The 57671-nt window shown below is 41.4% G+C and carries 53 protein-coding genes and 1 pseudogene (2 of these 54 cut by a window edge); 31 read left to right on the forward strand and 23 right to left on the reverse strand.

All coding sequences use genetic code 11. The annotated features are described in order from the left end of the window. The 3 genes in view from ACE1TH_RS06445 to ACE1TH_RS06455 are tightly spaced (at most 17 nt apart) and all read left to right on the forward strand, a layout consistent with a single transcriptional unit that may run on beyond the window. Window positions 1–191 carry the 3' portion of a hypothetical protein gene (locus tag ACE1TH_RS06445; protein ID WP_099300709.1) on the forward strand. Its footprint begins 19 nt before the window's first position, so only the last 191 of its 210 coding nucleotides appear in the window; its start codon lies off the left edge, out of view; it ends in the stop codon at window positions 189–191. Continuing rightward, on the forward strand, window positions 192–1415 hold the full coding sequence (locus ACE1TH_RS06450) for a Zn-dependent hydrolase (protein WP_099300708.1): 1224 nt from the start codon (window positions 192–194) through the stop codon (window positions 1413–1415). Window positions 1416–1432: 17 nt separating this feature from the next. Next, window positions 1433–2794 carry an aminotransferase gene (locus tag ACE1TH_RS06455; protein WP_375078577.1) on the forward strand — a complete coding sequence of 454 codons (1362 nt, stop codon included), beginning with the start codon at window positions 1433–1435 and terminating at the stop codon, window positions 2792–2794. A 27-nt stretch (window positions 2795–2821) separates the two neighbouring features. Here ACE1TH_RS06455 and ACE1TH_RS06460 read toward each other — a convergent pair whose 3' ends face one another. Then, window positions 2822–4810, reverse strand: a complete 1989-nt coding sequence (locus tag ACE1TH_RS06460; protein ID WP_375078578.1) for a motility-associated ABC transporter substrate-binding family protein — start codon at window positions 4808–4810, stop codon at window positions 2822–2824. A gap of 382 nt (window positions 4811–5192) precedes the next feature. Between ACE1TH_RS06460 and ACE1TH_RS06465 the strand changes: the two genes are divergently transcribed. The 8 genes from ACE1TH_RS06465 to ACE1TH_RS06500 are packed head-to-tail and all read left to right on the forward strand — an operon-like array spanning window position 5193 to window position 13352. Next, window positions 5193–5513, forward strand: a complete 321-nt coding sequence (locus tag ACE1TH_RS06465) for a hypothetical protein (protein ID WP_375078579.1) — start codon at window positions 5193–5195, stop codon at window positions 5511–5513. Further along, a complete protein-coding gene (locus ACE1TH_RS06470) occupies window positions 5500–8211 on the forward strand; it encodes a lectin-like domain-containing protein (RefSeq protein ID WP_375078580.1) in 2712 nt (903 codons plus the stop codon). The genes ACE1TH_RS06465 and ACE1TH_RS06470 overlap by 14 nt, the downstream gene beginning before the upstream one ends. Further along, window positions 8204–8533, forward strand: coding sequence for an LPXTG cell wall anchor domain-containing protein (locus ACE1TH_RS06475; protein ID WP_375078581.1), 330 nt, complete (start codon window positions 8204–8206; stop codon window positions 8531–8533). Before ACE1TH_RS06470 ends, ACE1TH_RS06475 begins: the two co-directional genes overlap by 8 nt. Before the next feature lie 9 nt (window positions 8534–8542). After that, window positions 8543–9289: a WxL domain-containing protein gene (locus tag ACE1TH_RS06480; protein WP_375078582.1), complete on the forward strand. Its 747-nt coding sequence runs from the start codon at window positions 8543–8545 to the stop codon at window positions 9287–9289. A gap of 27 nt (window positions 9290–9316) precedes the next feature. Then, window positions 9317–10060, forward strand: a complete 744-nt coding sequence (locus ACE1TH_RS06485) for a WxL domain-containing protein (RefSeq protein ID WP_255225246.1) — start codon at window positions 9317–9319, stop codon at window positions 10058–10060. Between the two features lie 57 nt (window positions 10061–10117). After that, window positions 10118–11164 (forward strand): WxLIP family cell surface protein, encoded by a 1047-nt coding sequence (locus tag ACE1TH_RS06490; protein ID WP_375078583.1) that lies wholly within the window; start codon window positions 10118–10120, stop codon window positions 11162–11164. A gap of 3 nt (window positions 11165–11167) precedes the next feature. Then, window positions 11168–11851, forward strand: coding sequence for a class A sortase (locus ACE1TH_RS06495; protein ID WP_375078584.1), 684 nt, complete (start codon window positions 11168–11170; stop codon window positions 11849–11851). 34 nt (window positions 11852–11885) lie between these two features. Next, complete coding sequence (locus ACE1TH_RS06500; protein WP_375078585.1) at window positions 11886–13352, forward strand: AcpB/EbpR/MafR family transcriptional regulator; 1467 nt, start codon at window positions 11886–11888, stop codon at window positions 13350–13352. Between the two features lie 279 nt (window positions 13353–13631). Here the strand turns inward: ACE1TH_RS06500 and ACE1TH_RS06505 are convergent, their stop codons facing one another. From ACE1TH_RS06505 to ACE1TH_RS06525, 5 genes are read right to left on the reverse strand one after another with little or no spacing between them, the layout of a single operon-like run. Next, a complete protein-coding gene (locus tag ACE1TH_RS06505) occupies window positions 13632–14336 on the reverse strand; it encodes a GntR family transcriptional regulator (protein WP_375078586.1) in 705 nt (234 codons plus the stop codon). A gap of 5 nt (window positions 14337–14341) precedes the next feature. Beyond that, the gene (locus tag ACE1TH_RS06510) at window positions 14342–15349 is read right to left on the reverse strand and encodes a sugar kinase (protein WP_255225240.1); all 1008 of its coding nucleotides are present in this window, start codon (window positions 15347–15349) and stop codon (window positions 14342–14344) included. 13 nt (window positions 15350–15362) lie between these two features. Beyond that, window positions 15363–16103: a 2-dehydro-3-deoxy-phosphogluconate aldolase gene (gene dagF / locus ACE1TH_RS06515; RefSeq protein WP_375078587.1), complete on the reverse strand. Its 741-nt coding sequence runs from the start codon at window positions 16101–16103 to the stop codon at window positions 15363–15365. Beyond that, the gene (locus ACE1TH_RS06520; protein ID WP_375078588.1) at window positions 16096–17199 is read right to left on the reverse strand and encodes a DgaE family pyridoxal phosphate-dependent ammonia lyase; all 1104 of its coding nucleotides are present in this window, start codon (window positions 17197–17199) and stop codon (window positions 16096–16098) included. The genes dagF and ACE1TH_RS06520 overlap by 8 nt, the downstream gene beginning before the upstream one ends. Beyond that, window positions 17189–18286 (reverse strand): amidohydrolase/deacetylase family metallohydrolase, encoded by a 1098-nt coding sequence (locus tag ACE1TH_RS06525; protein ID WP_375078589.1) that lies wholly within the window; start codon window positions 18284–18286, stop codon window positions 17189–17191. Before ACE1TH_RS06525 ends, ACE1TH_RS06520 begins: the two co-directional genes overlap by 11 nt. A 249-nt stretch (window positions 18287–18535) precedes the next feature. On the opposite strand from ACE1TH_RS06525, the gene ACE1TH_RS06530 reads away from it, so the two are divergent. From ACE1TH_RS06530 to ACE1TH_RS06560, 7 genes are all read left to right on the forward strand, one after another. Then, the gene (locus tag ACE1TH_RS06530) at window positions 18536–18886 is read left to right on the forward strand and encodes a DUF2294 domain-containing protein (protein WP_255225237.1); all 351 of its coding nucleotides are present in this window, start codon (window positions 18536–18538) and stop codon (window positions 18884–18886) included. 154 nt (window positions 18887–19040) lie between these two features. Continuing rightward, window positions 19041–20087, forward strand: coding sequence for an ABC transporter substrate-binding protein (locus ACE1TH_RS06535; protein WP_255225236.1), 1047 nt, complete (start codon window positions 19041–19043; stop codon window positions 20085–20087). 11 nt (window positions 20088–20098) lie between these two features. Continuing rightward, window positions 20099–21034, forward strand: coding sequence for a nucleoside hydrolase (locus tag ACE1TH_RS06540; RefSeq protein ID WP_375078590.1), 936 nt, complete (start codon window positions 20099–20101; stop codon window positions 21032–21034). A gap of 25 nt (window positions 21035–21059) precedes the next feature. Continuing rightward, the gene (locus tag ACE1TH_RS06545) at window positions 21060–21884 is read left to right on the forward strand and encodes an ABC transporter permease (RefSeq protein ID WP_255225234.1); all 825 of its coding nucleotides are present in this window, start codon (window positions 21060–21062) and stop codon (window positions 21882–21884) included. Between the two features lies 1 nt (window position 21885). Further along, window positions 21886–22677, forward strand: a complete 792-nt coding sequence (locus ACE1TH_RS06550) for an ABC transporter permease (RefSeq protein WP_255225233.1) — start codon at window positions 21886–21888, stop codon at window positions 22675–22677. Between the two features lie 23 nt (window positions 22678–22700). Then, on the forward strand, window positions 22701–23756 hold the full coding sequence (locus tag ACE1TH_RS06555) for an ABC transporter ATP-binding protein (protein ID WP_375078591.1): 1056 nt from the start codon (window positions 22701–22703) through the stop codon (window positions 23754–23756). A gap of 11 nt (window positions 23757–23767) precedes the next feature. Further along, complete coding sequence (locus ACE1TH_RS06560; protein WP_375078592.1) at window positions 23768–25468, forward strand: adenine deaminase C-terminal domain-containing protein; 1701 nt, start codon at window positions 23768–23770, stop codon at window positions 25466–25468. Between the two features lie 145 nt (window positions 25469–25613). Here ACE1TH_RS06560 and ACE1TH_RS06565 read toward each other — a convergent pair. From ACE1TH_RS06565 to ACE1TH_RS06575, 3 genes and pseudogenes are all read right to left on the reverse strand, one after another. Continuing rightward, window positions 25614–25781 (reverse strand): annotated as a pseudogene (locus ACE1TH_RS06565) (ABC transporter substrate-binding protein); the annotation flags it as partial. A 35-nt stretch (window positions 25782–25816) separates the two neighbouring features. Further along, window positions 25817–27094, reverse strand: a complete 1278-nt coding sequence (locus ACE1TH_RS06570) for a hemolysin family protein (RefSeq protein WP_375078593.1) — start codon at window positions 27092–27094, stop codon at window positions 25817–25819. Between the two features lie 130 nt (window positions 27095–27224). Then, complete coding sequence (locus ACE1TH_RS06575; RefSeq protein WP_375078594.1) at window positions 27225–28616, reverse strand: aminotransferase-like domain-containing protein; 1392 nt, start codon at window positions 28614–28616, stop codon at window positions 27225–27227. Window positions 28617–28712: 96 nt separating this feature from the next. On the opposite strand from ACE1TH_RS06575, the gene ACE1TH_RS06580 reads away from it, so the two are divergent. The 3 genes from ACE1TH_RS06580 to ACE1TH_RS06590 all read left to right on the forward strand — a co-directional run bounded on the left by ACE1TH_RS06580 (window position 28713) and on the right by ACE1TH_RS06590 (window position 31285). Then, window positions 28713–29333 carry a LysE/ArgO family amino acid transporter gene (locus ACE1TH_RS06580; RefSeq protein ID WP_375078595.1) on the forward strand — a complete coding sequence of 207 codons (621 nt, stop codon included), beginning with the start codon at window positions 28713–28715 and terminating at the stop codon, window positions 29331–29333. Window positions 29334–29438: 105 nt separating this feature from the next. Further along, window positions 29439–30356 (forward strand): ABC transporter ATP-binding protein, encoded by a 918-nt coding sequence (locus ACE1TH_RS06585; protein ID WP_375078596.1) that lies wholly within the window; start codon window positions 29439–29441, stop codon window positions 30354–30356. Continuing rightward, on the forward strand, window positions 30353–31285 hold the full coding sequence (locus ACE1TH_RS06590; RefSeq protein WP_375078597.1) for an ABC transporter permease: 933 nt from the start codon (window positions 30353–30355) through the stop codon (window positions 31283–31285). The genes ACE1TH_RS06585 and ACE1TH_RS06590 overlap by 4 nt, the downstream gene beginning before the upstream one ends. 31 nt (window positions 31286–31316) lie before the next feature. On the opposite strand, the gene ACE1TH_RS06595 is transcribed toward ACE1TH_RS06590, so the two are convergent. Next, window positions 31317–32693, reverse strand: a complete 1377-nt coding sequence (locus ACE1TH_RS06595) for a sodium-dependent transporter (RefSeq protein ID WP_375078598.1) — start codon at window positions 32691–32693, stop codon at window positions 31317–31319. Between the two features lie 549 nt (window positions 32694–33242). Beyond that, window positions 33243–33536 (reverse strand): hypothetical protein, encoded by a 294-nt coding sequence (locus ACE1TH_RS06600; protein WP_099300669.1) that lies wholly within the window; start codon window positions 33534–33536, stop codon window positions 33243–33245. Between the two features lie 705 nt (window positions 33537–34241). Here ACE1TH_RS06600 and ACE1TH_RS06605 point away from each other — a divergent pair. Then, window positions 34242–34532, forward strand: coding sequence for a hypothetical protein (locus ACE1TH_RS06605; protein ID WP_375078599.1), 291 nt, complete (start codon window positions 34242–34244; stop codon window positions 34530–34532). Here the strand turns inward: ACE1TH_RS06605 and ACE1TH_RS06610 are convergent. Further along, window positions 34522–35307: an ABC transporter ATP-binding protein gene (locus ACE1TH_RS06610; RefSeq protein ID WP_255225213.1), complete on the reverse strand. Its 786-nt coding sequence runs from the start codon at window positions 35305–35307 to the stop codon at window positions 34522–34524. The genes ACE1TH_RS06605 and ACE1TH_RS06610 overlap by 11 nt on opposite strands. Window positions 35308–35376: 69 nt before the next feature. Then, entirely contained in the window at window positions 35377–35703 is a 327-nt protein-coding gene (locus tag ACE1TH_RS06615) for a hypothetical protein (RefSeq protein ID WP_255225212.1), read from the reverse strand. Window positions 35704–35955: 252 nt separating this feature from the next. On the opposite strand from ACE1TH_RS06615, the gene ACE1TH_RS06620 reads away from it, so the two are divergent. Next, a complete protein-coding gene (locus ACE1TH_RS06620) occupies window positions 35956–37227 on the forward strand; it encodes a flagellin N-terminal helical domain-containing protein (protein ID WP_375078600.1) in 1272 nt (423 codons plus the stop codon). Between the two features lie 124 nt (window positions 37228–37351). Here ACE1TH_RS06620 and ACE1TH_RS06625 read toward each other — a convergent pair whose 3' ends face one another. Continuing rightward, complete coding sequence (locus ACE1TH_RS06625; RefSeq protein ID WP_375078601.1) at window positions 37352–37882, reverse strand: D-glycero-alpha-D-manno-heptose-1,7-bisphosphate 7-phosphatase; 531 nt, start codon at window positions 37880–37882, stop codon at window positions 37352–37354. Window positions 37883–38035: 153 nt separating this feature from the next. Between ACE1TH_RS06625 and ACE1TH_RS06630 the strand changes: the two genes are divergently transcribed. Then, the gene (locus tag ACE1TH_RS06630; protein WP_375078602.1) at window positions 38036–38536 is read left to right on the forward strand and encodes a GNAT family N-acetyltransferase; all 501 of its coding nucleotides are present in this window, start codon (window positions 38036–38038) and stop codon (window positions 38534–38536) included. 25 nt (window positions 38537–38561) lie between these two features. Here the strand turns inward: ACE1TH_RS06630 and ACE1TH_RS06635 are convergent, their stop codons facing one another. Next, window positions 38562–40115, reverse strand: a complete 1554-nt coding sequence (locus ACE1TH_RS06635) for an ABC-F family ATP-binding cassette domain-containing protein (protein WP_375078603.1) — start codon at window positions 40113–40115, stop codon at window positions 38562–38564. A gap of 169 nt (window positions 40116–40284) precedes the next feature. Here ACE1TH_RS06635 and ACE1TH_RS06640 point away from each other — a divergent pair, with 169 nt between their 5' ends. Next, window positions 40285–40857 (forward strand): RDD family protein, encoded by a 573-nt coding sequence (locus tag ACE1TH_RS06640; protein WP_375078604.1) that lies wholly within the window; start codon window positions 40285–40287, stop codon window positions 40855–40857. A gap of 153 nt (window positions 40858–41010) precedes the next feature. After that, the gene (locus ACE1TH_RS06645; protein ID WP_099300657.1) at window positions 41011–42147 is read left to right on the forward strand and encodes an MFS transporter; all 1137 of its coding nucleotides are present in this window, start codon (window positions 41011–41013) and stop codon (window positions 42145–42147) included. 46 nt (window positions 42148–42193) lie between these two features. Here the strand turns inward: ACE1TH_RS06645 and ACE1TH_RS06650 are convergent, their stop codons facing one another. From ACE1TH_RS06650 to ACE1TH_RS06680, 7 genes are all read right to left on the reverse strand, one after another. After that, window positions 42194–43198, reverse strand: coding sequence for an NADP-dependent oxidoreductase (locus ACE1TH_RS06650; protein ID WP_099300656.1), 1005 nt, complete (start codon window positions 43196–43198; stop codon window positions 42194–42196). A gap of 230 nt (window positions 43199–43428) precedes the next feature. Continuing rightward, window positions 43429–44184 (reverse strand): response regulator transcription factor, encoded by a 756-nt coding sequence (locus ACE1TH_RS06655; protein WP_099300655.1) that lies wholly within the window; start codon window positions 44182–44184, stop codon window positions 43429–43431. Beyond that, window positions 44178–45851 carry a sensor histidine kinase gene (locus ACE1TH_RS06660; protein WP_375078605.1) on the reverse strand — a complete coding sequence of 558 codons (1674 nt, stop codon included), beginning with the start codon at window positions 45849–45851 and terminating at the stop codon, window positions 44178–44180. Before ACE1TH_RS06660 ends, ACE1TH_RS06655 begins: the two co-directional genes overlap by 7 nt. Before the next feature lie 68 nt (window positions 45852–45919). After that, complete coding sequence (locus ACE1TH_RS06665; protein WP_375078606.1) at window positions 45920–47575, reverse strand: ABC transporter permease; 1656 nt, start codon at window positions 47573–47575, stop codon at window positions 45920–45922. A 1-nt stretch (window position 47576) separates the two neighbouring features. After that, the gene (locus ACE1TH_RS06670) at window positions 47577–48671 is read right to left on the reverse strand and encodes an ABC transporter ATP-binding protein (protein WP_375078607.1); all 1095 of its coding nucleotides are present in this window, start codon (window positions 48669–48671) and stop codon (window positions 47577–47579) included. Window positions 48672–48736: 65 nt separating this feature from the next. Further along, window positions 48737–49762 (reverse strand): extracellular solute-binding protein, encoded by a 1026-nt coding sequence (locus tag ACE1TH_RS06675; RefSeq protein ID WP_375078608.1) that lies wholly within the window; start codon window positions 49760–49762, stop codon window positions 48737–48739. Window positions 49763–49907: 145 nt separating this feature from the next. Continuing rightward, entirely contained in the window at window positions 49908–50603 is a 696-nt protein-coding gene (locus ACE1TH_RS06680) for an isochorismatase family protein (RefSeq protein ID WP_375078609.1), read from the reverse strand. A 380-nt stretch (window positions 50604–50983) separates the two neighbouring features. On the opposite strand from ACE1TH_RS06680, the gene ACE1TH_RS06685 reads away from it, so the two are divergent. From ACE1TH_RS06685 to ACE1TH_RS06705, 5 genes are all read left to right on the forward strand, one after another. Continuing rightward, the gene (locus tag ACE1TH_RS06685) at window positions 50984–51403 is read left to right on the forward strand and encodes an Lrp/AsnC family transcriptional regulator (RefSeq protein ID WP_255225199.1); all 420 of its coding nucleotides are present in this window, start codon (window positions 50984–50986) and stop codon (window positions 51401–51403) included. 70 nt (window positions 51404–51473) lie between these two features. Further along, window positions 51474–51866 carry a MerR family transcriptional regulator gene (locus ACE1TH_RS06690; RefSeq protein ID WP_099300649.1) on the forward strand — a complete coding sequence of 131 codons (393 nt, stop codon included), beginning with the start codon at window positions 51474–51476 and terminating at the stop codon, window positions 51864–51866. Beyond that, window positions 51859–53364, forward strand: a complete 1506-nt coding sequence (locus ACE1TH_RS06695) for a class I adenylate-forming enzyme family protein (protein ID WP_099300648.1) — start codon at window positions 51859–51861, stop codon at window positions 53362–53364. Before ACE1TH_RS06690 ends, ACE1TH_RS06695 begins: the two co-directional genes overlap by 8 nt. Then, a complete protein-coding gene (locus ACE1TH_RS06700; RefSeq protein WP_099300647.1) occupies window positions 53361–55037 on the forward strand; it encodes an acyl-CoA dehydrogenase family protein in 1677 nt (558 codons plus the stop codon). The genes ACE1TH_RS06695 and ACE1TH_RS06700 overlap by 4 nt, the downstream gene beginning before the upstream one ends. 86 nt (window positions 55038–55123) lie before the next feature. Then, complete coding sequence (locus ACE1TH_RS06705; protein ID WP_375078610.1) at window positions 55124–56326, forward strand: glycoside hydrolase family 5 protein; 1203 nt, start codon at window positions 55124–55126, stop codon at window positions 56324–56326. A 184-nt stretch (window positions 56327–56510) separates the two neighbouring features. On the opposite strand, the gene nagE is transcribed toward ACE1TH_RS06705, so the two are convergent. Next, window positions 56511–57671: the 3' portion of an N-acetylglucosamine-specific PTS transporter subunit IIBC gene (nagE, locus tag ACE1TH_RS06710; RefSeq protein WP_375078611.1), read on the reverse strand. 294 nt of this gene lie beyond the right edge of the window; the window shows 1161 of its 1455 coding nt (coding positions 295–1455); the start codon falls outside the window, past its right edge; it ends in the stop codon at window positions 56511–56513.

Raw genomic sequence — 57671 nt, forward strand, 5'->3', positions numbered from 1 at the left:
ATGAAGAAGAGCGCGAAAAAATTGATCGGTATATTACAGGTGGATTTACGATTACAGCGATTACCGATCATTTGAACGGTTCAGATGTTCAGTTTGTAAACGACGAACACGATCAGCACATCCTCACAATCGGAAACGCAAATGCACGAAAATATGCGTCCACCTTATTTTTCCATAAAGGAGAAAAGTAGATGGAGACCAAAAAAACGAGCATCAGCCTGGAACGTTTAAAAGCTACTTTAAGTACCTTTTCCACATTTGGCAAAACGAAAAATAATGGCGTTACCCGTTTAGCATTATCGCAAGAGGACATTAACGCTCGTACGTATTTTCAAGAACAATGTGAAGCTTTAGGGTTACACGTCACACTTGATGATCTTGGGAACATGTATGCGGTTCTTCCGGGGAAGCACCCGGAAAAGTCCCCTATTTATATGGGCTCTCATTTAGATACGGTAAAAAAAGGTGGACGATTTGACGGTGTGCTGGGCGTTGCAGCAGCACTAGAAGTCATCACCACTTTGATTGAGCAAGGAATCGAACCTAACAGACCAGTAGGTATTATTAATTTTACGAATGAAGAAGGTGCACGTTTTGAGCCTTCTATGATGGCTTCAGGAATCGTCTCCGGTAAATTTGATAAAGAGACGATGTTCAAAAAACAAGACCCTTCTGGCGTGACGTTCGCTGAGGCACTTCAATCCAGTGGTTTCGTTGGCGATAAAAAGAACCGCCTTAACAAGGCAGAAGCATTTATTGAGTTACACATTGAACAAGGTCCAGTTCTCGAGCAAGAACATTTACAAATTGGTGTTGTCGAATGTGTCGTTGGAATGTGCTGTTATGAGATTGAGATTACAGGCAAATCCAACCATGCAGGTACAACACCGCAAACGATGCGAAGCGATGCTTTAACGACGGCTAATCAATGTCTGACTGCTTTTCACGAAAAGCTTCCTCTGCTCGATTCGGAGCTTGTTTATACGATGGGACGATTCACTGTGTCGCCAAATATTCACACAGTGATACCGAATAAAGTTGTCTTCTCCATCGAAGCAAGGCATAAGGACGAGGCAGTAATCAAAGAAGTGGAACAGATCATTCTGTCAGTTGTAGAGCAAGCGTCACTCCCTGCTCAAGCGACAAAGCTATGGGGACGAGAAACGGTGTGGTTTCATTCTGATTTAGTAAACAGCGTTGAAGAAGCAACGCGTGCACATGGTTTTTCGTATAAAAGAATGGTTAGTGGCGCTGGACATGACGCCCAGTTTATCGCTGGTATGGTCCCAACCGCAATGTTGTTTGTTCCGAGTACTGGGGGCATTAGTCACGCTGAGGAAGAATACACCTCTTGGGAGGACTGCGCAAATGGCGCAACAATTCTTTATGAAACGGTTTTAGATAAAATTAACTAGCTTTGGGAGGTTTCGACATGGAAGCAGAAGCAGAGACAAAAAAGACATACAGCGAGAAAGATCAAACTCACGTATGGCACGCTTTAAAACCGTATCAAGCTGGTGCCTTACCATTGGTTGCTGAAAGCGGTCAAGGGGCTTGGTTTACAGATACAGAAGGCAAGCGCTACTTTGATGGTGTATCAGGACTATGGTGTCTAAATCTCGGCCACGGTCAATCCGAAATTATTGACGCTGCTACAGAGCAAATGAAAGCTTTAGCTTACTTTCCCCTTTCATTTGGTCATAAGCCTGCGATTGATCTAGCGGAGAAATTAGATCAATTACTAGGCGGTGGCTATCGCTCCTTTTTTGCTAACGGTGGTTCTGATGCAAATGAAACAGCCTTTAAAATCGCCCGTCAATATCATAAGCAATCTGGAAATCCTGAGAAAACAAAAATCATTTCTCGTTATCGTGCTTATCACGGAAACTCCCTTGGCGCTTTAGCGGCTACTGCACAAGCAAATCGAAAAATGAAATATGAAGTCAATGTACCTGGATTTATTCATATTCCTCCCCCCTATGCCTATCGAAGTAGCTTCGGGTCAGATGCTAATGATGATCTGCTTGCGGCTGAATACCTTGAACAAACGATACTTTGGGAAGGCGCGGAGACAGTAGCTGCCTTTATAATGGAACCTGTTATCTCTGGCGGCGGTGTGATCCCACCCCAGTCTACGGTTTACTATAAAAAAGTTCGCGAGATTTGTGACCGGCATGGTGTTTTACTCATTCTAGATGAAGTCGTGTCTGGCTTCGGTCGCACAGGGAAAATGTTTGGCTATATGCATGAAGAAAGCTTTTATCCGGATATCATCACATTTGCTAAAGGCCTTACAGCAGGCTACCTTCCCCTTGGCGCGACATGCGTACGAGAGTCGATTTATGAAGCGTTTCAAGAAAAAGCGTCTACCTCACACTTCCGACATGTTTCCACGTATGGCGGACATCCTGCTTCATGCGCAGTAGCGTTAAAGACGATTGAGATAATTGAACGAGAAGGGATTGTTGATCATGTCGCAAAACTAGAAGAGGAGGTTTTACGTAAATTAAAACAGCTGTCTTCTCATCGCATCGTTGGGGATGTTCGCGGGGTTGGTTTTCTATACGGGATTGAACTTGTTTCAAATAAAGAGTCAAAAGAACCACTTGATGATGTCGATGTGAAAGGCATCGTCTCGGCATGTCAAAAAAAAGGCCTCATTATTGGAAAAAATGGCGATACCGTCCCGTCTGGCGGTAATGTTCTCATCATCGCCCCGCCACTCACTTCAACGAGTGACGAGTTACATTTTTTAGTCCAGACTCTGTTCGATGTTTTCGCTACTTATGAATAAAAAAGACCCTCGAGGGTCTTTTTTTCATTAATTAGCAAGATCCATGACAGAACGGTACGGTTGAAATGTGAGAAAATTGATTGATGACGTCCTTGCAGCTCCAAGGGATACCGCTTCTGTTAAGACATTGTTTCCGCTACCTAAACGAAGCCTAATTTGCGCTTTATCAGCTTGAATCGATGGGTTCAACCGCATTTGAATGGTTTTACTCCCGAGACCATTTTGATCTGCCGTAATCTCACCTACATTAAAGTACCCATAATGTGACGGCCAGGAACCATCCTCACGTTGAATGTGCGAAATGGCTTGACCACCAGCTAGATACACTTGAATTTGAGCATTTGTTATTGTCGTATCTGGTTCTAAGTCATTCAGGATGACCTCTACTGGAAAAGGCGTCCCTCCTAAAGGAAGTGTCTCAGCATAGTTGAGCTCATATGTTTCTTCTTTAATCGGTGGTACCTCTTCGCTGCTTCCCTGACCAATCGTTACTGCTTTAGTCAGAACATTATTGCCCGCGCCGACACGCAGTCTAATGTTGGCTTGCCCTTCTGTTACGCCATTGCCAAGACGCATCATCACGGTTGTTTCCGCACTTCCTGATTCATCTGCCTTAATTACACCTACACGTTGATACCCGAAGCCGTTCGGCCAAGAACCGTCCGCTTGTTGAATTTGCGAGACTGCCGTTCCTCCTTGAAGATAGACTTGTATGTCAGCATTGTTTATTTCTTGATTCGGATTCATGTTTGAAAGACGTAACCTCACTTCAAAAGGTGTGCCATCGACTGGAAGTACACTAGGTGTCTCGATCTCATAGTTCACCTCAACTGGAGGGGCTTCATCCGAACCAAACGCTCCGTCAGCGAACGTGCTTTGGTCATACCACAAGTAGCCAGACTCTGGTGCACGCCATGGTTCTATTTGAGGTTCCGTTGATTGCTCCGGTGTCTCCATATCTAAAATAGGAGATGGCTCGTCTAACGGCAAATCAATGTCTGAAAACGTTTGATAGTCCTCTTGCTCCGCGAGCCAATTCACGACATTCACTAGCAATGGTCCATTGTCGCGATCAATAAAACCATCATACGTTCGTTTTTGTCCACCGTGTTCTTCATTTCGATACTTCGGAGTGATATCTTCTACAGGGGATGAGTCGCCGATAAAAGCGGATTTCCCGTCACCTTTTTTACCTATAGCCACATACGGGCCTTCGTCAATCCCACCGCCAAAATAGACGCCTTCATCAACAGCATTTCCCCATTTATGGTCTTGTTCAGTTAATCCATCTGGTAAGTAAACAATCCCTTTTGCGATTTCTTCATTCATAATCGCCATGGTTGAACCAGCGTGAATGGATACTTCATCAATTCCTTCTGTAATTCCAAACGTTTCATCCGAAGGCACAATAACGTCCCCTACTGTATGGTCAATCGCATTAAAGCGAAAGCGAACACCAAACTCCTCGCTTAACCAGTCAGAACTTTTCACACCTTCCATTGCGTCGATTTCACCAGCTGTCATCCCTTGTGTAGGATCGTCAAATGCCCCTCTCCGCCATCCATTCATAATTTCATTTGAATCCCAGCGATTTAAATTACGATCTGCATTATAGTGATCGGCAATAAAAAAGACACCGCCACCATTCTCCGCAAAACTTGCGATCGCATCCTGCTCAACGGCTTTAAACGGGATTTGTGCTTCTGGGATAATGAAAACATCAACGTCGTTTAAATCATCTTGAGATAGCGGTTCTAAACTTCGATGTTCCTTTACTAAAAACCCCTCTTCCACTAAAGCGTCCGCAAAATCAGAGAAAGCACCATCAATAACCCAATCGGATTGGCCTGCTGTTTGTCCGTGACTGTTATCGAATAAGATTGTCATGCCATTAGGATTGTTTGGCTCCAACACTGGGGCAAGATCATTAGGGCCTTCTGCAAATGCAAGTTGATGGGAACTTATGACGAAACAAGATCCTATCGTAACGGCAACAACTGTTTTTCCAAACTTCATGTCATACATCTCCTTTACATTATGATCAAACCGTAAGCATGCTTATCATACCAAATTGTCAAGCGTAAAAGCGTGTATATGCATAATGTTAATAATGATTTAATAATTCACACATGCAACGAAATCTCTTTTTACGTCTATGAAAATGAATAAAAACACATTTCCAAGCATAAATAACAGATTTTAATTTATATTTTGTGAAAACACGACTATTTTACTATCATAAAATCTCCCTCAACTTTTAAGCTATGCGCTAATATATAAGGTATATGATCTCATTTTTTTCCGAATAAAAGAAAAAGTTGAGATCATTTTTTGGTAGATTTTAGCGTATCATGATGACTAGTTCCTAGTTCAATTGTCTTGAAATGGAGTTGGTTAGATGAGTACAAATGTAAAAGCCTATCGATTAATGCAAGAAATTGACAAACGTTTACGAAAAGAAATGAACCTTCCAGCGCATCTTCCTGCTAGAGAAGTCATCGATAAAGCGGTACTTGCTTTTAACAATTCATTAACAAAAGAAGAACTTGATCGTTTATGGCATCTCAACTATTTGCGCCATGATTTGATGAATTTTGAAACGATATCACCAGCACAAATTCACTTTCTTAAAGAAGTGAGACAAGCGCTTTTTTTCGATCCTGACGACCATAACAGTGAAACCCAACATCATAAGGATGCGCGCTATGCACAATCTTGATTTAAATAGCCGTCAGCTGATTCATCAACGTTATCTTTGTATTGTTTTATCATGCTTACTTATTATTTCTTCTATCCCTCTTCAAGAGATTGCTGTAGATGCGGAAGAGGAAGCAAAACAACGGCCCACACCTTTGTCTCTTAAAAAAGATGACAAAATCAGTCAAGACCACCTTATCGAGATTGAGCTTGATCCTTCGTTAGCAGAAAGCGAAAGTCGCTGGGTGCTCACTCTACCCGATGGGCTAATTTGGGTGAATGAAGAGGATGATGAACACCTAGAATACATAGCTGAAAAATCTGAACTACATAGTAAAGCTTTAACAGTGACACAATCATTCGTCTTTCAAGTTGAACATCCGGGAACGTATACCATTCCTGTATCTTCTTTCAATTTAGATGAAGAAAAAATCATATACGAAGCGTTTGTTTTTGAACGCGCTCAACCAGAAGCACCGCCTATTGAGGCGGATGAAGAAGTTGAAGAAACAGAACCTGACGAAATAGTAGAAGAAGAAAAAGAAATCGACAACATTGAACCAGATGAATCAACCGAACCAGACCCAATTGTTCCTGCACCTGATCCGTCAGAACAAATCGCAGAGGAAGCTCCTGAATCCTCTCCTATTATCGAAGAAGAGGATCAGAAAGAAACAGTTGCAGAAAACGATGAGGAAAAACAAGCAGAGGCTTCGCCGGAAGAACAAAAGCCTGTTGAAGAGAACACAACGAGCGACGATGAGGAAACCTTAGTACATGAAGAAACGTTTCCCTCTTTTGTTGAAGAAGATCCGGATAGCGATCTTGAGCAGCAAGTCGAAGAAGTAAAAAGTCGGTTTACAACATCGGCCATAGAAGTGTCAAATGTGAACACGATTCCGAACCCGCCTGTTAGTGGGCCAAACGTCGGTGAGCTATTTACGTTTGCTGGAGATCAGAATGTTGCGCAACATCGAAGTTCAAATGTTCGTGTCCTTGCAGACGGTACCCGCAATAAATCATCAGCCATGTGGTTTAACGAACAAGTGGACTTGAATCAATCTTTCAAGACATCGATGTACTTGTATATTAACGGTGCCACACCAAACCAAACGCAAATTGCGGATGGGCTGACGTTTACCATGCATGGAGATGGTCGCGGTTTACAAGCTATTGGGCAAAATGGCGAATCTTTAGGCGCTTACGGTGCAATACGAAACTCGCCTTATAGAGGGTTTATTGAACGTGCTCTTTCGTTCGAATTTGATACGTACCATAATGGCGACTATAGTGACCAAGGGATGAGTAATCGAAGTCATACAGCCGTTGTTCAACCGAATGTTACAGGGCCTTGGTGGTTTTCGCAGAACCGAAGAATGGTGCACTCGAATGTAAATTCCCGCCAAATTATTAGCAACAGCTGGCAACCGTTTACCGTTCAGTGGGAAAAGGGCTCTCGGAATAGTGGCACCCTCTCGTACACGTTTGCCGGTCAAACAACTCGTTACGAAGTGAGGGATTATCAAAGTCTATTCGGCAGCAATCGGGTTCATTGGGGCTTTACCGGAGCGACTGGGCAAGAAGTTGGGATGTATGCCATCGCCTACGCTGATTTGCCTCAGCGTCCAAGAGCACAGAAAACCGTCCGTAATGTAACATCGGGCGAAACACGATTTCAAGAACAGTCGACTGCATACCCTGGCGATATATTGGAGTATGAACTTACACTTGAAAACCCAGCTGAAAACGGCTTAGGGGCTGTGTGGCCGAATGTTCAATTGACAGACCCTCTTCCAAACGGACTGACGTATGTTGCAAATGGCTCCAGAGATAAACCAAGCCGTATCAACGGGCAACGACTCACTTTTAATCCAGGAGATATTGGAGTTGGTCAATCAAAAACGGTACGTTTTCGCGTCCAAGTAGATGAACGCGCATCGGGTTCACTCATTAATCAAGCCTATGCAACTGCGACGAGCGGTGCGTTTCAAGGGCAGGTGTCGACAAATGAATCGACGATTACATTAAACAAAATTGGCATTGAAGCTGATCCTGTTCCGCAAACGTTTTCGGTTGGTACGGACCCAACAACATGGAAAGCCACTGACTTTGTAAAAAACATCCGAATTAAACCAGACTTGTTAAATCAATCGGTACGCGTTGTCGGTTTTACAGGTACTTTTCCTGACGTATCAAAGCCTGGCGTATATTCAGTCGGTGTAAAAATAGAAAGCACCATCTATTCCAACGTCACTCAAATTATTCAAGTACCTGTCACGATTGTTGATGGTGCCTTATCTTTAGTCGTTCCAGATTTAGACTTCGGCACGCAAACGATTTCCTCAAGAAATGAACGCTATTTTGGAGAAGTCGATAATGGTGAATTGATTATTAACGACACCCGTTATGTGAAAAATCGTTGGTCGTTAACGGTGCAACAACAACAACCGTTTCGAGATAAAAACTCAGGGACAGAATTATCAGCAAATTTATTCTATATCGACAATGATAGCCAACAACTCATTAATGAACACGCTGCTGTCATTGCGAGTGGAAAAATCACAAGCGGATCATCTGCCATCCTTTCGAAACGTTGGCAAAATGACAAGAACTCAAAAATTGGTTTCTTTCTCGATGTTCCTGCGGGTACTGGTAACGTCAATCGTTCTTATGAGACTGAAATTACGTGGACCTTACAGGATGTGCCTGCCAATGAGTGATTTTAAAGAATACTCCCTTATGAAAGGGGGTGAGGATGTTAAACGGAATACACCGCTGCTTCTTATAGGGCTGTTGCTATGTGTGGCATTTACCTTCTCTCCCTTCATAACAAAGGCAGATACCGAGACAGACGCTGGTGTTGGATTTTTCGGCGAATACCCTGAGCAACCGGTGGAACAAGTCATTGATAGTCCTTTAGATGTTTTGCCACAAACAGGCGACCGCTCCCCTCTTTTAATCATCTTGAGTGGCTTCGTCTGTATCGCAATTGCAATTGTTTTATTCATACGACTGAAACAACCAAAATCCAAAGTGAAATGAGGATACAAAATGAAGAAAGCACTTCTTTTAGTGGCTTTAGCAGCCGTTACCATGTCATTGAGCAGCATCGCCCATGCTGAAGAACCTAACGGGGCTACATATGATTCGAACGGAAAAGTGAAGTTTACCCCTTATGATGGCGTCACGGATCCACTAGATCCTGAAAACCCTGATCCAGAAAATCCGGTTGATCCAGTTGATCCGACAGATCCTGAAGGACCGAATCCAGGCACGACAGGACCTTTAAGTATTGACTATGCGTCAAGTTTAGATTTTGGTGAGAATGAGATTTCATCACAAGATCGCATTTACCCAGCCAAAGCACAACAACTACGTGACGGCCGCTATGTTCCGAATTATGTACAAATTTCTGACAATCGCGGAACAAATACTGGTTGGGTTTTGAGCGTACAACAGAATGGTCAATTTAAAAATGAAACCACACAACATGACACGTTAACAGGTGCTGCAATTACATTTAGCGATCCAACTGTGAATGGTACGTTGAATAACGTTGATCCGCCTACAGCCACAGCATCATTTTCACTAGATCCTGAAGGCGATTCGTCAATTGTCATGTTTGCTGATGAGGGTGAGGGTGCAGGAACGTGGATCAACCACTTTGGTGAAGTGAATCAAGCAACGAACCTAACACCAGCTATTGAACTTTTTGTCCCTGGAGCAACACCAAAAGATAGTACTGAGTACCGTACAACATTAACTTGGAATTTATCTGACGTCCCTAGTAACGACTAACATTAAAAAACGAAACGAGGATGAACTATGAAAAAAATATCGCGCATTGCTGTTGCTGCTACTTTAGCTTTTGCCCTTTTATCTACAGGAAATATCGTCTTAGCAGAGTCAAAATCAGTCAACTATGATTCAAATGCACAAATTAAGTTTAAGTCAAATGATGACATCACACAGCCAGTTGACCCTGAAAACCCTGATCCAGAAAACCCGGTTGATCCAATTGATCCCACAGATCCTGAAGGGCCAAATCCTGGTACACCTGGTCCGTTGAGTATTGATTATGCGTCATCATTTCAGTTTGGCGAGCATAAGATTACTTCAGCAAACGAAACCTACTACGCTGCTCCCCAAACTTATAAGAATACGGATAAAGTAAGTCCGTTGTATGTGCAAGTGACGGATAACCGTGGACTCGAAAGCGGTTGGTCATTATCCGTTGTCCAAAATGGGCAGTTTGAAACGGAAGCAGGTCAAGTATTAGATGGTGCGGCGATTACTGTGAATAATGCTGCGGTTGAGTCTATTTCAAACTCTAAGAAGCCTTCTCATGTAGAACAATCCTTCACGCTAACACCTGGAGCAGAAAGCACACCTTTAGCTGCGAAAAATGGTGAAGGCGCTGGGACATTTACGTATCGATTCGGAACAAGTGAAACAGCTGACTCGAGCGTTGAATTAAATGTTCCAGGCGCAACAACAAAATATGCGCAGGCGTATTCAACAACCTTAACGTGGACACTTGCTGATACACCAGCTAATGAAAATAAGTAAAAAAATGGGTATGCATAGACATTATGCATGCCCTCTCTTCAAGAAAGGATGATTTTCATGAAACGACTTAGCTTTGCCCTTCTCATTACTTTCGTGCTTCTACTACCAGGAATTCCAACTGTACAAGCATCAGAGTTTAACTTCTCTGTCACAACTGTCATCCCAGAAAATCAAATCGACCCAAATAAAACCTATTATGACCTTTTAATGGAGCCTGGTGCAGAACAAACGGTCGAGATTTTATTGCGTAACGATACGGATGCAGATGTCATCATTGCTCCTGCTGTACATGCTGCATCAACGAATACAAACGGTGTCGTTGAATACGGCGAATCTCATGACGAGCCAGACCCTTCCCTCCTCTATCCATTAGAAGATTTGGTAACGACAGATGAGGAAATCATTGTGCCAGCAAATGGAACGTACACTTTGCCTTTACACATCTCAATGCCTGACGAGGCGTTTGATGGAGTACTAGCAGGGGGTATTACACTGCAAGAGACAATGGAAGAAAATCAGAATGAATCTGCTGAGGAAGGGTTGTCGATTGATAATCAATATGCCTATGTCGTTGGCATCGTCTTACAGCAAAACCAATCAGAGATTGAGCCAGAGTTAGCGTTACATGATGTCTATGCCGATCAATTAAACGCGCGAAATGTCATTATGTCTACCATTCAAAATTCACAGGCCATGTATGTGAATCAACTATCTGTTCAGGCAAAAGTGAAAAACGAATCTGGAGAGGTGTTGTACGAATCTAAAACAGAGAGTATGCAAATGGCTCCTAATTCAAATTTTTCATACCCGCTTTCTCTAAACGGGCACCCCCTTGAAGCTGGTGAATACATGATGGAATTAACCGCATCCGCTATGGGCGAAGAGTGGCATTGGAGTGAACCTTTCAGTATTGAAGAAGATCAAGCTGCTGCATTGAATGAGACAGACGTAACGATTCCAGCTCCAGATTATACGTGGCTTTATGTGGCGATTGGCATTGCATGTTTAGTGATCGCATTCTTCCTAATCCTGTATTATCAACGGAAAAAACACAAAAAGCTTCTGATTGACGCAATCAATAAACAGCGCGCTTCTGCGAGTTAACGCATGACGAATCGATTAAAGGAGTTTCTCACACTCGGTACGATTATTGTATTTTTAGGAGTTGGCATCGTCTTAGTGTGCTCTCCTTTCATTCGAGATTACGGGATCGAATCTCAAATTGCACGGGCTCAAACTACATTCTCTGAAAACAATCTGCAATCACTCACTTTGGATGAACCACCGGTAGATTTCGTTATTGAACGTCCTCGTTTAATGGATGTACTCCGGCAAACGATCAATAGCGATGAGCCGCCGGTTGTTGGTGCGATCTCAATACCTGATGTAGATGTTTTACTTCCGATTATGGATGGACTAACAAATGAACACTTGTTAGCTGGCGCAGCAACGCTGACAACGAAGCAAGAAATGGGGTCTAGTAACTATGTGTTGTTTGGTCATCATTTAACGAACTCATCCTTATTATTTGGGCCTTTGCTTCACGTACAACCTGAAATGAAAATTTTCATTACAGACAAACAAGCAATTTATGAATTTATTATTACAGAAACTAACGTTATTTCCGAGCGTGATACACAGTTTCTTATATCAACAGATGAACCAGCTCTAACATTGTTCACATGTGACACCAGTCAACCAACGACAAATCGGTTTATGGTTCGGGCAACTCTTGATTCTACGTATATCTACGAAAATGAATCAGAAAAAGCGATACAGTTCGTTCAATAAAGTAACTATGACAAATTGGCAGAGGGATCAAGGAATGTTAACTGATAAACGAATGGAACGATTGATAAAACTAACATATAAGCTTAGTATGGAAGAATTTGTGCACCGTGCAGATTTAGCCGGTGAATTAAATTGTTCTTTGCGTACAGTTGATGCAACGTTAAATGAACTACAAGTAGAGATAGAAAAAGGTTCAACCTCCATGAAAATTGATTTTGTGAATGGACAGACGATGCAATTAACAGGAAAAGATGATGCCTTTCTTAAACGCTTGCTTCATCATTTCTACCTTCAAGATGATATGATTCGTTTCTTTTTGGGCGCCATTTCAAAAAAAATATCAGCCAAAACATTCGTCGATGAACAATATATGAGTCGGGCGACTTTTTTCCGGAAATTAAAACAGTTAAATCAATGGCTTGCGAAATATGAATTAGCCTTTAATTTACGCACGTTAGAATTACAAGGCGATGAACGTCATATTAGACAGTTTTATTTCACGACGCTGCTTGAGATTACTGGAAAAATCACATGGCCATTTCCTTTTGACAGAGAAAAAATTGAACATCGTCTCGATGCAATTGTTCGCGGACTATCACTACAGCTCTCTTCAACACAAAAAGAAGCGTATCTGTATCTTCTTGCTGTACAACATTATCGAACCGAGCAAAACCACTTTAGTCCAGAATATGACCAAGCATTCCCGTTCACAATTAGAGAAAGGCTTATTGGCTGTTGCCAAAGCTTTCTCGAGTCATTTCCAGCTGAGTATCGAAAAGGGGAAGAAGATTTTTTATTAATGGTTGTGGTTAACTCACCTTGTCTCTATCACCCTTCTTGGATTCTCGAAGAAAATATACAGACACATATGGACAGAAAAACACACGCGTGGTTCATAACAGAAAAGTTTACAAAAGCGTTATCTTCTTTATTTCCAGATGCGTTAAATGAAGGGAATCTCATTCATATTAAAGGTCATTTATTACAGCTACACTGTAACTATCACTATCATTCTGCTAGTTACTTAAGCTATAAAGATCTCATTTATGCAAAGGCCATAAAAAAACAACACCCGCTGTTAATGAGTATCGTCGACAAACTCGCGAAAGCAACTACTCACACGAACGTAAAAACCTTGTCAACGATAAAAACAAGATATTTACTCATGCTTTATACATTTATCGACATCAATACGTTTCAACCACCTATGCGACTACTCATTTTATCAAGTGAAGGACCCGTTTACGAAGATACATTATCTGAAAAAATTCTCGGCTATGTACCTTTTCAACTAGAGATATCAACGTCAGCCATTGAACATAAAAAACCAAAAGATCGTCGTCCATATTCATTAATCTTGACGGATATGCCTATGGTTGCACATTCAAACGACAATATCTTATACGTCCATTCTCCTCCTACTTTCCACGATTGGAGTAGAATTTACGAAAGATGCGTAAGTGCTTATTGGAATCAACCTGATTACGCCTCGTTCGGATAAATAAAGGAGATTGGGACACAAGAAATAGAATAAAAAGACGAACGATCCATTTTTTCGGATTGCTCGTCTTTTCGTTTTTTATTTAAATTAACGTAAGGAACACCCGAGACTCCTATCGGACAGCATGTATCTGAGTACGTGCGCATGTTTAAGAAGATATGGAGAAAGTGAACCAACGTAAGCCGATGTCGCACTTGTGTCCGTAGTTTCATACAGACTAGCATTTTTCGTATTCAAAAAGAACCTTAAGTTTTGTCTGCGCAATTTGCGTAATTTCACCTATACATCAAACGGAATGACATAGTCTTGTAATTCTGTACGATAGTAGGCAATGGAATATTCAACAAGAACTTCATCGAGGTCAAACGCATGTCGCGTTCGTCGCAGCATTGGCAGCGGCTCCACCTGGAGATGGTTTGTAACACGTTCATGCGGCGTAGCAACAGAAAACGCATCTTGAAAACGATTGAATGTTACCCCCACCTCACTTAACACTGTATAGAGAGAGTCTTCGTAGCGTGATAAATCCGTTGGAAGCGGGTAGTCGCTCGGAATATAATGAAAAAAGTAAATATATGGCTCGTTATCTAAATAGTACAGCCGTTCAATGCAAGAAAACGGTCCGCTTCTCAATCGCTTTACCTCATCAGGTGGGTCCACTTTTTTGACCTGTAACACTTCTTTTCGAACGCTCTTCCCTTCTTGCTGCAAATAAGCAGAGAAATTTTGACCTGTCGATAATTTAATAACGGCGCGATTATCCAAAACAGTCGTTCCGATCCCGCTTTGTTTTTTCACATATCCCTCTTGCGTCAATTGCTCAACTGCTTTTCGAATCGTAATTTTGCTTACATGAAATTCTTCTTCTAATTGTGTCTCTGCTGGCATTAATGAACGAACAGGGTAGATACCAGTAACGATCCTCTCTTTAAGGATATCTTTTACTTGGATGTATAACGGACCTTTTTGTTTTAGTAATTTCATAGGTTCTACCTTTCTAAATCTTGTAATGGATTACGTAAAAACCGTTCAACTTGTTGCTGTGTAGATCGTGGAGAATCGCCATACGTTGTGTGAGCAAGTACACCTGCGGCGGTGGCAAATTCAATCATAGCTTGATAATCTTTTTTTGAAAAAAGGCCATGAAGGATTCCGCTAACAAATCCATCGCCACCACCAATTCGGTCTAAAATGGTGAGCTTTTGAATATTTGAAAAGAGAGTTTGATTTTCAGCAACAAGAAAGCCTTGAATGGTTTGCTCATTAGACGAGAGATTGTTTCGTAACGTGCCTGCAATAAGGGATATGCTGTACATCATTGCTACTTGAGGCAACAGCTCTTCTACCTGTTCACTTCGACTTACACACTGCGTTTCCAATCCAAGAATAAGTCGGGCATCTTGTTCATTCATAAAGACAATATCTGCAAGAGACAGCATGTGTTCGTAAGCAGGCTTTGCTTCTTCATATCCGCCTTTCCATAACTTTGCTCGATAGTTACAATCAAACGAGATCGTTAAGCCAGCTGTTTTGGCACGTTTCGCCATAGCTAAAGTCATCTCGCGCGTATGTGTTGAGACAGCAAGGCTAATTCCGCAAAAATGAATATGGGTCGCGTCGTCAAAGCAATCAACCCCATAATCAGTAAGATACGATTGACAAAACGAACTTTCAATCCGATTGCTATACGTGACTTCGGAAGCTCTTTGGCCAAAACCTCTTTCTAAAAAATACATACCGAGATAGTCGCCTTTAAACGCAAGCGCATTCGATTGAATTCCAAGTGAACGAATCGCAGAAGCTGCTGCACGACCAAGATTATTTTCAGGTAGAACGGTTAATAGTGCCGTGTCATGCCCAAAGTGACTTAGTCCACTCAATACATTCATTCCGGTTCCTGAGAATGAATAAGACAATTGGTCCGACTGTTCCAACGTGCGAAAGTCAGGTGGTTCAAGTCGCATCATCACCTCTCCAAACGAAAGGATTGTTCCCATCGTCCAGCCCCCTTTAGTCATATGAATCAACAAGTGCCGTCATTTTGCTATACAGGATTTCAACATCTTTCATCTTTGTTTTATTTGTAGCTGGATCAATAATTGAAGAATAGACGTGTGGGATAAGTGTTTCAACCCCCTCATCTAGCGCAACCCGCACTACTTCCTCAAAGTTATGAAGGTCGATTCCCCCTGTAGGCTCTAAAGCGAAAGAAGCTTTTGCGCACGCTCGAGCAACAGCCTTATATTCATGAAGTGTACGTAGCCCTTTCATCGGAAAAAACTTAACTGAATTTGCGCCCATATCCTTCATCATGGCAATCGCCGTTTCAATTGGAATAGCTGCAGGTGTTGATTGTGAACTTAACGGGCCCGTTGAAATTGTCACAAACCCCGGGGTTCCACTAGGTGAGACTAAACAATTGACCATCGTCGTTTCATTTTCTAATGCAGCTCGGGTATAACCTACCCCTGTAAAAACTTGATTGATATGTTTAGGTTTAAATTTGCGTGCAATATCACCTACGACTTTCCATTGATTCGGGTCGCCCGCGCCTAGTCCGACGGAAACCGATTGATTTGTTTTCACAGCATATCGCTCCAAATCGAGCACAGCCTCATCTACTGTTGAGTAATTTTTTGATAGAACACCGATAAGAACATGCCCATTCGCCGCTTTATAACAAGCTTCAGCATTGTCAAGATCATCTGCTAATACATTTAAACAAATTCGATTTTTATAAAAATTAGACATGGACAGAATCCCCCAATAACTCGTTTAGTCGTTCAACAATAACGGTGGCATCACCTGGTAATAGAGGTCGTGGATCTAAATCAATATGCCCTTCATTTGCATGGTAGTCCCTTGTATAAATAGGGGTATCCCCTTCTTTTAAAGCTTGAACTAGTTGACGTGCATTCAGCTTTGCTTTCGATGGATCGATATAAATCCGACATCTTGTAATCGGTCGTCCAGCTGGATCTTCAGTCATTGCGGTTTCTACACCCGGTAATGTTGAGAGCGATTGAAAAACGCGTAATTCGTTTTCTTGCTCCTTTAACGTCATCGTATTTTTTCCGTAATCTTCAAGAGCCGCTAATAATCCAAATACCGTTTCCTTTCCTACTTTCATGGCCCGACCAATGTAAGGACGGTGCATTTTCGCATAGGAGATAAATGGTTCAGCCCCTGCCAGAATGCCGCTTGAAGGTCCTTCAATCGCTTTTGACCCACTAAATGCAACCAAATCACATCGTGTACCAAATTGGTCTATGCCATCTTCTGCTGCTGCATCAATAAGAAGTGGTAAATCGTATTGGAGACATAAGTTTCGAACTTCTTCTAAGGAAGGCATATTTTTTTGAACGCAGTGATGCGACTGTACAAACAGAAAGGCGACTGTCTTTTCCGTAATCGCCTGTTCAATTTGTGGCATGTCACATCCATTCGCATAGCCTATCTCCTTCACCTTCGCACCAGCTAGAGAGACCATCGTTTCAATCGGTGCACCATAGTTTACATTGTGGCCTTTCATTAAGAGGATTTCATGCGGTACGTTCGGTGCAACTTTATGCAAATGTTCAACCGCGTATGGATCATCTTTCGTTATAAGACCAGCAATTGCTAGTGTTATAGATGCGGACGCCGAATTGGTAATCATCGCGTCTTCTGTGTTGAGATAAGCTGCAACGGCTTTTCCTGACTGCTCATATAAATCTGCCATTTCAAAATAGTGCTTTCCGCCATAGCGCATTTCTTCTGTGACGCGATCAGATAATGTGGAAACTCCGAGTATTGTCATTCTGCCACTTGCATTAATTGCTTTATGGAGCTTCTGTTTAAAGTTCATAATAATCCCCTCCTAAATAAACAGCAACTGGTTGAATATAGCCTTTCGATTGTCTAACGACACCATAAGAATCGATGAGCGGTACAGACGTTCCTTGCTCGACTTTAAACAGCGTTAAATCTGCTTTTGCCCCTGGCTTCAAATGACCAATATCGGTTCGACCAATTAATTTTGCAGGGGTTTCTGTTACCGCACGAATGACAGTAGCTAAAGAATAGCCAAGGGTTAAACATTTCGTTAGTGTCGTAGCCATATTAAAAACGGGACCATTCAACTGATTGTTGCTGTAAATATCCGTGCTAATCGTATCAAATGGGATTTGAGCACGAGTTGCGTCTTCGGCAACCCGAAACGAAAAGCTTTTGGACCCGTGACCAACATCTAATGAAACCCCTCGTTTCCTTGCCTCTATTAACGCTTGAATGGGCTTTCCCCCATTGGTAAATAACTGATTGTCTTTACCGTTATAGCAATGAGTAATAATATCGCGTTCATCCAATAATTCTAAAAGATCTTTTACCAAGGGTGGTGCACTACCAATATGAACCATTAACGGCTTATTTAGTTTGTGAGTAAACGCTTTCGCAAGGCGTAATGGTTCAAGATTGTTGCTGCCTACCACACTTGCGCTCATCCGTGCTTTCAAACCGACAATAAATGACGGATATCGCTTGACTGCTTTTACTATTTCACGTTCGGAAATATCGTGTAAATCAGCTAATTCATTCGTTTTTTCTAGTCCACAGCGCGCAATATTTAAGAACGACAACACCCTTGTTTTTCGTTTCATTGACAACTCATAGAGGCGATCAATGTGATCCGCCCCACACGTACCTGCATCAACGACCGTCGTTACCCCTGTTTTAAACCCGATATCATCAGGGTCTGCACTGTATGGCGGAAACTCTGGAAAAGCATGAGTATGAAGGTCAATCCACCCACTTGAAACATATAAATCTTTAGGAAAATGAATCTCGTTCGCATCAGAATGATTTAAATTGCCCACCTCTTGAATCATGCCGTCTTGAATAGAAAGATCAATACGTTTTCCAGAAGCTAACCTTAGATTTTTAAGTGTCTGCTTCATGATTCACCTCATTATCAATATCGTACAATGTGTATAGTTAGTCAGTATAAAGAAAAAATTCTGTAAAGTAAATAACGTTATAATGTTTAAAAAATCTCCCCCTTACCAAAATGTTCGTCCTTAACAGTTATCGATTCAAAATAAGTAGCTTATTTTGAAATAAAATCGATAATTTCCGAACATTACTATTGCACTAAAGAATGAACTTATGTACAATGACGTTACAAGTTTTCATTTAAAGGTGATCAAATGACTATAGATGTGAACGAAACAAAAAAACTTCTTGCTCAACTTTACAATGATGTTTCAAAAGAATTATTTGGTGTTGGCACAACCCTGTTAAAAACGACCATTGCTTCTAATATGATCACGATCCAGGCAAAGCATAAACGTGCGGCTCGCTCAATGGCACTTGAAGGTGAGATCCCATCATTAAAGCTAGAGGTTGATTTTCACCTCTCTCTACTTTATAAACGAAAGCTTGCTGAACGTTTAGAATCGCATTTCCCTGAACGAATTGATGTTGTATTACGAGATTACGATGCTCAAACGCAGTGGGCTGTTACCACCATTCTTCTTCACCACAATTTAATAGACTAAATGAACAAATTGGACATGCTCTGGTTTGAGATTTAGCTGCGAAATGACTGCTTTTCTGCGTGTTTACACAAGGAAGATGCGTCTGTAGAACGTGCTTTTTGCGCGGCTACAGGTGTGTCTTCCTTTTTTAGTTTATAACATTGGAGGAATAAAAATGAAAAAATTAGCGACAATGACCATTTTCTTGGTAAGCATTACAGCACTTAGTGCATGCGGCCAATCAGGCAACAACAGTGGAGATGCATCAACGGATCTCGTTATCTCTACTTGGGGGTTTGCAGAGGATTTTTTTAATGAAGAAGTGTACGCACCGTTTGAAGAAGAACATAACGTCAACATCGTTGTTGATGTGGGGAATAATTCTGAGCGATTAAATCGAATCCGTCAAGGTACGGCGGATATTGATGTCATTTACTTATCCGACTATTATGCCCAACAAGGCATCGATGAAGGCTTATTTGCCCAAATCGATCGAAGCAACATCCCGAACATTGATGATCTTTATGAATTAGCACAAGCGCCCCTTGGAGAAGAATACGGCCCTGCTTATACCGTCGGTCAATTCGGAATTGCTTATAACCCGGATGAAGTTGATTTAGAAGTAAGAAGCTGGGCCGATTTATGGGATGAGTCCCTTTCTAACAACATCACCTTACCAAACATTACGGCGACAACAGGCCCGATGTTCCTAGACGCAGCTTCCATCGTTGCTGGCGAAGAAAGCTTTAATGAGGACGCGGCATTTGCCGAACTAACACTATTAAAAAGCAATGTCGTGAAAGAATACGACCGCACGTCTGATTTCGTTAATATGTTCTCTCAAGGCGAGATCGTTGCCGGACCGTTTATGGAAATGTATTTAAACGATTTAATCGCAGCTGTTCCTACCACACAGTTTGTGACGCCAGAAGAAGGCGCTTATGCCGTATTGAACACGGTGAATGTTGTTGAAGGCAGCGACAATCAGGAACTAGCAGAAGCGTTCATTAACTGGCATCTCAGTCAGGAAGTTCAAGCAGCATCCGCCAAGGCAAAGATTGATTCACCTGTTAACCAAACCGTTGAATTATCAGCTGAAGAAGCAGACGGCATTACGTACGGCGAGGAAACAATCAATGACTTAAAGCTACTTGATATGGAGTTTGTCAATGAACAATCATCGCAGTGGATTGACCGCTGGAATCGCGAAATCGCGAATTAAGGAGGTGTATCATGAAACAGAAACTTCTGCTTGATGTCGATACGGGCATTGATGATGCCCTCGGTATTCTCCTAGCTGCAAACGACTTAGAAACCGATTTAGTCGGCATCACGACCGTAAATGGTAACGTCTCGCTCCAGCAAGCAACAACAAACACACTGAACGTACTGAACTTAACCGATGTTCGCGTGCCCGTTGTACAAGGAGCAGTCTCCCCTCTTCTCCGGGCGCCTCATTTTGAAAAAGCGGTTCACGGAGAAAACGGTCTAGGCGGCGCATTAGCAGATATTGAACCGGCGATGCTTCCGACACCAGGATTCGCGCCAGACTTTATCATTTCGCAAGCTTCACGCTTCCCAGGTGAGCTCACGCTTGTTATGACTGGACCGTTAACAAATCTTGCCTTAGCGTTACAGAAATGCCCTGATCTCCCACGACTCATTCAGAAAGTCGTTTATATGGGCGGAGCCGCGTTCACCTATGGCAACATTACACCGACCGCTGAGTACAACATGTTTGTTGACCCCGAAGCTGCTCGGATCGTGCTGCAAGCGGGCTTCGCGTCCTTAACGCAAATCGGACTGGACGTGACGCGCAAAGCGCTGCTTTATAAAGACCATATCGACTCATTAGGGGACTCCCCTGTAAAAGCGTTTATTCAAGAATGCACGGCGCATTATATGACGCGCTACGAGATGCGCAATGGCATAGCAGCATGCGCTTTACATGATCCACTTGCCGTTGCCTATGCGATTCGACCAGAGCTGTGTGAAACGACCTTACTTCACACAGACGTTGAGACAACGAGCCGTTTATGCGATGGTCAAACGATTTGTGACGTGCAAAACCGGTTGGGTGAAGAACCGAATGTTCACGTCGCACTCACGCTTGATGAAGAGGCATTTTTATCTTATTTCCTAACAACAATCCAACACGGGTCGCGCTGACCTGTGTTGCAATGAGGTGGCTGTATTGAAACGATCTGGACGTTATTTCTTGCTTCTTCCAGGCTTGCTTTTTTTATCAATCTTTATGATCATCCCACTCGTGCTGACCATTTTGTCAACCTTTCTTGAGGATGGCAGCTTTACGATTGCTGGATACATGAACTTTTTAACGGATGCGTATTTTCTTGATATTTTAACAACAACGCTGTTTGTCGCCTTAACAACGACCTTTTTCTGCATCGTGCTTGCGTTCCCCGTTGCCTACTACATTTCCAAAATCAACGGCTCAAAAAAAGCGCTTTTGCTCATGCTGGCGATCTTTCCTTTACTCGTCAGTCCGATCGTTCGCTCGTTTAGCTGGATGATTATTTTAGGAAGAAACGGTCTGTTGAATGATCTCCTATTATCTATCGGCATCATTCAGGAACCATTAACGATTCTCTACACGCCAGTGGCTGTTGCAATTGGGCTTGTTCATTTGTTCCTACCGCTCATGATTGTCACCCTTGTTGGCGTGATGGAAAACATTGATTCTGACTACATTCGCGCGGCAGAGAGCCTCGGAGCATCAAAAACAACAGCTTTCTTAAAAGTAATGTTTCCTCTCTGTATGCCAGGTTTGCTAATTGGAAGCACGCTTGTATTTGTCGGCAGCTTTACGGCCTACACCACACCGGCTTTACTCGGTGGTCAGCAACGCGTGATTTCAACCTTTCTTTACCAAAACGCCATTACGCTAAACGACTGGAATACGGCAGCGATGATTGCCACGATCATGATTGTGCTGACGTTTGTTGTTACCGGCATTTTCCAAAAAATCGCAACGATGTTGAATCCAGGAGGCGCTTAAGATGAATCAGTCAAAGAATCTCGCATTAGGAATCACAACGTTCGCGATCTTTCTCTTCTTGCTCGGTCCACTGGCGATCATTTTTATCGCTTCGTTTGAACCAACAAGTGTGCTCCAGTTTCCACCTACAGGCTTTTCGCTTGAATGGTACCGCAATATCTTCGGCGTCTCCGCCTTTATGGACACGTTTAAACTTTCAATGATTGTCAGTTTGCTAGGGAATTTATGTGCTTTACTTCTTGGCATCCCTGCTGCCTATGCCTTAAGCCGCTTTGATTTTCGCGGTAAAGGTCTGTTAAACGCCCTGTTTGTCTCACCGATTTTGATTCCGGGAACGGTACTTGGTTTCACGTTCTTACGCTACTTAATTGTCAGCTATAGTTTACCGCTCGAGGCCGCGCTTTTTGTTGGCCATACGATTTTAATGCTGCCGTTTATCATTCGCGTCATTGCCTCAAGCATGGCCAACTTTGATTTTTCAATTGAAGAAGCAGCCATGAATTTAGGTTCAAGTCGTATCGGTGCCTTTTTCCGCGTCATTATTCCTAATATCAAGTCGGGAATCATCGCTGGTGTACTGATTGCGTTTCTTGAGTCATTTAATAACGTGGATATCTCTGTCTTCTTAACTGGACCGGGAATCAGTACATTACCGATTCAAATGTTAACGTATGTCGAGCATTACTTTGATCCAACGGTGGCGGCCATTTCCGTGCTGCTGATGATTTTCACCGCCTTGTTTATGTTCGTGATTGAACGGCTTGTCGGCTTATCACATTTTACAAAACGCTAAGTATGAACGATGGAGGATCGACAATGACTTTATTATCTTTAGATCAAGTAACCGTTGCTTATCAAAAGCAAGATATCTTAAAAGATTTTCAGCTCAATATTGAAAAAGGCCAGCTTATATCCTTGCTTGGCCCAAGCGGCTGCGGTAAAACGACGACGCTCCGACTGATTGCTGGCTTTATTGATGCCAAAGCAGGTCGCTTTACCTTTGATGGAAATGATTATACGAAAGTGCCGGTTTCGAAACGGAACTTTGGCTTCGTCTTTCAAAATTACGCGCTTTTTCCGCACTTATCGGTCTATGACAACATCGCATTTGGCTTAAAGCTGCGGAAAAAATCAAAGACAGACATTGAAAAACGCGTCAAGCACGTGCTTGAGGTTGTGAATTTAATCGGGTTCGAAAACCGCTATCCGAAAGAGCTTTCCGGTGGTCAACGCCAGCGTGTCGCGATTGCCCGGGCGCTAATCATTGAACCAGATCTGCTCCTATTTGATGAACCGCTTAGCAACTTAGATGCCAATTTACGTGAAAGCATGCGCGTAGAGATTCGCCGAATTCAGCAGGAACTGGGCATTACAACGGTTTACGTTTCCCACGACCAAGAAGAATGTTTTTCAATTTCCGATCAGGTAGCCATTATGAACAACGGTGTGATTGAGCAGCTGCACACACCAGCGCATATTTACCGCTATCCGAAAACACGCTTTGTGGCTGAGTTTATCGGGTTTAAAAACTTCATCTCTTTCTCAGACCGTCAAGAACAAGGCGATACGTTGCTAATGACGGCAGGTAGCCACACATTCCAAGTTGCAAAACATGAAAATAGTGAAGCCGGAATGACCGGGGCGATTCGTCCAGATGATTTACAGCTATTGTTGGAAACTGGTCAAGGAGAGCGTCCGAATCATGTTTCAGGTACGATCAAGATTTGCACATTTCTCGGTCGCAGCTACCAATGTACGGTTGAAACGGCACTTGGAACGTTTACCGTCAATGCGGCAATTGCTCACCCATTGGCTATTGGAACAGCCGTGACGCTCTTATTCCCAGAAGACAAAATTGTCGTGGTTCAGTAAGGAGGATTCATATGCAAGTTGAAACGCTACTGACAAATGCTCACGTTTATAACACGTATACGAAGCAGTTTCGCGCGGTCGATGTGGCTATTAATGAAGGCCGCTTTGTCGCAATTGGTACGAAAGAAGAGCTGGCAGAGATAACCGCTAAAGAAACGATTGATGTGGCTGGAAAACAGCTTATTCCAGGCTTAATTGACATCCATCTTCATATTGAAAGCTCGATGGTTACACCGGAAACCTTCTCTTATGCGCTCTTGCAAAATGGCGTTACGACCATTGTGCCAGAACCTCATGAGATGGCGAATGTGTTCGGAATTGAAGGCGTTCGAGCAATGATTTCTGCAAGTGACTTTTGCACCGTTGATATGATGTACGCGATCCCAAGCTCCGTTCCAGCCACTTCGCTTGAAACGACAGGTGGCGAAATCGGCATTAAAGAAATCGATGAGCTGATGGCGACCGAACAAATTCAGTGCCTTGGGGAGATTATGAATTATGTCGATGTCCTCAATGATTCAAATTCAAAAACAAATCAAATCCTTACCCACTTCCGCGAGAAGTACCCGAATACGCCGATAGAGGGCCATGTGCCAAAACTAACCGGTATGGAGCTCGATCAAATCATGCTAGCAGGTATTGGCTCTGACCATACGCACCAGACGGAAGATGGGCTACGCGCTCGGGTTGAAGCGGGGATGTTCGTACAAATTCAAGAGAAATCAATGACGGATGAGGTCATGCAGTTCTTAATTCAAAACGACGTCAGCGAGCATTTTTGCTTTGTCACCGACGACATTATGACTGACGTTTTGCTTGAAAAAGGACACTTAAATATTCTAGCGAAAAAAGCCGTTGCCGCTGGTATGCGTTACGAAGACGTCATTTATGCTTGTACAGCTACCCCAGCAAAACGGATGAACATGACTGACCGTGGTGCGATCGCCGTTGGAAAGATTGCTGACTTCTCTATCGTTGAGCAAGATCAGCCCTTCACCTTCCAAGCTGTTTATAAAAACGGCGTCTCGGTATTTGAGCGATCCGTCGGTCATGGGCAACAGGTACGACCTGACCAATTCCCAGCGCACTTTTATAAAAGCGTTCATCTTCCGCTTTTAACAGCAGAAGACTTCATGATTCATACCGAGAAAGCGCAAACCGTACGCGTTATGAATGTTGCCGACGGCTCGACCTTTACGAAAGAAACCCACGTCACGCTACCAAGCATTGAAGGCGAACTAAACTGGCAAGGCTCCGACTGCCGTCTTATTGCCACATTTGAACGACACAAGCAAACAGGCAACCGCGCTCATGGGCTCATTTCTGGCGACATCATCACGAGCGGCGCCATCGCAACAACGTATTCTCATGATAATCATAATCTCCTTGTGATCGGGACAAATGTTCAAGACATGGTCAAAGCCGCCAATACGGTGATTGAGTCCAATGGCGGATTCTGCGTTGTTGAGAACGATGAGGTGAAAGCTTTCCTAGCCCTTCCTATCGGCGGTATCCTTTCCGAAGCACCGCTTGCAGAAGTTGGACAAGACGTCAAACAGCTTGTACAAGCAATGAAAGACTTAGGCTATCAGCATTACAACCCGATTATGTCGGTTTCCACTCTTTCCCTTCCCGTTAGTCCGGCTTTAAAGATTACCGATCACGGGTTAGTTGATGTGAATAACGGTTGTCTGGTTTCTTTATTTTTATAATTGGTGTATAAAATACGATAAAAAAAGAGCGTCCTCATTTTAAATGAGGCGCTCTTTTGATCAGTCTTTATTTTGAAGGGAGTATAACCAGTATACCCTTCTCAATCTTTCCTGTAAACAATTTTTTTGCCTAAAGGAAACTTTTTTATTGATTTGACCGGTTATACACGTCAATTGCGCGATTTGTTCCTTCTGCTGCCTGATCTAGAGCTTCTTTAGGGTCTGTGCCTTGCAACATGTTTTCTAATGCTGTTACCACATGTTGTCTAGATTCTGGAAATTTTGAAATAAGTGCCCCTTGTGTTGCTTGAGATGAAAAAAGACCGTCACAATCGACGATTCAAAATGCTATTCTTTTTTAATTTCGATCTCATCAAGTTGATTGCCGTTTACATGCCGAACAAAAAATCGATATCCCCCAAACTCGATGTCATCTCCTTCAACTAAATCATACTGATGCTCGTACAGCCAACCCGCGATGGTTTCTGCGTCATTTGATTGTAAGTCTACTGATAGAACCTGATTGATGTCATGAAGCGGTGTTTGACCTTGAACAAGATAGTGATCATCACCCATCTGCTGGATATCATTGCTTTCATCTATATCGTACTCATCACGAATATCGCCGACAATTTCTTCTAAAATATCTTCAAGCGTAACAAGACCTGCTGTACCTCCATATTCGTCAAACAAAATAGCCATATGCGTGCGCTTTGTTTGCATTTCAATTAAAATGTCTCGAATTCGAACCGTTTCAAAAACTGTTATTACTGGATACACAATCTCTCCAAGTTGTTTTCTTTCCTGATTTTCTGTATACGAAGACAATAAATCGCGAACGTTTAAAACGCCAACGATTGTATCTTTATTCTCACTAATGACCGGGTATCGAGTAAAACGATGTTCGTTTATGATCGATAAAATTTGATCAGTCGTAGCTTCAAGTGAAACGGTCACCATTTCAGTACGTGGCACCATAATTTCTTTTGCAATTAGTTCGTCAAAATCAAATACTTTACTTACAAATCGAAATTCGGATTCGTTTATTTCCCCACCTTTTAAACTATCGGAGAGAATGAGGCGCAATTCTTCTTCTGAATGATGGACTTCATGTTCGCCCATTGGCTTAAATCCAAGTGCTTTAATAAGTAAACGCGCGGAACCATTTAACACCCATATAAACGGGTAAAGGAAGCGATAAAACCAAACTAATGGTCGAGCGAGTAGCAATGTCACTTGCTCTGCTTTTTGAATGGCAATTGTTTTTGGCGCTAATTCACCGATTACTACGTGTAAAAAAGTTGCAAATGCAAATGAAATCGCAATCGATAGCGTAGTAACAAATGCCTCATTGTTTGACAGCTCTCCGATAATTGGATGAAGCATTCGCTCAAAAGTTGGTTCTGCTAAACGCCCGATTCCGAGAGCAGTGATCGTAATCCCTAATTGACAAGCTGACAAATATTCATCTAAATTTGCTGTTACACGTTTGGCTGCGCTAGCCTTCTTTCCGCCACCCTCAAGATGAGGTTCAAGCTGGGTACTCCTCACTTTCACAATTGCAAATTCTGAAGCAACAAAAAAAGCTGTGAGTGCAATTAACACGGCGACGGCCAAAAGATTCATAACGGTTGATATATCCAAAGATTCACCTCAGTTTGCTAGAACTTTTCCATACACATCTTGCTAACAGCTTAACCTGGTCGCAACATTTTTATCCGTTTGTGTACGTACTTGTTCTATGAGATGATCCACTTTACTCGGTTCGTTTTAAAATTTCTTCTGCCAGTATCATTAACGCTTTTTCTAACTCTTCTTTATGGCAATATGAATATGAAATTCTAATATGATGGTAGTCATTCGGTTCATACATATAACCTGGATGAATAAGAATTTTCCGCCTTAACATCGTTAAAAACAATGATTTTGTGACAACAGGTTGCTTGATACGTAACCAAATATAAAATCCACCCTTTGGCGATTCCCAAGTTGCTATGCTAGCAAAATCTCTTAATAAGATTGCCTCGGTAAAAAGAGCACGTGCTTTTAACTGTTCACGTAATAGGTTCTTATGCGTTTCAAACTCTTTTGAAAGAAGCCATTTCGCAACAACCTGCTGGGACAACGCACTACTGCCATAATCCAACTGCATCTTCAAATCAGCTAAATGAGCAATCACTGATTGTGGGCCCACAAGCCACCCCACTCGTAGACCTGGACTTAACACTTTAGAGACACTGCCGATATAAAGCACTTGTCCTGTTTGATCAAACGACTTTAAAGCTGGAGGTGCATCCGAAAAAGTCAATTCATGGTACACATCATCCTCTATAATCGGGGTGTGTCGATCATGATAAGACTGGAGCAAAGATTGACGTTGTTGAGGTGATAGAATACTACCTGTTGGATTTGATAGCGTTGGAATCGTGTAATACATGGAATGCTTCTGCCGCTTCCTCGATTCATGATGAACCGAGCGAGTCGGCATAGACGGTAAGGAATGTAAATACGATGGTGAATCATAGCCTATCGTTGAGCCTGACTGCAATAATCCAATTGAAATTAACTGTAATGCTTGAAGACCTCCAGAAACAATAACGATATTTTTCGCACTCGTATTAATGCCTCGCTTCTTCAAATATTCGGTTAATACATTCCGTAAAATCAGACTTCCTAACGGTTCGGAGTAACCAAAATCTTTATTTGTCATTGTCAATGACTTCATTGATGACAATAGTGCCTCAGTTGGAATTAGGTCTGGAGACAACTCCCCTGTTCCCAATCGAATAATTGCTTCGTCTTGTTCAAACTCGTTTATTTGTTGAACCGTATCAATATTCGCTTTGTACGTACTATGCTTCATCCGTTTGTGCCAGTCTGGCACTTGCTGTGAAAGAATATACTCCCATCCTCTTGCTTTTACGTAAATTCCGCTACCTTGCTTTGCTTCAAGCACGCCATCTGCTTTCAAATCTTCCATCACATGAATAATGGTACTTCGGTTTACATCTAGTTCACTAGCAAGCTTTCGCTGCGAAGGAAGTCGCATTCCGATGGGCCAATGGCCTCCTGTGACCTGCTCCAGCATCCACTCTTTGATTTGAGAAGTTAAAGATTGTTCTTCCGACCGCTTAGGTTTCCCCCCCATAAGATCCACCTCTTAAATTGGTTGGTTAAACTATCAACCAATTGGTTGTTTCTTTACTATACAAGCATCTTTATTCTTAAGTAAAGGAGTGATCTTATGATTAGTGCATTTATAAACGGGTTTGTCTTAGCGACTGCGCTTATCATCCCGATAGGTCCGCAGAATTTACTTATTTTTCATCAAGGAGCGGTTCAACCAACATTCAAAAAAAGCATGCCGACTATCATAACATCAGCTTTAGCGGATACTCTTCTAATTGTTGTCGCCGTGTTTGGAGTATCATTTGCTTTACAAGCAGTTCCATTTTTAGAACCACTTCTTTATCTCATTGGCGTCGGCTTTTTAATTATCATTGGGTGGACAATTTGGAAAAGTAATTCTACGACGAAGACGTTTCAGCAAAAACCGTATTCAGGAAAAAAACAAGTTTTTCTCGCATTATCTGTCTCATTATTTAATCCCCACGCTATTTTAGATACCATTGCCGTTATCGGAACCTATGCCACTCACTATCATACTCGCCTTGAAACAGTAAGCTTTGCCTTTGCATGTATCCTTGTTTCTTGGCTCGCGTTTTTCTTGTTAGCCCACGCTGGAAATCGTGTAAAGCAATGGGACAAATCAGATCGATTATTCACTTATATACAGAAGGCGTCTGCTGTAACGATTTGGTTATTAGCCTTTTATTTTATCTATCAAGCTTTTTTATCGCGATGATTATTTTTCACTAGTGTAAAAATTTTATTTATTTCAGTTCCTTTCATAGTACAATGGAACAAGTCTTCTTTTCTCATTAGAAATAGATTGAAAGGCAGGGATTGTATGACCGCTATTTTAGAACTACAGCATGTTTCAAAAACAATTCGTGGCAAAAGAATTGTCGACGATATAAGTTTTACTGTCAACGCTGGAGAGGTATTCGGTTTTCTCGGTCCAAATGGCGCTGGAAAAACGTCTACCATTCGGATGATGGTTGGTTTATCAGAATTAACGAGTGGAGATCTTTCTATTTCGGGTCACAGTATAAAATCTTCCTACAGCGAAGCGATTAAACATGTCGGCGTAATTATTGAGAATCCAGAGATGTACAACCATTTAACTGCTAGAAAAAATATGGTTCATTTCGCTCGAATGAATGGAGAAGTCAATCATGAACGAATTAATGAATTAATTGACCTTGTCGGTTTATCCAAGGTGATTGATCGAAAAGTAAAAACCTTCTCATTAGGAATGAAGCAACGACTCGGAATTGCTCAAGCACTGATCCATCGACCAAAGCTACTTATTCTTGACGAACCGACCAACGGGTTAGACCCGGAAGGCATTCGCCTAGTCCGTACTTACCTTAGACGATTAGCAAAAGAAGAGCGATTAGCGGTTCTCGTATCGAGCCATTTAATGAGTGAAATGGAACTAATGTGCGATCGATTTGCCATTATTCAAGAAGGAAAGATGGTGCATGAGGAGACGCTTATAGATACTGAAGCAAACAAACGAATAACCTATCGTATTCGTGTGAACCACATTTACGATGATCAAGCTTTTTCCCTGATGAAAACCTATGATGAACAAACGCAAAAAAACGAGGATTCTTTTACACTCTCACTACATAAAGATCAAATTGCCTCTTTTATCCGCCATTTAAGTGCTGAAATAGATGTTCAAGAAGTAAGCATCGTGAAAGATAGCTTAGAAGAACGCTTTCTTCACCTTACAAATAAAGAAGGTGTAAAGCCATGATACGACTTATTCAAAACGAGCTTATGAAACAAAATGGACGAGTTGGCACATGGGTTATGTTAGGATTAATTGTTGCGTTAACCTTTTTAACAGCCACCGTTGTACATAACGCCCCAGACTTTGATATGTTTGAGAGCAACTGGCGGGATAATCTCGAAGCAGACATCCTTTATTACCAAGAGTTTACTGGTGAAGAACCATTCGCTGAAGAACAAATTCTTTTAGCAAAATATCGATTAAACAACGACCTGCCTCCAGCGTATGCGATGCCGAATAGTGCGTGGACTTTTGTCACAAATAGTAACGGGTTACTGATGCTTGTTAGTTTGTTTATTATTGCGATCGCCGCCACTATTGTTTCTTCTGAATTTAAACAAGGGACCATTAAACTTTTACTTGTACGACCACCTTCACGTATTAAGATTCTTTTATCGAAATACATAACTGTGCTAATCTATATGCTTGTATTTGTCACCACGCTCTGGCTTTCTTCCCTTCTTTTCGGGGCAATGTTCTTCGGCTTTGATGAACAAGCGAGCTTTCTTCATATTGTAAATGGAGACGTTCAAGAACGAGGCTATGGACTCCAATCGATACTCGTTTTTGTTGCGCATCTGCCGATGACGATGTTACTTGCTACGTTAGCTTTTGCGATTTCTTCCATGTTTTCAAGCGATATCATGGCAATTGCAATCAGCATTGCGAGCCAATTTTTAGGATTAGTTGCAAATGTGATGCTTCTTGAATTTTATGACTGGGCTATTATTCTCCCTTTTGTGAATGATTTGAGCCAATATGTAACAGAAGGCGGGCCAATCTCTTCATTAACAAACCCACTTTTTTCTGCGATTGTTTTGTTTGTCTATTGGTTACTGTTTTTAAGTGTTGCATTATATGTATTTAAAAAAAGAGAGATCAAACCTTCATAAAGAAAAACCGCTCAGTAGATGCTGAGCGGTTTTATTCGAGTAAAGATGCAAAAATAGCGAGCACATTTAACCCAAAGAGCTGATCAATTAATACAATCGCAATTGCAATTGGAACAACAAAAACCATGATGCTGTACCACACGACAAAAAGCTTTCGACCAAATCGACTCCCTTGCTTGAATTCATCACGTAAAACAGATTTCGGCATGTTAAGTAAAAGAAATAAGCTAATGAGAAAAGCACCAACCGGCATCAATATATTTGATACGCTGTAATCAATTAGATCAAAAAAGGAAAACTCGAACAGCGACCAATCTGCCAGCACACCAAATGATAAAGCAGATGGGATACCCATAATAAGAACGAGTGCCGCAACAAACCAGCTGCTTTTTTGACGCTTCGTGACATCCTTTTTTATAAATGCCGCCACTACAATTTCAAGCAACGAAAACGCTGTACTCAATGCGGCGAAGAAAAAGAGAATAAAAAATAGCGGTACAAGTATTTGACCAAATGGGATTTGTGAGAAAATCGTTGGCACAGCTGCAAAAATTAAAGTAGGACCCTCACTCGGTTCTAAGTTAAATGTAAAGACACCTGGAAAAATCATGACCCCTGCAAGAATAGCGACAACGATATTCATTCCACCTAACGTAATAGCGGAGATAGGGAGATCCTGTTTTTTTGATGCATAAGAGCTTAATGTAACCATTATTGAAACCCCTAAAGATAGAGCGAAAAAAGACTGACCTAGCGCAACTAATATAACATCGTTAGAAACTGTGCCCCAATCTGGTGAAAATAAGAATGCTAACCCTTCCTGTGCGCCATCTAGCGTTAACGAATAACCTGCCAAAATGACAAGCAAAATAAATAAAGTTGGGATCATCCATTTTGACGCTTTTTCAATTCCTTCTTGTACCCCTCTTGACACAATTCCAGCAGCCAAAGCTAAAAAGAATGCTTGCGCGCCAATTGCCAAGTAAGGGTTTGCTATCAATTCGTTAAAATGCGCTGCATATCCGTCTGCATCTAATTGCCCTAATTGTCCAGTCAGTGACGATCCAAGATAAAGAATAGACCAACCACCTATAACGCTATAGAACGAGAGGATGAGAAAACATGTGATGACGCCTAACCAACCAGTAAAACGAAAAACTGAGCGTGGTGCTAACTTTTGAAATGTCGTTACAGCGTCAGCTTGAGAATGACGCCCTAAAATATATTCCCCAATTAAAAGTGGAATTCCTATAAGAAGCGTGAACGCTAAGAAAAGCACAAAAAAAGCGCCTCCTCCACTCGTTCCCGCCATGTATGGAAATTTCCAAATAGCGCCGAGTCCGATCGCACTCCCTGCCGTTGCATATAAAAATCCTATTTTTGACGACCACTGTTGCGATGTTGACATGTTGTGATGTTTCTCCTTGTCTAGACCCAGATGAAAACACTCGTTAGCGTTCAAAGAAAATGTCCACTGCAAACAGACAAAAAAGACTGTCTGCTTGTTCTGACAATTCACTTGATTAACGTTGTTCAATTCTATTCATGTTTTCCTAAAAGAGATCAAAGTATTTATAAATATTTTTATATAATAACAAAAACATGTCTATTGAGCAAGAACATTTTCGCTTTCCTGCATTCGTAACTAGCGCAATGTGCTGCTCGTTTACGTATTTCTCTCACAGTTTGAATTTTCAATGCGTATAGCTTGTTCCTTATATATGTTCCTTATATAGTAATAAGGCAAGTACTATGAACGATCAACAAGGAATTTATCTTTTTTCGAATTGACAGGTAGTCGAAGTTAACGCTTGTCCATTGTTTTTGCAATTGGGAAATACGTAGACTAACGTATATTTTTAGAAACTCTGGCACACTCCTATTTTTTTGGCATATGTATAAATTAAATAAGAGAACCCCCCACTAGCTTAAAGCTAGTAGAGGAATATGCGTTCATTTATACCGCAACAAGCGTAGTAATTTCCGTTGTTGCTTCAATGACTTGTGCGTTAAGATCAAGGATTTGCTCAATTAAATTAATTAAGTTTAAATCTTGCAGATTTGACAAATAGACAACGCGAATTGCATTTCCATTTGGACAGAAGACGTTAAATAATGCTGTTGGTGATACTTGAATAACGGTTTCACCTGTACCAACAAACTGTTGACATCCTCGTAAACTAACAGAATCTCCCGGTCCTGTTAAAACTGAAACGTTTCCTAAACCTGGTACTGGAATTGTAATTGCCACAATGCAACACCTAGCCTTTTCATATAATTTTGCTGAGCTTTACTCAACACTACAATATATGTAAGATGCCGCAATGCGTTAGTCTGTCTGCCCGTTTTACGAATAATTGGTTTTATTATCCAAATTTAGAACTGAGTATACCATTCAGAACCCTAGCCAGAAGAATACCCACTAGCAAAAGCTAGTGGGATTTTTCGGATATTTTAAACCGCAACAAGCGTAGTAATTTCTGTTGTTGCTTCAATGACTTGTGCGTTAAGATCAAGGATTTGCTCAATCAAGTTAATTAAGTTTAAATCTTCAAGATTTGTTAAATAAACGACACGAATCGCATTTCCATTTGGACAGAAAACGTTAAATAACGCCGTTGGTGATACTTGAATAATGGTTTCGCCTGTACCAACGAACTGTTGACATCCTCGTAAACTAACAGAATCTCCCGGTCCTGTTAAAACTCAAACGTTTCCTAAACCTGGTACTGGAATTGTAATTGCCATCGTACAACACCTAGCCTTTTCAACGTATTTTGTTGAGATTCACTCAACCATACAACATACGTAAAATTGAAAAGATTGATCGTCGTTATGCCTTGTTCAAAGTAAATTGATTTTTATACCTATTTTTTACATAATCAGAAAGATATGTTATCGTTTCTGCTAGATGAAGATATTGTCGCATTTTCTAAGAAAAGGAGAAATTAAATTTATGCCTATGTACATTGGTCTTATCGTCTTGATTCTGTTTATTTATTTCATTTATAAAGAATACCAATTTTCAAAATTAGAAGAATCAAAAGATGAGCGAGGGACATTCATCTATATACGCGCCGCTAAACATGCCTTTCCTATCTTTCCGATTGGTTGGCTTCTGGTAGAAGTGACACACCGACTCTTTACGCTGACATTCGATGTGTATCGCGATTTAATGTGGGTCTTAATATTGAGCGCATTTATTGTTTATGGTGCAAGTATTCAAGTCGGCCGTTCTACCCGCTAACAATCTTTAGCCAAGGTCGATCATTCATCCATTCTACATCAACAGGCAGTTTGAATACCTTTGATAATAAAGATGAAGTCAATACCTTTTGCTTTGGTCCTGCCGCTGCGACTTTGCCATCTTGTATCATGAGCACATGTGTAAGGACAGGCGAAACTTCTTCAATGTGATGAGTTACATAGATAAGGTGGCAACCTCTTGCTTTTATTTCTTCCATCAAGCTCAGCATCTCTTCTCTGGTTGGCACATCCAACCCGGTGCACGGTTCATCCAAAATCAGAATGTCGGGGCTGCTCATCAATGCCCGTCCAATTAATACTCTTCGTTGTTCTCCTTGAGAGAGCACACCGAACGTTTTCCCCCTTAAATGATGTAACCGTAAAGAGCGTAAAATCTCTTCTGCCCTTTGCCAATCCTGGTCTGAAACCTTTTCGTATAAGCCAAATGACGCGAATTTACCGCTAACTACGACTTCCTCCACACCTTCCCTCTGCATAATCGGCAAAAAGGAATCTAACGAGCTACTCACATACCCTATCCTTTTCCGAAGTTCTGGAAAATTAGTTTTCCCAGACACTTGACCTAAGACTGAGATTTCTCCTAATGTTGGAAACCTATAGCCATTTATTAGATTAAGAAGCGTTGTTTTTCCAGATCCATTCAAGCCCAATACACACCAATGCTCTCCTTGATTCATTTCCCAATTAATGTCACTCAGTACGTTCCTTCCTTCTCTAACCCAGGTAACGTTTTTACACCGTACAATCTGTTCCATGCCACTCCTCCTACTAAATAAACCAAGGCATTTTAGCCTCGGTTAGTCTGAATACAATAATTCTACCATTTATCGATAATATTTTTTTAAAATTGCACGCATTTCCTTTAATTCGATATCGACTTGCTTTAATTCTTCTTTCAAAGAGGTTAGCACATCGTGTAAATCTTCATAGTGACGTAATGCGCCTCTTGTTGAAGTAGCGGCAGTATAGGTAACGATGTCTTCCATCTCTTCTTCAGACAAATCTTCTGTTTCCTCAGTAGCCCTTGATATATCACGGCTTAATTTTACGCCAAAGAAGAATAACGTCGCCGCAATGGTTCCTAGTAAGCTTTCGTAGTAAATCAAGTCTTGCGATAAGTGTAGTTTTTCTTCTGTTGATTGACTTGGCATCCCTACCACCCTAACGTAACTTCTTCTTACATAGCCTATGTTCGGTTAAGAACAATTGGTACAGAAATCAGCTTTGCAGCGATATAAGACTGTGCTCTGATTAAATAAAATAAAGAAATATGTCATTTTTAAAAGGATATTTATATAAAAACCATAACTATAGAAGTGGTTCTAACGTATATTTTTTTTACAAATAATTCTTTTTATTTGTAAAGGACCGAATACAAATACCTACAAAAGGAGTAAATACCAATGAATATTTCTACAAACACTTCCGCTTTATATGCCCATCGACAGGTAGCGAACCATCAGAAAATGGCAGAGAAAGCACAAGGAAAACTGGTGACAGGATTGAGAGTAAACCAAGCTTCAGACGATGCAGCTGGGTTAGCAATCTCCGAAAAAATGCGTGCTCAAATTCGCGGATTAAATCAAGCAAGTCGGAATACGCAAGATGGGATCTCCCTCATTCAAACATCTGAGGCAGCCTTGAATGAAACGCACCATATATTGCAACGGTTGAGAGAACTTACTGTACAAGCGGCAAACGATACGTATAAAACAACCGATCGAGTTGCGATGCAGAAAGAATTTGACAACTTAAGCGAGGAAATTGATCGAATTGCCAGTTCAACAACCTTTAACAACCACTCCCTTTTAACAGGACAAAAAGACTTTTCGTTTCAGATTGGTGCCAACGCAGGTCAAACCATTTCTGTAAAAGGAGCAGGCATGTCTACAACTGACTTAGGTTTAACAGTCTTTGAACCTTTACGACTTACAGGTCTTGCAAATGAAGTTCGCAGTGAGACAACCGTCCAAATCGGACGAGCAAGAACAGCAAGTGAGCCGGGTATGGAAATCGTTGGCTATTATGACGCCAACGGCAAGGAAGGTCCTGGTTATTATATTGAGGATGAGCTTAAGTATGGTGCAGCTGTACCAGAACAAAACGGAACGTACCATATTCAATGGGAAGGAAAGTCTTATCAAATTACGTTAAATGATGAAACAGTTACAACGGTTACGCCTACTCTAGACTTCAGCGATTCTACAGGCGAAGTCCACCAAGCTAGTTGGTTTGAAGCGACAGAAAATCGAGAAGCAGGCTACTACAAAGAAGATTCACTTATTTATTCATCGTTAACACCGTTACCAAAAGGGCAAGCTGTTACCATTCAAGAGAGCTTATTAACAGATCAAGATTCTGGTGTGTTTAAAACGCTTTCTATCACAACTAGAGAAGCGGCAAATGATACGATAACGAAACTAGATCAAGCAATAGCACTCGTTTCGAAAGAACGCTCTTATTTAGGTTCATCGCATAATCGACTGGAACACGCGCTTTCAAATCTGCTTCAAACGAGTGAAAACTTGCAGGCAGCTGAATCACGAATTCGAGGCGTAGATATGGCAGAAGAAATTATGGTTCTAACTAAGCAAAATCTGCTTGCTAACGTTGCTCAGTCAGTCCTAGCACAAGCAAACCAGCAACCGTCTCAAGTGTTGACGTTACTTGCATAACATAGAGAAAACTGTGTCACGGAAAACGAAGCGGAATTAATTTTTACGGATCTATAGAATCGAGATGTTGGCTATCATTACCTCTAACTAAGCTGGGATTCTGCCCCAGCTTTTTTGATCTTGCTTAAAATTGGTCAAGAATCCATGGTACTGCTTTTTGCAGACTTTTAACCATTGCATCTGCCCCGAAATCACCTTGGTATCGCTCACCGACAAGAATTGTTTTACAACCTGCTGCTCTGCCAGCTTCAATATCAGGCTCCCGATCTCCAACCATGACACTTCTTTTTAGATCAATATGATGTTTTTGAGCCAGGTCTCTAATCATTTGTGTTCCTGGCTTTCGACACAAGCACCCTGCTTTCGGCTTATGTACACAATAAGCAACATCATCAATTTTTGCTTCTTTTTCCTCTAAATCGTTTATCATCTTATCATGGATGCGAAGCAACATCTCTTCTTTCAGAAATCCTAACCCAACCCCACCTTGATTTGTTACAACAAATACAAACAATCCTGCTTCATTTAACTGCTTAATAGCCAGCGCCACGCCTTTTAATAAATGAAAATCATCTGGTTTATTTACAAATTTCACTCTTTTGGTTAAGACTTCATTAATCACACCATCACGATCTAAAAAAACGGCTCGATTCATGCCAGCAAACACTCCTTCATTTCTTCATTAAGGTTTGTTTTTTCCATAAGATGTATTCCTGCAAAATACGTAATAAATTCCTCTTCACGGCAAGTGCAGAAGTCTATATAATAGAGATTATTGAAAAAAAAGAGTGAGGTGCAACTAGATCCCATGATTCGTCCAGCTGAGAAAACCGACTTACAAGAAATTCTTACCATTTACAACCATGCGATTCTACATACAACCTCCGTTTATTCGTACGAGCCTCATACACTCGACATGCGGGAAACATGGTATACTCAAAAGCTTGAGGCGAACCACCCTATTCTCGTTTTTGAAGAAGACAATCACGTCATTGGGTTCGCGACATATGGTTCATTCCGAGCCTGGCCAGCTTATCAATACAGTATTGAACATTCTATTTACGTTGATCCCAATCAAAGAAAAAAAGGAATTGCTACTCAACTGTTAACCGAAATAATTGCGTTAGCCAAACAAAATGGCTATAAAACGATGATTGCAGGCATTGATGCGTCGAATGAACAAAGCATTGGCTTACATAAGAAATTCGGCTTCACTTATAGTGGAACGATTGAAAAAGCTGGGTACAAGTTTGATCGCTGGCTTGATTTAGCGTTTTATCAACTCATTTTTGATTCAAAAAAAAGCTAAGACCTCCTCGGTCTTAGCTTTTCTTCTACACAAGTTTTGTTGTCCAGTTTTCACAGTTCCACGTTTCTGTGACAATGTCTTGATAGAATTCTGGTTCGTGAGAGATGAGCAAAATACTGCCTTTGTACGCACGTAATGCACGCTTTAATTCTTCCTTTGCATCCACATCAAGGTGATTTGTCGGCTCATCAAGAACCAAGATATTTGATTCGCGATAGATTAGCTTACATAAACGAACCTTTGATTTTTCTCCCCCGCTCAACACAACCATCTTGCTTTCGATGTGTTTCGTTGTTAACCCACACTTTGCTAACGCTGAACGCACTTCTCCTTGACCAAGAGAAGGGAACTCTTGCCAAATCTCTTCAATACACGTATTGTTAGAAACTTTCGCTTCTTGTTCAAAATAACCAATTTCCTGATAATCCCCACGTTCAACAGAGCCAGAAATCGGTGTTTGAATGCCTAATAAACTTTTTAAAAGCGTTGTTTTTCCGATTCCATTTGCGCCAACTAAAGCAATTTTTTGCCCTCGCTCCATACGTAAGTCTAATGGTCTGGATAATGGTTCATCATAGCCAATCACAAGTTCCTTTGTTTCAAAAATGAGCTTACTTGTTGATCGTGCTTCTTTGAAGTTAAACTCTGGTTTTGGCTTGTCTTTGGCTAATTCAATGACGTCCATTTTATCTAGCTTTTTCTGTCTCGACATTGCCATATTTCGTGTTGAGACACGAGCTTTGTTACGAGCAACGAAGTCTTTTAACTGTGCCATTTCTTGTTGCTGACGCTTGTAAGCCGCTTCTAATTGCTGCTTTTTCATTTCATGTACGTCTAAGAAATGATCATAGTCCCCAACATAGCGATTAAGCTCTTGATTTTCCATGTGGTAAATAATATTAATAACGCTATTAAGAAACGGAATATCATGCGAAATCAAAATAAACGCATTTTCGTATTCCTGTAAATAACGTTTCAACCATTCAATATGCTGTTCATCCAAGTAGTTTGTCGGCTCATCCAATAGCAAAATGTCTGGTTTCTCTAATAAGAGCTTTGCAAGCAACACTTTTGTTCGTTGCCCACCACTTAAGTCTTCCACATCTTTTTCTAAACCAACATCGTCTAGACCTAGTCCGCGAGCCACTTCTTCTACTTTTGCATCAATCGTATAAAAATCATTATTCGTCAGCGTATCTTGAATAACGCCCACTTCTTCTAAAAGACGTTCCAGCTCTTCAGGCGTGACGTCCCCCATTTTGTCATACATTTGATTCATTTCCGCTTCCATGTCGTAAAGATACTGAAAAGCTCCTTTTAACACATCACGCATCGTCATACCGCGCTCCAGAACCGTATGCTGATCAAGGTAACCGACACGCACCTTTTTTGACCATTCTACTTTTCCTTCGTCAGGCATAAGTTTTCCAGTAATAATATTCATGAACGTTGATTTACCTTCACCATTTGCACCGATTAATCCAATGTGTTCCCCTTTCAACAAACGGAACGACACATCTTGAAAAATCGCACGGTCACCGAAGCCGTGACTTAAGTCTTTTACCGTTAATATACTCATCTATTATCAGCCCTTTTATCGTAACAAGTTCGTTTTATGATCCAATTAAAGATTGTACCACATTTACAAGGGCAGTGTAAGTTTTGAGTCAACTACTCGATTCTTCTTTTGTTACTTTATACAGAATAGATGGAATTATGGTATATTTTACAAAAAGGAGGCATTTCATATGGAAAATAATCCAGCTGGCTTTTGGGTACGATTAGGTGCCTTGTTTTTAGATGGCCTTTTTATTAACCTGATTGCGTGGTTACTTGGTTTTATGTTTATCACGTCTTGGCAAAACGGCATAACCGAAATCATTCAGTTTCTTTATTTACTCGTAGTGCCCATCGTCTGGTACGGTTATACAATTGGAAAACGTGCGTGTACTATTCGAATCATTCATATGGATGGCAGCAACGTGCGCTTATGGACAATGATTAAGCGGAATGTAGTCGGTGGTCTCCTTTACGTTCTTCCAACTACTCTACCAGTCATTTATCTTGCTCTTACTTTAGATACGAGAATTTGGGCCGTTTTCTCTTTTCAAACAGTAGACTTTCCAGCTTCAACCTTATCAAATAATGTCTTAACGCTCTTAACGGCAGGCTTACTCTTATCTTTCGCATTATTGCTTGTTAGTGCGTTTATGGTTGGTGTCTCAAAATCTAGACGTTCACTTCACGATTTAATAGCTGGTACCTACGTCACGAGGGATACACAATACGAAACAGAAATGGTTTACCGAGAGAAGATCTAGTCAAGTTGACAGTTCCTCCAACCCATGCTAACTTATTCAATGATAAAGGCGACATAACTATGGGCGTTATGTTAGCGAATTGGCAAATGATTGCTTGAATGCAGGGCCTCCCGATACATGGGGAGGTCCTGTTTTTTTGAGGAGGAATGCTTTTTGGACAAACGAATTTATTTATTAACAACGTTAACATTTATTGTTGGTTTAGTTGAGTTAATTGTTGGTGGTATTCTGCCATTAATAGCAGGCGATCTCAATATTTCTCTCGGTCAAGCAGGCTTATTAATTTCTGCTTTCTCTTTTAGTTTTGCAATTGCAGGGCCGCTTTTATTGTCATTGACAGCAAAAGTGGAACGGAAAAAGTTAATTATGATTGTTCTCTTACTATTTATTTTTTCAAACGGTATTGCGGTTTTTAGTACTAGTTTAACGGTTTTATTGGTATCGAGGGTTTTATCTGCCTCAGGGGCTGCACTTCTCGTTTCTTTATGTTTAACGATCGCTTCACAGATCAGCTCGGAGGCAAACCGCTCTAGAGCAATTGGAACCGTATTAATGGGGGTCAGTGCCTCGCTGGTGCTTGGCGTGCCGTTAGGTCTTTTTCTCGGCAATGAATGGGGTTGGCGTGCGCCTTTTATCTTCATTGTCATCGTAACCTTTATTTTAATGATTTTAATCCATTTTACATTAAACAAAATTGAGCCCAGACCATACGTACCCTTAAGAACCCAGCTACGAGCGTTAGGTCAGCCAAAAATATTTTTAGTACATTCCGTCTCCATTCTATTTTTTATTGGACACTTAACCCTTTATGGTTATTTAACACCTTTTCTTCAATCTACTTTACAGATCGAAGGGAATACAATAAGCATCATGTACCTGTTGTTCGGACTTGCAGCCATCTGTGGAAGTTGGTTCGGCGGATTTGCATCCGATCGTTTCGGAAATCGGAAAACGATGACGATTGCGTTAGCATTCTTTTCGCTTGTCCTCTTTTTGATTCCACTCTTCACACATAATGGTATATGGTTAATCCCATTATTGATGCTTTGGAATTTCTTAAGCTGGACCATTACACCAGCCATTCAGGGACATTTAGTGGCTTCTGCTCCAAAAACGTCAGACATCCAGCAAAGCATTAACAATTCTGCCACCCACGTTGGGATGGCGATTGGCTCGGTTGTTGGCGGTATCACAATTGATCAGTTTATCGTTGAAATGAATGCGACCATAGGTGGTGCGTTCGCCGCTCTTGCTTTGATTGTCGTCATTATTGCATTAAAAATTAAATAACAAAAAAAGGGAGCGCAATTAAAAAATTGCCACTCCCTCTTTTGTGCTATTCACTTACTTTTACAAGCTGCTTGCCAATATTTTCCCCTTTAAACAAGCCTAAAAATGCATCTGGTACTTTTTCGATGCCTTCATGTATGGTTTCTTCGAATTTTAGTTCACCATCTTGTACAAATTGAGATAAGTTTACATACGCTTCTTTGAAATCTTTTTGGAAATCACCAACAAGAAATCCTTGCATTTTCACACGAGATTTCACTAAAAAGCCTTGCACGCGACGTCCAATATCCTCTTCACCTTGTTCTAAATTGTAAGCAGAAATTGCTCCACATACTGGAACACGCGCAAATGTATTCAGGAGCGGCCAAACTTGATCAGAAATCTCTCCACCAACATTCTCAAAATAGACATCAATGCCATCTGGACAAGCTTTTTCTAACGCTTTACCGACTTGGTCTTCCTTATAGTTCACTGCTTCATCAAATCCAAGTGAGCGTAAATAGTCTGCTTTTTCTTTAGAACCAACAATTCCGACAACCCGAGCACCTTTCCGTTTCGCAAGTTGTCCTGCAATTGAGCCGACTGCACCAGCTGCACCTGAAATCACTACGGTTTCGCCTTCTTTCGGTTCACCAATATGGTACATTCCAAAGTAGGCGGTTAAACCTGGCATCCCTAGTACCCCTAAAGCTGTAGACATGGGTGCTCCGTGTAAATTTAATTTACGAACATTGTTAGCAGATACCGTATTATATTCCTGCCAATCAAGGGAACCGGTCACAACATCACCGACTTTAAGATCATTCGACTTTGTTTCAACAACTTCTGCTACAATGCCACCATTTAACGGTTCACCAACTTGAAACGGCTCCACATATGACTTTGCATCGTTCATTCGACCACGCATGTACGGATCCACTGATAAGTAGCGTGTCTTCAGAACAACTTCCCCGTCGTGTGGCTGCTGAACGTCAATTTCTTTATAATCAAAGGTTTCTTGGTTCGGCCATCCATCCGGACGTTCACGTAACTGAATTTGTTGTTGTTTCATGACTGTATTCCTCCCAAAATTTGTACTCATACTTCTATTCCTCAATGAGCAATTCATTAAACGGAAGAATCTCATTTTAATTAGAAAATGCGACCTCACTTTTTTGTTTCATAGTTACTCATTCAGCGTATCCATCTGATGGAATCGGAAACAGGATAATGATGTGGAACTAATATAATTCTTCCCCTTTTCTTATTCAAATTTTCCTTAATTCTATTGGTTGTTTCAACTTACCTGTCTTGCATAAACTGTTTCGGCGACTGGCCGACGTATTTCTTAAAGACTTGGCTGAAATATTTGTAATCACTAAACCCAGTTTGTTCAGCGACTTCATATATAAGACTCGCTTCATTTTGAAGTTTTTCGACCGCTTTTAAAAGACGATATCTGGTTAAGAGCTCATTAAAGCTATATCCTGTCACTTGTTTGACTTTTGCGTTTATACTGACTGTTGAAAGCCCAATCGCATCGCTTACCATAGCAAGGGTTACCTTTTGCTGATAGTGTTCCTTAATATAGCCAATCGCAGCAGCAGTATAGGAAGCAGGCTGTTCCCATTCTGCTTTTAAATGGAGAATGTGGTGCGCGGTCTTGGATCGATTCATCTGTTGCTTTTCAACAATTCGTGCTACCAGTTCTTGCAATGTTTTTTCAAGTTCTCCTAGATCAACAGGTTTAAGCATATAATTATGGACGCCTAATCGGATTGCTTGCTGGGCGTAGCAAAATTCGCCATAACCAGAAAGAATAATGGCTTCATAATGATAGATAGACTTTGTATCTTGCAACATTTCTACTCCATCTTTAAAAGGCATCCGAATATCTGTAATAACAATATGAGGTTGTGTGTCGTGAATTAATTGACACCCTTCCTCCCCACTTTCGGCAGTTCCCACTACCACACAATCATTTTTAAACCAGTCCACTCGGTAAAGCAGGCCTTTTAAAAGAATGGGCTCGTCTTCTACGATTACAACTTTCAACATAGGTCTCTCTCCTTAAATGGTAGTATGATAGATACAACTGTTCCGTGTTCAAGTGTTGATTCCATATGTAATCCATATGATTTTCCATATAAGAGCGTAATCAAATGATGGACGGTATGAAGACCCGTTTGCTCTTGCACTTCTTTTTCTCCCAAATAAATGGCTTTGATCTTCTCAAGCTGCTGTTCAGTCATTCCCGCACCGTTATCTATTAATTTGATCAGCAGACTATCGCCTTTCTTTTTAATGGAAATTTCAATAAACAGTCTACTCGTTTGATTAATATTGTGCTTAACTGCATTTTCAATTAACGGCTGTATAAGCAATTTCGGTACTTGCGCTTCTTTTAATAAAAAAGGATCCACGTTAATTTCGTAGTCAAGCCGCTTTCCGTACCTCATTTTCTGCAAGGAAAAATAATCCTCTAAATAGGCAATATCTTCTTTAAGCATCACGATCGTATGACCAAAATTAGCATTATAGCGCATCAGTTTTGCCGTTTTTACAACCATATTTGACGCACTTTCTGGATCTGTGTGTATCTCATATTTAATCATCTCCAGCACATTAAACAAAAAATGGGGATTAAACTTTGCTTCCAGATGCTTCATCTCACTTATTCTCTTTTTTTCCAAAATAGTTTCGTTTTCAACCATAAGTCGCTCTACTTCTGAGACTCGACTTTTGTATTCTTCATAGATCGTTTGGACTTCTTCATATTGATGATCCGCCTGAAAAAATGACTGATCCTTTTTTGCTTGCATGAATGCGACCAAACGATCAAATGGTTGTAGGGATGATGTAACAATTTTTGGGGTGACAAACCAAACAATTAATAGTATGACGAAGCTACTGATAAGGATGGAAGCGAGTCCATAAAACAATAAAAACCAGTAGATGGTAATGGGCGTTAAAGTGATGACCTTTAGACCTAGTTGTGTTAAAACCGTCTTCGTTTGATAGAAATTTTCACCTTCATGGCGAACCCACTTTCTATCTAAAGGTATGTCTAGCTTTCCTAAAGACGTCACGCCAAAATCTTGATTTGTAAAAACGACATTTTCGTATGAATCAACGACGTACGTATAAGGTTGATTAGCGAATGATAGTCGTTCTAAAAAGAACAGCGCATAGCCATTAATCTCGTCATTTTCGATTACAGGAGAAGCGATAGCATATGACACATAATCGTTCTGATTTCTTAATTGTTGATTTAACCGTCGACCAAACATCCCTTGTTCATTACTTTTTTGGATAAGCTCGTTTAACGCGATACTTCGCCTGACTTCGTCTTCCATTCCATCATAGAAACTTGTGGCAACGGGGGTTTCATTTTTATCAAGTAAGACAAACTCTGCGTGAAGCTCTTCGTTATTTCGAAAGTCATACAACGTCTCATATACTTCTCGACTGTAATCGCCGGTTTGAAGGAATGAACGAATCGTGTCGTTCTCCACTAGTTTTGCCACTCCTTGATAATATGACATAAAGCCGGATTCTAGTTGATTGACAACCTTTTTATGGTTGCGATTACTGGGCTCCACAACGGAATTTTGAAAACTGACAGCAAGAGATAATCCATACACAATAAAAATAAAAATAAGAACAACGATTGCATACATGAAAAAAGAGCGCTTGATTTCGTCTTTCAATTTCTTTGTTTTCATAGACCGCGCCCTCCACAGCTAGAATGAAAAGATGACTGCCTTCTATACGAAAGCAGTCGTTCATTTTATTAAAGGTTCATTTCTTTTTTTCCCGTTAATTTAAAGAATAATAGAAGAGACAAGATTGATGTTACCGTTAAAATCGCCGAATAAGCAGATGCATTGCCAAAATTCCCTCGAATCACCTCTGAATAAATGGATACAGCGAGTGTTTGTGTGTTACTTGAATACAAAATAATGGACGCACTCAATTCACCTAGAATGGTAATCCAGCTCATAATGGCGCCAGCAAGCACACCTGGCATCATCATCGGTATAACCACTTTAAAAAACGTTCGCTTTTCAGAAGCCCCAAGGCTTATCGCTGCCTCTTCCATACTCGGGCTGATTTGACTAATAATCGCTGTACTTGATCGAATCGTATAAGGCATACGTCGAATGACGAATGCAAGCACCATAATAAATGCCGTTCCCGTCCAGAAAAACGGGGCGTCATTAAAGGCAAAAACAAGCGCGATCCCAAGAACGGATCCCGGAATGACGAACGGAAGCATTGAGATGGTATCAAGAGTAGACGTTATGGCATTTCGTTTTCGGACCGTTAAATATGAAATAAAGATGCCAATGATGACAATGATGATAATGGCAAAAAAACCTAGCTTATACGTATTTAGAATCATTGATAGATCCCGATTAAACAGGATCGTTTCGTAGTTTTGGAGCGAGAATCGTCCGGTATACACTTGACCACCTGTTGTTTCAAGAAAGGACGTATAGATGACAACCAGTTGCGGTAAAATGGACAACAGCGCGATGACATAAACGATGCTGTGACTTAGAACATTTTTTATTCCGAACGAACGCTTCACTTCCATTGGTTTAAGCGCAGACATGGAATAGGCATACTGCCTTGATATAATCCGCTGCACTAAAAACAAGGCAATGGTGACAATAATGAAAATCGCTGCGATTGCCGCTGCAAATCCAGCATCTCCGCCCACTTCACTCATAAATTGTGTGTAGATTAATACTGGGATCGTTCGGTAGCCTTCACCAATTAACATCGGCGTACCAAAATCTGCAATGACGCGCATAAACACAAGGAGCGCACTCGCTAAAAGCGTTGGAGTAATCAATGGCACAACGATTTTCATCATGCGCTGCACTCCAGAATACCCTAGGCTCTCTGCCGCTTCAATCAGCGAATTGTCCACATTTTTCAAAGCGCCTGAAATATAAATGAAAATTAATGGAAAGGATTGCAGCGTCAATACGAGTACAATTCCTGCGAATCCGTAGATTCCATCATAATTCATGCCAAATGTGTCATTTATAAACGACGTAACCACGCCACCACGACCAAGCAATTGAATCCACGCATAAGCCCCGATAAAAGGCGGTGAAATATACGAGACAATAATTAAAATTTGAATGGCTTTGCTGCCAAAGATCTTCACTCTCCTAAGAATATACGCCAAAGGCAAGCCAATCATAACCGCCAAAAAGGTTGCAACAACCGTAACTTTTATGCTATTCCATAATGTCACCCAGTAAAATTTACGATCGAAGAAATGCGCGAAATACTGGAGAGAAAAGCTACTTGTCTCCGCATCATATACACTTTTATTTAATACAAGAATGACCGGGAATAAGATAAATAAAGCGAAAAATAGTAAAATGAATAACGTGATTAGATTCCAGCCGTTAAAAATTTTGCGAAACATGTTACTCACCTGCCTTTATTAGCGTCTCTTCACTAAACTGATGAAACACATTAATAAGCGCAGGTTTTACTTTTAGCTGCACCGATGTCCCTTCTGGAATAATGGCATGGTCTTCGATATTTTGAACAACTTCCACCGTTTCACCCGAGTCAAGTGCAACAAAATAGTGAGTATTAATCCCTAAAAACATCGTTTTGTTAACAACTCCAGAGATGGTATTTGCCTCTTTTGTGACGACAAATTCTTGCGGGCGAACGGATACCCACACTTCTTCCCCATCTACTACTGATTCAACTAAGTTAGGAAGTTTTTCTTTATACATATCGTTAAATGAAAGAAAGTGGTTATCGCCTTGCCTCGTTATGATACCTTTTATTATATTTGAAGTCCCTATAAATTGAGCGACAAACAATGTCCGCGGGCGCAGATAAATCGCTTCCGGCTTTCCGATTTGCTGAATAACCCCTTTATTCATCACAGCAATTCGATCGGAAATGGCGAGGGCTTCTTCTTGATCATGCGTGACATAGACTGTTGTAATGCCTACTTCTTGCTGAATATCTTTTATCGCGTTTCGCATTTCCACGCGTAGTTTTGCATCAAGATTTGATAATGGTTCATCCATCAATAACACTTTCGGATTAATGACTAAAGCTCGAGCAAGGGCTACGCGTTGCTGTTGACCACCAGACAGTTTATCAGGCTTTTTTGCTTGGTGTTCTTCGATCCGAACAACTTTCATCATCTCTTCAATTCGCTTTCTCATTGTTTGTTTATCTTGGTTTTGTGCTTTTAAACCAAATGCAATATTGTCGGCAACCGTCATATGAGGGAAAATCGCATAGTTTTGAAACACCATGCCCATTTTCCGCTTATTAACAGGAATATGGTTAATCACTTCATCATCAAGCTTGATGGAACCGCCTTCAATTGAATTAAATCCAATAATCATCCGCAATAATGTGGTCTTCCCACATCCAGAAGGACCAAGTAATGTAAAAAGTTCTCCTTTTTTTATTTCGACCGATAGCCCATCTATAACCGTCTGGTTTTCATATTTTTTTACGACACGATCAATGTGAATGGCAACACTCATTCTTTCATCCCCTTTAATAGAAAAATAGATATGCAGAGCTTCCTTTCCCCTGCATATCTTGTTTGCTAGTTCATCGATTGCTCAAGTACATCCACATAGCGAGCTGTAATATCATCGGTGTGCTCAATGATGTAGTCTTCGTCGTACTCTTCAAATAAATGGATCTCATCTTGAGGCGTCATATAGTCCGCTACTTCAATTCCTTCACGGAGCGGACGAACCGTTAGTTCCATGCCCGTTCGGCTTTGCACTTCTTCAGACAGTACATAGTCTATAAATTTCTTTGCCCCTTCTAAATTATCCGTCCCTTTAATAATTTGTACCGATTGTCCTGGGTACACCACTCCCTCAGTTGGAAAGACTACATCAACCGCAGCCCCACTTTGCATATAATGAATAACAGGATCTTCCCAAGTAAGTCCGACTGTGTACTCACCATCTGCTACACCTCTATGGACTTGACCAGAACTCCCTTGCACTTTGCCATCTAAGTTTTCTAGAAACGCTTCTACAAATGTCCAAGCCTCGTCAGCCATAGGATCACCGTCACCAGCCGCGTATAACATCGCCACTAGCGACTGAAACGCAGAGCTTGAATTAACCGGGTCTCCAAACGCGATCCGCCCTTTTAACTCTGGATTTAATAGATCTTCAAAACTTTCCATTTGAATATCGCCAATTAAATCTGTGTTGACGATAAATACCGTTGGATCTGAAAAAGCTGGTGAGAAAAAGCCTGTTGTATTTTTAAAACCTTCCATCATAAATTCATCTTCTGGCGACACATATTCCTCAAAAAGTTCGGTTTTATCGTGAAGCATCGTCACATCAGCTGCCCATAAAATATCCCCTTGCGGATTATTCCGCTCAGACTCGACACGAGTCACCACCTCACCCGTTCCTGCCGAAATCGTTTGCACTTTAATGCCTGTTTCCTCTTCAAAATTTGGAATGACCGCCTCATTTAAATTTTCACTTCTAGTCGTATAGATGACGAGTTCTCCTTCGCTTGAACCAGAACTCGAATTGTTACACCCTGCCAACACTGCTACCGCACAAAGCATAACCCCACATAATTTAAGCGCTTTCAAAAAAATCCCCTCCTCATATTCCTAGCTCTATCCTATCTCAGCATGAGGCATGCGTTAATCCTAAAATCACTAAAATTTATCCAAAATTAATAAGCTTGTCCTAAAAAGAAAAAACAGCTACATCAATGTAACTGTTTTGACCGTCTTATACAAAAATTTCTTTTACCACCATCTCCGTCGTCATGACTTTTGCAAACTCCCCCTCTAGTGTTACAAGCGATAGCTCATGAACCGTACTTGCGTCATAGTAGCGGTTGTTATGTCCTGTTAGCTCAAAAGCGGCTGTTGCGTCTTCCACCACATATGTATCAAAACCTAAATTCGCGCTCATCCTTACCGTCGTTGAGACACAATGTGGTGTTGTTAACCCAGTTACCACAACGGTTGTCACGCCATGCTCTTTCAACATTTTTTCTAAATCCGTATGAACGAAACTACTATTAACTTGTTTTTCAATATGAAAATCATGAGGATCCTGATGAAGGCTAGATTTTAATTGTTGACTGCTACTCCCTTTATAAAACAATGAAGTTGGGTTTTCTGACACATGCGTAATCATCACCACCATTTGCCCATTCGCCCGCCAGGTTTTTAATATTTTATTAATATTCGCTTCGGCATCAAGATTGTTACGCTCTCCCCAACTTGGATCGTTAAATGCTTCTTGAACATCGATAATGAAAAGTGCCTTTTTGTTCGAATTTCTTTTACAAAGTGCCCCGTTACAATTTGGACAAACACTTTTCATTAATTCTGTACAAGCCTTGCAAAACGTGCAGCCGTGAACACAACTAAACCATTCGTTCTTGATAAACTTCTTACACTTGAGACATTGATTCATTCCCTTATCCCCCTACCTATTTTGTACTATCGTAATGGAAATTGCGCTGTAACCGAATACGTTTTATTCGTCAATTCTGACTTTTCACCTTAAAATAAAAGGATAAAATCTGAGTCACTTTCATAATCTGAAATTGATGCGAAAAAGATGGTCGATCTATCTAAAGTGGCGAACGCTTTCCCCGGGCACGGTCTCAGCCATTTCCGCGTAAAACCTCGCTCCAATGTCTTCAAACTCGTGCTGTTCCCGAGGGAGTCGTCGCCATTTAATTAGAAGAATGTTAAAAACAATATTGCTGTTATTATTCCTAAATATGACTATTACTACCTGTTATGAAATTCGTTCGTTATAAACAATTTAAGTTTGAAGGAGATCCGAAAATGGATGAAATTAATCGCAACATTTTAACGTTACTTCAAGAAGATGGCCGAATGTCCATGACCGAATTAGGAAAAAAGATTTCTTTATCGATTCCAGCTGTTACAGAACGAGTCAAACGTCTGGAAGAAAGCGGCGTGATTGAGGGCTATGGCGCCAAAATCAATTCGATTAAACTAAATAAATCCGTAAAAGCATTCATGCTCGTAAAGACACATAAATGCAAACAGTTTAGAGCATTTTGCACAGACAACCCTATCGTGATTGAGTGTCACAGACTCACTGGTGAGTACAGCTACTTAGTCAAAATTATCACAGAGACCAATGAACAATTAGAACAGTTTATAGACACGGTCATGGAATACGGCGAGCCTTACACAATGATGAACTTATCCTCACCTGTCTTGAACAAGCCGATTTAACGATAAGAATGCCCTTGAACTTAACGTTAACGTCAACGATATACTTAAATCATTCAGGAGGTGACATCGATTGAACACCATCAGCAAAATTGCGGCTGACTTTGATGTAACAACGCGGACGATTCGGTACTATGAAGAACTTGGATTAATTACCTCTCAGCGCACAGAAGGAAATCAGCGCCTTTATTCAAAAAAAGAATACGCCAAGTTGAAGCTGATTTTTCGCGGAAAACGCTATGGCTTCTCACTCGAAGAAATTAAAGAAATGGTGTTGTTGTTTGATCGAGATCGCTCTGGCGCCGCTCAGTTGGAACGAACAATACGCTACGGCAACCAACGACTGAAACAAATTGACGAAAAAATCGCAGAACTAACGGAAATGAAACAAGAGCTTCTCCATCTTAGAGATTCGTTTGCGCAAAAACTAGAAAACTTGACTCAAAAGGAGAATGACGATGAATAGTGCTCAATTCGTTAGCCGTAACGCTCGTAAATACCCGAATGCCATGGCAATTCACAGCCCCCTTCGTGCATACACGTATGCGCAGCTTGAGACAGAAGTGAATGGCTTAGCGAATGCCCTTCTCAATCTCAGCATTAAACAAGGCGACCGTGTTTGTTTGTTTATGCCGAACACACCAGCTTTTATAAGTAGTTATTTTGCTGTTCAACGGATTGGGGCAATTGTTGTGCCGATCAATGCCAAGTTTACGCTTGAAGAAGTACAGCACGTCATCAATCATGCTGAACCTAGCTGTATCATCGTTGACGATGCTCTATTCCCAGTAGTTGCTAGTGTTTCAAACGTTCCTCTCAAAATTAAAACAGGTTCTCCATCCTCTGACTGGAAACACTTTGAGACGCTTATTGCGGAAGCAAGTCATGCAGACATTCACATCCCTTTAACCGAAGATGACCTGAGCACCATCCTTTATACATCTGGCACAACCGGAGACCCGAAAGGTGTGTTATTCAGCTATCGCAACATCTTAACCGTTGCGCAAATGATTGCGGTCGAGCTGGAAGTGAAACCAGAAAGCAAGCTGCTCATAATGATGCCTCTTACCCACTCTGCTCCGCTTCATTTGTTTTTAATGGCGGGTATCATCACCGGATCGACTATCGTCATCACGCCAACCTTTTCACCTGACCAACTTTTGGAAGCGGTTTCTAAACAAAAGACGACGCACTTCTTTGGAGCCCCGGTCGCTTATTTAATGACCGCAAACCATCCTTCCCTTTCAGAATATGACCTGTCTTCAATGAACTGGTGGGTGTACGGTGGTGCTCCCCTTGCGAAAGATCAAATTGACTTTATTGAGAAGAATTTAAATACGAAGCGGCTTACATGCGTTTATGGCTTAACCGAAGCTGGTCCAAGTGGATCAATTCTATTACCCGAAGAACATGGCGAAAAAACCGGCAGTATCGGCAAGCGCGCCCCGCTTCATACAGAACTACGAATTGTCACAAACGACGGTGACGATGTGCCAACAGGGGAAATTGGTGAGATTGTCTTAGCTGGCGAAGGCAATATGGTCGGCTATTACAGAAATGAGCAAGCAACAAAAGCGGCTTTTATTGGTGAGTGGCTTAAAACCGGTGATTTAGCAAGACGTGATCAAGATGGTTACATCTATGTTGTGGATCGGAAGCGCGACGTCATTATTTCCGGCGGCGTCAACATTTATCCAAAAGAAATTGAAGACGTACTTGTGACCTATGACAGCATTCAAGAAGCGGCAGTTATCGGAATGCCCCACCCTGAATGGGGTGAAACAGTCACGGCCTACTTTGCCGCCTCTGAAACCATTGATGTGGAAGCAGTTAAACAGTTTCTCCAGCTCCATCTCGCCGCTTATAAAATTCCGCGCATCTTTGGACAAGTGAAGCAGCTCCCTCGTAACGCCTCGGGCAAAATTTTAAAACGCGCTTTAAAAGAAGGAGTGAAAGAAGCATGAATGTCTTGCAAAAACCACTTCGCATAAACGGCTACAAGGCGAATTTTTTCACTGATGATGACACACTGCTCACGATCTTAAAAGAGAAGCTCCCACACGACTTCTATCACTATGCAATCGAACAGCTCACTTTATACGGAAAAAAATGCGCTACAGACATTGACGCGCGTGCGAAATACACGGATCGTGATGGCCAGCCCCGCTTACAGCGCTACAATCAATTCGGAGAAGAAGTATCAGAAGTGTGGGTGAATGAAGGCTATGAGAAGACGGTCTCCGAATCGTATCAGACTGGAATGGTTGGCTACGTTCACAAGGACATTCCTGAACTAAACCAAAAAGGAAACTACCTATACAGCTTTGCGTTAGGGTATCTTGTCTCGCAAACCGACCCGGGCTTTTATTGTCCGGTCACGTTAACGATGGCGACGGCTTACTTGCTCGAGAACTATGCGAATGATGAAGTGAAGCAAAGGTTCTTGCCACATGTGTGTGCAACGGGTGATACAGATTTATTTGAGGGGGCAACCTTTTTAACGGAGAGACAAGGCGGTTCAGATGTTGGCGCAAACGTGGTAGCCGCTGTTCACGATGGTGATCATTACAGACTATATGGAGAAAAGTATTTCGCCTCAAATGCGGGGAGATGCGGAGTTGCGATGGTGCTGGCACGACGGGAAGGCGCTCCAGCTGGAACAAAAGGACTTACGCTGTTTGCTGTGCCTTGGAATGGTGAAGACGGCAAACGAAACAAGCTTCGCATAAGACGCCTTAAAGATAAGCTCGGCGTGCGCTCGGTTCCTTCTGGAGAGGTCGAGTTTGATGGTTCGGTCGCCTATGTTGTCGGCGATGAAACCCGAGGTTTTTACTATATGATGGAAGCCCTCAATTTGTCGCGTATTTGCAACGCCGTCGCTTCCATCGGTATCATGAGACGCGCTTATGAAGAAGCCCGCCACTATGCAGAAGCACGCCATGCATTTGGGCAAAGCCTGCTCCAACTGCCAATGATTCGGCAGACGCTTGCTGGATTGAAGGCAAAACTAGAAGTTGAGGTAGCCGCAGTATTTGATCTGATTCACCTATATGACAAAGTCGCAGCAGGAGAAGCCTCAGAAAACGAAGTCATTCTCCATCGTCTATACATTGCCATTTTGAAAAAAGAATCAGCCGAGATGGCGATTCACTTTAGTCATGAAGCGATTGAGATGCATGGAGGGAACGGCTATATTGAAGATTTTGTCACGCCAAGACTGTTACGTGACGCGCAAGTTCTGACTGTTTGGGAAGGAACAGCAAATATACTGGGCCAAGAGTTAATTCGACTTGTGAAAAAATTCTCCGCTCATACACTATTTCTCACAGAAATGAAGGCTCGATTAAGTGCATTACAGCATACAGAATTGATCATGATGGTAAACGAACAACTCAATACAGTTGAAGAAAAACTACATCAATTTGCTCAAGCAGATGCGCACATTCAACAAACCGAGGCAAAATCACTTATGCAGCAACTCGCCTACTTGTACGAAAGTGTGGTTGCGTTAGAATGGGCTGCGAAAAATGGCGAGCAATATGAGGCGCTTGCGGAAATCTACCTAGAAGAAACATGGCAAACAAGAACATTTGGGAAGCAGTCAAAGGCAAACGAGTATGCATCGCAGTTTCTATAATTCGTATATAAATAATTCAAAAACCGTTGTTTTCTCTCATAGATTTCCTCTATAGACCGTATTCCTTTATAAAGGAGAGGATTTAAATGACGGACATGCAAGCTGCAAATGAACAGACAGATGTTGAATTAAAGACGATCGTGCACACTCACATACAAACAGGCTATACACCTTTTTTAAAAACAGATGGGAAGAAATTGCGAAACGAGTTTGGTACTGGTGATGAAGTTATCTTGCGCGGAACGAATGCAGGTGGTTGGCTTGTCATGGAAAATTGGATGTCACCAACAAATGCACCGGATCAAAAAACAGCACTTGATACGCTCACATCTCGGTTTGGAAAAGGAACTGCTTGGGAACTTGTGAACCTTTTTCAAGATGCGTACTGGCAAGAAAGCGATTTTGACCGCATTAAGGATGAAGGTATGAATGTCATTCGCCTTCCCTTTACTTATTTTGAAATGTTGAACGATGACGGGAGTTTAAAAGCAACTGCTTTCGACCGAATAGACTGGTTTGTAAAAGAAGCAGCATTACGTTCCTTGTACGTTATTTTAGATTTACACGGTGCACCTGGATCCCAAAACGGCAAAGATCATTCTGGCGATACGCGCTACCCAGACGTGGGAAATTTATATGGAAACGCCAAGAATATGGATCGAACGGTCTTTTTATGGGAGCGCATTGCAGAACGGTATAAAGACCAGCCATGGATTGCTGGGTACGACTTACTGAATGAGCCTGGTGGCGCAAGTGGAAAAGAACAGTTTGATTTTTATGATCGCCTTTATCGAGCGATTCGAAAAAAAGATCCAGATCATATCATCATTATCGAAGCGATTTGGGACCCGATGGACCTTCCTCACCCCGATTTGTACGGGTGGGAAAACGTTGTGTATTCCTACCATTTTTACGGCTGGGACGATATCGACAATCTTGATTATCAAAAGCAGTTTGTGGATTCAAAAGTAACCATGGTGAATGAGATGACAAATTATCCTGTCCCTCTGTTCGTTGGCGAATTTACGTTGTTCAACAATTTACAGAGTTGGGATTATGCACTACGTGTGTATGAAGATCAAGGATGGAGTTATACGACATGGACGTATAAAGTAACAGGTCAAGGAAGTAGTTGGGGCATGTACACTGGAAACCCATCGGAAGTGGATATTTATTCTGACAGTGAAGCAGACATTAGAAGAAATTGGGCTACTGCTGCAACGGAAACAAGTTTCACTCGAAATGATGCGATTGTCGATGTGATTCAAAGCTATACAAAACGTCCATAGGACATAGAAAAGGCCGGGACGAAACGTTGAGTTCTTCTTAAAAGAAAAAGCAGAGTCCATCGCTTTCCATGAACGTGGGTTCTCCTTACGTTACTTTAGATGAAAAACGGAAAGACGAATAATCCAAAATTTGGATCTTCGTCTTTTCATTCTATTCATATCCTTCTGTCCCTGACTTTTTTAATTAGTTTTTGCGAATCTTATTCATTTCATCTGCCACAAACTGGACTTGAGTGCCAACAACGACTTGGATATTGTGGTCGGACACAACGTTAATGCCTGGTACACCCGTTTGTTTAATTTTTGCTTGATCGACTTTCCCCATATCCTTCACTTCCAGCCGTAAACGTGTGACACAATTATCAATTGAGACGACATTGTCATCGCCACCTAAAGCTTGATAAATCGTGCTCGCCATCATCGCCATTTTGTTTGATCCCTCTAATTCCGTTGGTTCTTCCGAGATGTCCAAGCCCTCTCCTTCAGGCTCACGACCTGGCGTCATTAAATTAAATTTCACAATCAAGAATCGGAATAATACGTAATAGACTACGCCGAAAATGACACCTTGAATGAGCAGCATGTACGGCTGATTCGCCATCTCAAGAGGGAAGCCTAAGAAGAAATCAAGCAACCCAGCGCTAAAGGAAAATCCTGCTGTCCATTGGAAAAACGCTGCAATAGCGAGAGACAGTCCCGTTAAGGCTGCATGAACAACAAACAAGAGCGGTGCAACAAACATAAACGCAAATTCAATAGGCTCTGTTACCCCTGTTAAAAATGCCGCAAAACCTGCCGCTAACATCAAAGAACCGATTTGTTTCTTTTTGCTTGCATGCGCGGTATGGTACATCGCCAAGGCTGCTGCTGGCACACCAAACATCATAATTGGAAAGAAGCCTGCTTGATAACGTCCGGTGATGCCTACTTCTCCCTCTCCGTCCCAATAGTTTCCGATATCATTTATTCCTGCCACATCAAACCAGAATACGGAGTTTAACGCGTGATGGAGTCCTGTCGGAATAAGCAAACGGTTGAAAAAGCCATACAGCCCAGCTCCAATAAAATCAAGTTGGCTGATCCACATTCCAAACGTGACAAGACCGTTATACACATATGGCCAAATATAAAAGAACACAGCTGATAATGCCATCATCACTGCTGCCGTTACAATTGGCACTAACCTTTTCCCACTAAAGAAGGCTAACGCCGCCGGTAGCTGCACGTGACTGAAGCGGTTGTACATAATTGAGGCAACAACACCAGATAAAATCCCAATAAATTGATTGGTAATGACACCAAATGCTGGGTTCACATCGTCCACTGCAATCTGCGAAAGTTCTGC

The organism is Shouchella sp. JSM 1781072 (assembly GCF_041949915.1).
Taxonomy (GTDB): domain Bacteria; phylum Bacillota; class Bacilli; order Bacillales; family Bacillaceae_D; genus Shouchella.

What these genes read in the sequence shown, in the direction of transcription:
- ACE1TH_RS06450 (WP_099300708.1), top strand. Translation starts at nt 192, where the DNA reads ATGGAGACCAAAAAAACGAGCATCAGCCTGGAACGTTTAAAAGCTACT.
- ACE1TH_RS06455 (WP_375078577.1), top strand. Translation starts at nt 1,433, where the DNA reads ATGGAAGCAGAAGCAGAGACAAAAAAGACATACAGCGAGAAAGATCAA.
- ACE1TH_RS06460 (WP_375078578.1), bottom strand. Translation starts at nt 4,810, where the DNA reads ATGAAGTTTGGAAAAACAGTTGTTGCCGTTACGATAGGATCTTGTTTC.
- ACE1TH_RS06465 (WP_375078579.1), top strand. Translation starts at nt 5,193, where the DNA reads ATGAGTACAAATGTAAAAGCCTATCGATTAATGCAAGAAATTGACAAA.
- ACE1TH_RS06470 (WP_375078580.1), top strand. Translation starts at nt 5,500, where the DNA reads ATGCACAATCTTGATTTAAATAGCCGTCAGCTGATTCATCAACGTTAT.
- ACE1TH_RS06475 (WP_375078581.1), top strand. Translation starts at nt 8,204, where the DNA reads ATGAGTGATTTTAAAGAATACTCCCTTATGAAAGGGGGTGAGGATGTT.
- ACE1TH_RS06480 (WP_375078582.1), top strand. Translation starts at nt 8,543, where the DNA reads ATGAAGAAAGCACTTCTTTTAGTGGCTTTAGCAGCCGTTACCATGTCA.
- ACE1TH_RS06485 (WP_255225246.1), top strand. Translation starts at nt 9,317, where the DNA reads ATGAAAAAAATATCGCGCATTGCTGTTGCTGCTACTTTAGCTTTTGCC.
- ACE1TH_RS06490 (WP_375078583.1), top strand. Translation starts at nt 10,118, where the DNA reads ATGAAACGACTTAGCTTTGCCCTTCTCATTACTTTCGTGCTTCTACTA.
- ACE1TH_RS06495 (WP_375078584.1), top strand. Translation starts at nt 11,168, where the DNA reads ATGACGAATCGATTAAAGGAGTTTCTCACACTCGGTACGATTATTGTA.
- ACE1TH_RS06500 (WP_375078585.1), top strand. Translation starts at nt 11,886, where the DNA reads ATGTTAACTGATAAACGAATGGAACGATTGATAAAACTAACATATAAG.
- ACE1TH_RS06505 (WP_375078586.1), bottom strand. Translation starts at nt 14,336, where the DNA reads ATGAAATTACTAAAACAAAAAGGTCCGTTATACATCCAAGTAAAAGAT.
- ACE1TH_RS06510 (WP_255225240.1), bottom strand. Translation starts at nt 15,349, where the DNA reads ATGGGAACAATCCTTTCGTTTGGAGAGGTGATGATGCGACTTGAACCA.
- dagF (WP_375078587.1), bottom strand. Translation starts at nt 16,103, where the DNA reads ATGTCTAATTTTTATAAAAATCGAATTTGTTTAAATGTATTAGCAGAT.
- ACE1TH_RS06520 (WP_375078588.1), bottom strand. Translation starts at nt 17,199, where the DNA reads ATGAACTTTAAACAGAAGCTCCATAAAGCAATTAATGCAAGTGGCAGA.
- ACE1TH_RS06525 (WP_375078589.1), bottom strand. Translation starts at nt 18,286, where the DNA reads ATGAAGCAGACACTTAAAAATCTAAGGTTAGCTTCTGGAAAACGTATT.
- ACE1TH_RS06530 (WP_255225237.1), top strand. Translation starts at nt 18,536, where the DNA reads ATGACTATAGATGTGAACGAAACAAAAAAACTTCTTGCTCAACTTTAC.
- ACE1TH_RS06535 (WP_255225236.1), top strand. Translation starts at nt 19,041, where the DNA reads ATGAAAAAATTAGCGACAATGACCATTTTCTTGGTAAGCATTACAGCA.
- ACE1TH_RS06540 (WP_375078590.1), top strand. Translation starts at nt 20,099, where the DNA reads ATGAAACAGAAACTTCTGCTTGATGTCGATACGGGCATTGATGATGCC.
- ACE1TH_RS06550 (WP_255225233.1), top strand. Translation starts at nt 21,886, where the DNA reads ATGAATCAGTCAAAGAATCTCGCATTAGGAATCACAACGTTCGCGATC.
- ACE1TH_RS06555 (WP_375078591.1), top strand. Translation starts at nt 22,701, where the DNA reads ATGACTTTATTATCTTTAGATCAAGTAACCGTTGCTTATCAAAAGCAA.
- ACE1TH_RS06560 (WP_375078592.1), top strand. Translation starts at nt 23,768, where the DNA reads ATGCAAGTTGAAACGCTACTGACAAATGCTCACGTTTATAACACGTAT.
- ACE1TH_RS06570 (WP_375078593.1), bottom strand. Translation starts at nt 27,094, where the DNA reads ATGAATCTTTTGGCCGTCGCCGTGTTAATTGCACTCACAGCTTTTTTT.
- ACE1TH_RS06575 (WP_375078594.1), bottom strand. Translation starts at nt 28,616, where the DNA reads ATGGGGGGGAAACCTAAGCGGTCGGAAGAACAATCTTTAACTTCTCAA.
- ACE1TH_RS06580 (WP_375078595.1), top strand. Translation starts at nt 28,713, where the DNA reads ATGATTAGTGCATTTATAAACGGGTTTGTCTTAGCGACTGCGCTTATC.
- ACE1TH_RS06585 (WP_375078596.1), top strand. Translation starts at nt 29,439, where the DNA reads ATGACCGCTATTTTAGAACTACAGCATGTTTCAAAAACAATTCGTGGC.
- ACE1TH_RS06590 (WP_375078597.1), top strand. Translation starts at nt 30,353, where the DNA reads ATGATACGACTTATTCAAAACGAGCTTATGAAACAAAATGGACGAGTT.
- ACE1TH_RS06595 (WP_375078598.1), bottom strand. Translation starts at nt 32,693, where the DNA reads ATGTCAACATCGCAACAGTGGTCGTCAAAAATAGGATTTTTATATGCA.
- ACE1TH_RS06605 (WP_375078599.1), top strand. Translation starts at nt 34,242, where the DNA reads ATGCCTATGTACATTGGTCTTATCGTCTTGATTCTGTTTATTTATTTC.
- ACE1TH_RS06610 (WP_255225213.1), bottom strand. Translation starts at nt 35,307, where the DNA reads ATGGAACAGATTGTACGGTGTAAAAACGTTACCTGGGTTAGAGAAGGA.
- ACE1TH_RS06615 (WP_255225212.1), bottom strand. Translation starts at nt 35,703, where the DNA reads ATGCCAAGTCAATCAACAGAAGAAAAACTACACTTATCGCAAGACTTG.
- ACE1TH_RS06620 (WP_375078600.1), top strand. Translation starts at nt 35,956, where the DNA reads ATGAATATTTCTACAAACACTTCCGCTTTATATGCCCATCGACAGGTA.
- ACE1TH_RS06625 (WP_375078601.1), bottom strand. Translation starts at nt 37,882, where the DNA reads ATGAATCGAGCCGTTTTTTTAGATCGTGATGGTGTGATTAATGAAGTC.
- ACE1TH_RS06630 (WP_375078602.1), top strand. Translation starts at nt 38,036, where the DNA reads ATGATTCGTCCAGCTGAGAAAACCGACTTACAAGAAATTCTTACCATT.
- ACE1TH_RS06635 (WP_375078603.1), bottom strand. Translation starts at nt 40,115, where the DNA reads ATGAGTATATTAACGGTAAAAGACTTAAGTCACGGCTTCGGTGACCGT.
- ACE1TH_RS06640 (WP_375078604.1), top strand. Translation starts at nt 40,285, where the DNA reads ATGGAAAATAATCCAGCTGGCTTTTGGGTACGATTAGGTGCCTTGTTT.
- ACE1TH_RS06650 (WP_099300656.1), bottom strand. Translation starts at nt 43,198, where the DNA reads ATGAAACAACAACAAATTCAGTTACGTGAACGTCCGGATGGATGGCCG.
- ACE1TH_RS06655 (WP_099300655.1), bottom strand. Translation starts at nt 44,184, where the DNA reads ATGTTGAAAGTTGTAATCGTAGAAGACGAGCCCATTCTTTTAAAAGGC.
- ACE1TH_RS06660 (WP_375078605.1), bottom strand. Translation starts at nt 45,851, where the DNA reads ATGAAAACAAAGAAATTGAAAGACGAAATCAAGCGCTCTTTTTTCATG.
- ACE1TH_RS06665 (WP_375078606.1), bottom strand. Translation starts at nt 47,575, where the DNA reads ATGTTTCGCAAAATTTTTAACGGCTGGAATCTAATCACGTTATTCATT.
- ACE1TH_RS06670 (WP_375078607.1), bottom strand. Translation starts at nt 48,671, where the DNA reads ATGAGTGTTGCCATTCACATTGATCGTGTCGTAAAAAAATATGAAAAC.
- ACE1TH_RS06680 (WP_375078609.1), bottom strand. Translation starts at nt 50,603, where the DNA reads ATGAATCAATGTCTCAAGTGTAAGAAGTTTATCAAGAACGAATGGTTT.
- ACE1TH_RS06685 (WP_255225199.1), top strand. Translation starts at nt 50,984, where the DNA reads ATGGATGAAATTAATCGCAACATTTTAACGTTACTTCAAGAAGATGGC.
- ACE1TH_RS06695 (WP_099300648.1), top strand. Translation starts at nt 51,859, where the DNA reads ATGAATAGTGCTCAATTCGTTAGCCGTAACGCTCGTAAATACCCGAAT.
- ACE1TH_RS06700 (WP_099300647.1), top strand. Translation starts at nt 53,361, where the DNA reads ATGAATGTCTTGCAAAAACCACTTCGCATAAACGGCTACAAGGCGAAT.
- ACE1TH_RS06705 (WP_375078610.1), top strand. Translation starts at nt 55,124, where the DNA reads ATGACGGACATGCAAGCTGCAAATGAACAGACAGATGTTGAATTAAAG.